General features: G+C 57.5%; 29 protein-coding genes and 22 pseudogenes (1 of these 51 running past the window's edge). 23 read left to right on the top strand and 28 right to left on the bottom strand.

The annotated features are described in order from the left end of the window. From MHI61_RS01360 to MHI61_RS01290, 15 genes and pseudogenes are all read right to left on the bottom strand, one after another. Positions 1-229, bottom strand: the 5' end (the start) of a protein-coding gene (locus MHI61_RS01360) for an SIR2 family protein (RefSeq protein WP_008536543.1). Its footprint begins 710 nt before the window's first position; only the first 229 of its 939 coding nucleotides appear in the window; its start codon is at positions 227-229; its stop codon lies beyond the left edge, outside the window. A gap of 30 nt (positions 230-259) precedes the next feature. Beyond that, the gene (gene nifT / locus MHI61_RS01355; protein ID WP_004678514.1) at positions 260-472 is read right to left on the bottom strand and encodes a putative nitrogen fixation protein NifT; all 213 of its coding nucleotides are present in this window, start codon (positions 470-472) and stop codon (positions 260-262) included. Between the two features lie 4 nt (positions 473-476). Next, positions 477-794, bottom strand: a complete 318-nt coding sequence (locus tag MHI61_RS01350) for a nitrogen fixation protein NifZ (protein WP_008536544.1) — start codon at positions 792-794, stop codon at positions 477-479. A 64-nt stretch (positions 795-858) separates the two neighbouring features. Continuing rightward, entirely contained in the window at positions 859-1,065 is a 207-nt protein-coding gene (locus MHI61_RS01345; RefSeq protein WP_008536545.1) for a 4Fe-4S binding protein, read from the bottom strand. 34 nt (positions 1,066-1,099) lie between these two features. After that, positions 1,100-2,578 (bottom strand): nitrogenase cofactor biosynthesis protein NifB, encoded by a 1,479-nt coding sequence (gene nifB, locus MHI61_RS01340; RefSeq protein ID WP_029875523.1) that lies wholly within the window; start codon positions 2,576-2,578, stop codon positions 1,100-1,102. Between the two features lie 213 nt (positions 2,579-2,791). Further along, positions 2,792-4,481: pseudogene (nifA, locus tag MHI61_RS01335) on the bottom strand (nif-specific transcriptional activator NifA). 219 nt (positions 4,482-4,700) lie between these two features. Continuing rightward, a complete protein-coding gene (locus MHI61_RS01330; protein ID WP_004678523.1) occupies positions 4,701-5,000 on the bottom strand; it encodes a ferredoxin family protein in 300 nt (99 codons plus the stop codon). Positions 5,001-5,012: 12 nt separating this feature from the next. Continuing rightward, positions 5,013-6,320, bottom strand: coding sequence for an FAD-binding protein (locus MHI61_RS01325; RefSeq protein ID WP_239789228.1), 1,308 nt, complete (start codon positions 6,318-6,320; stop codon positions 5,013-5,015). A gap of 9 nt (positions 6,321-6,329) precedes the next feature. After that, on the bottom strand, positions 6,330-7,439 hold the full coding sequence (locus tag MHI61_RS01320; RefSeq protein WP_004678527.1) for an electron transfer flavoprotein subunit alpha/FixB family protein: 1,110 nt from the start codon (positions 7,437-7,439) through the stop codon (positions 6,330-6,332). Positions 7,440-7,454: 15 nt separating this feature from the next. Then, a pseudogene (locus MHI61_RS01315) lies at positions 7,455-8,304 on the bottom strand (electron transfer flavoprotein subunit beta/FixA family protein). A gap of 176 nt (positions 8,305-8,480) precedes the next feature. Beyond that, a complete protein-coding gene (gene nifW / locus MHI61_RS01310) occupies positions 8,481-8,864 on the bottom strand; it encodes a nitrogenase stabilizing/protective protein NifW (protein WP_004678534.1) in 384 nt (127 codons plus the stop codon). 339 nt (positions 8,865-9,203) lie between these two features. Continuing rightward, positions 9,204-10,401 (bottom strand): annotated as a pseudogene (gene nifS, locus MHI61_RS01305) (cysteine desulfurase NifS). A gap of 969 nt (positions 10,402-11,370) precedes the next feature. Next, entirely contained in the window at positions 11,371-11,688 is a 318-nt protein-coding gene (locus tag MHI61_RS01300) for an iron-sulfur cluster assembly accessory protein (RefSeq protein WP_239789227.1), read from the bottom strand. 529 nt (positions 11,689-12,217) lie between these two features. Beyond that, positions 12,218-13,668: pseudogene (gene rpoN / locus MHI61_RS01295) on the bottom strand (RNA polymerase factor sigma-54). A 75-nt stretch (positions 13,669-13,743) separates the two neighbouring features. Further along, the gene (locus MHI61_RS01290; RefSeq protein ID WP_004678566.1) at positions 13,744-14,283 is read right to left on the bottom strand and encodes a peroxiredoxin; all 540 of its coding nucleotides are present in this window, start codon (positions 14,281-14,283) and stop codon (positions 13,744-13,746) included. Between the two features lie 527 nt (positions 14,284-14,810). Here MHI61_RS01290 and MHI61_RS01285 point away from each other — a divergent pair. After that, positions 14,811-15,029 (top strand): annotated as a pseudogene (locus MHI61_RS01285) (cobyrinic acid a,c-diamide synthase); the annotation flags it as partial. Between the two features lie 57 nt (positions 15,030-15,086). Beyond that, a pseudogene (locus MHI61_RS01280) lies at positions 15,087-15,176 on the top strand (L,D-transpeptidase); the annotation flags it as partial. On the opposite strand, the gene MHI61_RS01275 reads toward MHI61_RS01280, so the two are convergent. Both MHI61_RS01275 and MHI61_RS01270 read right to left on the bottom strand, forming a co-directional pair. Beyond that, the gene (locus tag MHI61_RS01275) at positions 15,166-15,882 is read right to left on the bottom strand and encodes a Crp/Fnr family transcriptional regulator (RefSeq protein WP_010009905.1); all 717 of its coding nucleotides are present in this window, start codon (positions 15,880-15,882) and stop codon (positions 15,166-15,168) included. The pseudogene MHI61_RS01280 and the gene MHI61_RS01275 overlap by 11 nt on opposite strands. Positions 15,883-16,478: 596 nt before the next feature. Then, positions 16,479-16,652, bottom strand: a complete 174-nt coding sequence (locus tag MHI61_RS01270; protein WP_010009909.1) for a hypothetical protein — start codon at positions 16,650-16,652, stop codon at positions 16,479-16,481. Between the two features lie 306 nt (positions 16,653-16,958). On the opposite strand from MHI61_RS01270, the pseudogene MHI61_RS01265 reads away from it, so the two are divergent. The 5 genes and pseudogenes from MHI61_RS01265 (at position 16,959) to MHI61_RS32730 (ending at position 20,356) form a co-directional block, all read left to right on the top strand. Further along, positions 16,959-18,138, top strand: a pseudogene (locus MHI61_RS01265) (cytochrome P450). A gap of 20 nt (positions 18,139-18,158) precedes the next feature. Then, positions 18,159-18,413, top strand: coding sequence for a ferredoxin (locus MHI61_RS01260; protein ID WP_004678571.1), 255 nt, complete (start codon positions 18,159-18,161; stop codon positions 18,411-18,413). A 167-nt stretch (positions 18,414-18,580) separates the two neighbouring features. Then, positions 18,581-19,171: a nuclear transport factor 2 family protein gene (locus tag MHI61_RS01255; protein ID WP_011053426.1), complete on the top strand. Its 591-nt coding sequence runs from the start codon at positions 18,581-18,583 to the stop codon at positions 19,169-19,171. A 48-nt stretch (positions 19,172-19,219) separates the two neighbouring features. Next, positions 19,220-19,566: pseudogene (locus MHI61_RS01250) on the top strand (SDR family oxidoreductase); the annotation flags it as partial. Between the two features lie 454 nt (positions 19,567-20,020). Further along, positions 20,021-20,356, top strand: a complete 336-nt coding sequence (locus MHI61_RS32730) for a hypothetical protein (protein ID WP_011053424.1) — start codon at positions 20,021-20,023, stop codon at positions 20,354-20,356. A gap of 140 nt (positions 20,357-20,496) precedes the next feature. Here MHI61_RS32730 and MHI61_RS01245 read toward each other — a convergent pair. Continuing rightward, positions 20,497-20,784: pseudogene (locus MHI61_RS01245) on the bottom strand (reverse transcriptase domain-containing protein); the annotation flags it as partial. A gap of 111 nt (positions 20,785-20,895) precedes the next feature. Further along, positions 20,896-21,162 (bottom strand): hypothetical protein, encoded by a 267-nt coding sequence (locus MHI61_RS01240; RefSeq protein ID WP_164736476.1) that lies wholly within the window; start codon positions 21,160-21,162, stop codon positions 20,896-20,898. Positions 21,163-21,320: 158 nt separating this feature from the next. On the opposite strand from MHI61_RS01240, the pseudogene MHI61_RS01235 reads away from it, so the two are divergent. After that, positions 21,321-22,500: pseudogene (locus MHI61_RS01235) on the top strand (IS256 family transposase). A 31-nt stretch (positions 22,501-22,531) separates the two neighbouring features. On the opposite strand, the gene MHI61_RS01230 reads toward MHI61_RS01235, so the two are convergent. Continuing rightward, complete coding sequence (locus tag MHI61_RS01230) at positions 22,532-22,963, bottom strand: hypothetical protein (RefSeq protein WP_239789226.1); 432 nt, start codon at positions 22,961-22,963, stop codon at positions 22,532-22,534. Between the two features lie 1,462 nt (positions 22,964-24,425). On the opposite strand from MHI61_RS01230, the pseudogene MHI61_RS01225 reads away from it, so the two are divergent. The 11 genes and pseudogenes from MHI61_RS01225 to MHI61_RS01175 all read left to right on the top strand — a co-directional run bounded on the left by MHI61_RS01225 (position 24,426) and on the right by MHI61_RS01175 (position 36,276). Continuing rightward, a pseudogene (locus tag MHI61_RS01225) lies at positions 24,426-25,114 on the top strand (transposase). A gap of 31 nt (positions 25,115-25,145) precedes the next feature. After that, a pseudogene (locus MHI61_RS01220) lies at positions 25,146-25,820 on the top strand (IS3-like element ISRel21 family transposase); the annotation flags it as partial. 419 nt (positions 25,821-26,239) lie between these two features. After that, a pseudogene (nifH, locus tag MHI61_RS01215) lies at positions 26,240-27,134 on the top strand (nitrogenase iron protein). A 107-nt stretch (positions 27,135-27,241) separates the two neighbouring features. Further along, positions 27,242-28,743 (top strand): annotated as a pseudogene (nifD, locus tag MHI61_RS01210) (nitrogenase molybdenum-iron protein alpha chain). A 123-nt stretch (positions 28,744-28,866) separates the two neighbouring features. Beyond that, the gene (gene nifK / locus MHI61_RS01205; RefSeq protein ID WP_004677342.1) at positions 28,867-30,408 is read left to right on the top strand and encodes a nitrogenase molybdenum-iron protein subunit beta; all 1,542 of its coding nucleotides are present in this window, start codon (positions 28,867-28,869) and stop codon (positions 30,406-30,408) included. Positions 30,409-30,466: 58 nt separating this feature from the next. After that, positions 30,467-31,956, top strand: a pseudogene (nifE, locus tag MHI61_RS01200) (nitrogenase iron-molybdenum cofactor biosynthesis protein NifE). 9 nt (positions 31,957-31,965) lie between these two features. Next, positions 31,966-33,321, top strand: a complete 1,356-nt coding sequence (nifN, locus tag MHI61_RS01195; RefSeq protein ID WP_004672660.1) for a nitrogenase iron-molybdenum cofactor biosynthesis protein NifN — start codon at positions 31,966-31,968, stop codon at positions 33,319-33,321. Continuing rightward, entirely contained in the window at positions 33,318-33,812 is a 495-nt protein-coding gene (nifX, locus tag MHI61_RS01190) for a nitrogen fixation protein NifX (RefSeq protein ID WP_008536565.1), read from the top strand. Before nifN ends, nifX begins: the two co-directional genes overlap by 4 nt. A 3-nt stretch (positions 33,813-33,815) precedes the next feature. Next, a complete protein-coding gene (locus MHI61_RS01185) occupies positions 33,816-34,304 on the top strand; it encodes a NifX-associated nitrogen fixation protein (RefSeq protein ID WP_012489542.1) in 489 nt (162 codons plus the stop codon). Positions 34,305-34,969: 665 nt separating this feature from the next. Beyond that, the gene (locus MHI61_RS32725; protein WP_196411598.1) at positions 34,970-35,122 is read left to right on the top strand and encodes an IS66 family transposase zinc-finger binding domain-containing protein; all 153 of its coding nucleotides are present in this window, start codon (positions 34,970-34,972) and stop codon (positions 35,120-35,122) included. A gap of 221 nt (positions 35,123-35,343) precedes the next feature. Then, positions 35,344-36,276, top strand: coding sequence for a cation transporter (locus MHI61_RS01175; protein ID WP_008536567.1), 933 nt, complete (start codon positions 35,344-35,346; stop codon positions 36,274-36,276). 607 nt (positions 36,277-36,883) lie between these two features. Here the strand turns inward: MHI61_RS01175 and MHI61_RS01170 are convergent. Continuing rightward, entirely contained in the window at positions 36,884-37,612 is a 729-nt protein-coding gene (locus tag MHI61_RS01170) for a carbonic anhydrase (protein ID WP_029875819.1), read from the bottom strand. A gap of 626 nt (positions 37,613-38,238) precedes the next feature. Here MHI61_RS01170 and MHI61_RS01165 point away from each other — a divergent pair. Both MHI61_RS01165 and MHI61_RS01160 read left to right on the top strand, forming a co-directional pair. Further along, positions 38,239-38,481, top strand: a pseudogene (locus MHI61_RS01165) (biotin/lipoyl-containing protein); the annotation flags it as partial. Between the two features lie 117 nt (positions 38,482-38,598). Beyond that, positions 38,599-39,972: pseudogene (locus MHI61_RS01160) on the top strand (ISNCY family transposase). Positions 39,973-40,201: 229 nt separating this feature from the next. Here MHI61_RS01160 and MHI61_RS01155 read toward each other — a convergent pair. The 6 genes and pseudogenes from MHI61_RS01155 to MHI61_RS01135 form a co-directional block, all read right to left on the bottom strand. Beyond that, a pseudogene (locus MHI61_RS01155) lies at positions 40,202-43,294 on the bottom strand (Ulp1 family isopeptidase). A gap of 345 nt (positions 43,295-43,639) precedes the next feature. Further along, a pseudogene (locus tag MHI61_RS01150) lies at positions 43,640-46,911 on the bottom strand (Ulp1 family isopeptidase). A gap of 694 nt (positions 46,912-47,605) precedes the next feature. Continuing rightward, positions 47,606-48,803: pseudogene (locus MHI61_RS01145) on the bottom strand (transposase). Positions 48,804-49,068: 265 nt separating this feature from the next. Then, positions 49,069-49,223: pseudogene (locus tag MHI61_RS32720) on the bottom strand (group II intron reverse transcriptase/maturase); the annotation flags it as partial. A 603-nt stretch (positions 49,224-49,826) separates the two neighbouring features. Continuing rightward, entirely contained in the window at positions 49,827-51,434 is a 1,608-nt protein-coding gene (locus tag MHI61_RS01140; RefSeq protein ID WP_239789224.1) for a Ulp1 family isopeptidase, read from the bottom strand. 980 nt (positions 51,435-52,414) lie between these two features. Continuing rightward, a pseudogene (locus MHI61_RS01135) lies at positions 52,415-52,637 on the bottom strand (hypothetical protein); the annotation flags it as partial. An 88-nt stretch (positions 52,638-52,725) separates the two neighbouring features. Here MHI61_RS01135 and istA point away from each other — a divergent pair. After that, entirely contained in the window at positions 52,726-54,012 is a 1,287-nt protein-coding gene (istA, locus tag MHI61_RS01130; protein WP_029875831.1) for an IS21 family transposase, read from the top strand. Next, a complete protein-coding gene (gene istB / locus MHI61_RS01125; protein ID WP_009997167.1) occupies positions 54,012-54,812 on the top strand; it encodes an IS21-like element ISSme2 family helper ATPase IstB in 801 nt (266 codons plus the stop codon). The genes istA and istB overlap by 1 nt, the downstream gene beginning before the upstream one ends. A gap of 503 nt (positions 54,813-55,315) precedes the next feature. Here istB and MHI61_RS01120 read toward each other — a convergent pair. Continuing rightward, positions 55,316-57,484, bottom strand: a complete 2,169-nt coding sequence (locus tag MHI61_RS01120; protein WP_239789261.1) for a Ulp1 family isopeptidase — start codon at positions 57,482-57,484, stop codon at positions 55,316-55,318. Positions 57,485-57,671 lie beyond the last annotated feature (187 nt).

The raw sequence follows: 57,671 nt of genomic DNA, 5'->3' as shown, positions 1-57,671 counted from the left end.
TATTGCTGCGTATCCTGGAAGGGGCAGGTGTGCGTTCGTTGAGTGCCGCGGAGACGGCTTCCGGGGTGTCCGGTACAGGTGGTTCCGTGGATTGCAGCCGAAGGAGATCTGGACCGAGATAGGGAACGATCCGATCCGCAGCGAGCGCTTCCTGGAGCAGCCTAAGTCTTTTTTCGGCGTCACCGTTGCGAATGATCAGGAGACGGTCCGAGGTTAAAATTTTGTTCATGCTGGTTTCTCTTACCTCTCGTTTGCAGCATCAGTCCTCGTCAGGAATCTTCCTTGCGTGGACGGTGATCGGCAGAGGCGTATCCCGCGATAGCTTGGGCAAGACGAGTCTCCAGCCGTTCCTGAGAGTGATCGTGCCGCCCCACATGTCATCAGCCTCGACATCTACGATCGGCTCTTCGAGATCTTTCTTTGGTACGTAAGCCGACAAGCCGGCGCTCGTTCTGCGAATCATTATCTTCATGTCGCTATTCCTTCGTTGGGGGCCCCGCGATTTCAGCAGGGCCGCAAGCAGCGGCGTTGTCTAGACTCGTCAGTTCACGGGCACGCATGCCGACGATAGTGCCACGTTCGACCCATTCGACGGCATAGATGTAAAACTGCTGGAGAAAGGTGCCGATGTCGCGCACATAGCCTTCGTCGCCCTTCCGCACCAAATTTTCGCCAATTTTTTTGCCAGCATAGGTGCCGTCATTCTTTACGTGAAGTCTGGCCCGCACCCGCTCGCCGGGTGTAAATCGTGGAGGCCTGTGAATTTCGACCTCCTGTTCACGTCCAAGGCCCATGGGCATTCCTCCTTGCAGGATGTCATTGAAGGCTTCTCCGCAGGAGCCCCGACCATGCTGAAGGTCAAATCGCAGGTGCGGCGGGGACGCAGGTCTTCGGCACGGGGCAAACCTCCGCGCATTGCTGCGTTTCGAAGGTACCCTTGCATTCGGTGCATTTTTCCGGGTCGATAACGTAGATCTCACCTTTGAACCTGATCGCACCGGAGGGGCATTCGAACTCGCAGGCACCGCACTGGGTGCATTGGGACGCTATGATCCTGAAGGCCATTTTTAAACTCCTGAAGATGTCGGATTAAGAGCGCTCACGCCGTCGCCGCTTGTGGTTCGACGCCAAACTTGGCGGCGTAGAGGGTGCCGATGGCGGTCTCGATGTAGTCATAGCAATAAGCATCCGTTGCCCGAACCCCGGCCTCCATGAGCTTAGTCTTAGGGCACTCCCCGATCTTGGCGCATAGCACGACGTCAATACCGACCAGCGCAGTTATGATGCCGTCGAGGGTGGCTTCCTCGCCCCTGCCTCCGAGGCAATACTGTTCGATCTTGCGATGCCCGACGTAGGTGATGCCTCTCGACGAAGCTTCGTATACTTGGAACTCCTTCGCGTGGCCGAAGTGCTCGTTGATGCGACCGCCACCCTTTGTCGCGACCGCGACGTGGAGGGACCCATCGCCGGCTGCTTTGACTGTCTCGATTGCCTCGCTCTTGGCGGTCGCGTGATCGCCGCGTTCGCGGGCGATCACTTCCCGATAGGCCTCGCGCTTACGGGCGTCATAGGTGATCTCTCCGGGAAGCTGGTCGAGTGCGAACTCCTGGCCCCGATCATCCCCAAGCAGGCCGACGGCATCGGCCCTACACTGCCGGCAATGGCGCATTAGCTTTGCGCCGCCTTCGAGACGATCCTGGAGCGCCTTCAATTCGAGCGCCCGCGGGCCGCGCTGTCCGGTCAAGCCGTAGTAGGTGCCATGGGCCGGATCGGAAATAAGCGGCATGACGTTGTGCAGGAACACCCCCCGCTCCTTGACCCATTTATTTACCTCGACCAGGTGTTCGTCGTTGACACCAGGAATCATCACCGAATTGACTTTGGTGATGATGCCGCACGCGGTCAGCATCTCCAGGCCCACCATTTGCCGCTCGTGCAGAATTCTCGCAGCTTCGATGCCGGTGTAACGACGGTTGCGGTAAAAGATCCAGGGATAGATCTTTGCGCCGATTTCAGGGTCAACCATGTTGATCGTAATTGTCACGTGATCGACATTCATGTCGACAAGTTCGGCGACGTGATCCGGCAGCGCAAGCCCGTTGGTGGAGATGCACAGCTTGATGTCGTGGATCTCCCCCGCAACTCGTTCGAACGTTTCCTTTGTCTTCTTCCAGTCGTAACAGGCATCGCCCGGTCCGGCGACACCCAGCACGGAAAGCTGCGGCACTTCGTTGGCGACGGCAATGACCTTGCGCAGCGCCTGGTCTGGCGTCAACTTTTCCGAGACGACCCCAGGGCGGCTTTCGTTGGCGCAGTCATATTTACGATTGCAATAGTTGCACTGGATATTGCAGGCTGGTGCGACCGCGACATGCATGCGCGCGAAATAATGGTGAGCCTCTTCTGAATAGCAGGGGTGGTTTTTGATCTTCGCCCAGATAGCCTGGTCCACGTCGGCCGGTTTTGTGGACACGCCACATGACGAGGATGTGCAGCCACTCGGTTTCGCGGTCGCCAGCAATTGATCCAAGGATGTCGTGCTGGTCGCACTTTCAAGCGAAATCATCGGTGCGGACATTGAGTGCTCCGTTGCTAGTTGACGTCGCCTTTCAAAACGCAAAAGCCATGCCATCCCAAGGACGGGATTTGCTTTAAGAATTTGCATTTATTGCCCGTTTCCGACCGTGTTCGGACACAGACTTGTCAAGCTTCCGACAGTCGACAAAAGAGTTGTCCGTAAGCCACCAAACCAGGCATTGGAGATCGAGAAGGTCCAACATCACCCAGGCGCTTAAAGCTTTTTCACCTCGATGCGATGCTGGCGTAGAGCATAGCCGACCTGACGAGGCGTAAGGCCGAGAATACGAGCCGCTTTGGCCTGAACCCATCCGGCCTTTTCCATCGCCTCGATCAACCGGTCCCGTTGCGTGAGGCGCGAACTCCATTGCGGGACAACCGGAACCGTGCGGATCACAAGCCTTGACGGAAGATACCTCGTCCGACGCACCGATGCTCCCGCCCGAGCGCGGCGATGAAGTCGGCATCACATTGCTCCGGGCATGCCCATCGACGGTGATGCCGCCGGGCGACCCGTCGGTTTTCCAGAGGAGCGACGAAAGGCACTGGCTGTTCTTGCAGGCAAAATCAGACGAAACGATCGAGCTTGAACGCGCAAGGGTGGCAGTCCTTCGCACGCAGTTTTCGAGTTCCCGGACGTTACCTGGGAAATAGCATTGCGACATCACCTCGATCGCCGACGACGAAAACGTCAGCTCGCGTTGGTTCTCCTTGTTGAATCGGTCAAGAAGAGCGTTCGCAAGGCGTGGAATATCGCCGGGTCGCTCTCGAAGCGGCGGCAGGACAATTGGAACTACGCTGATGCGGTAATACAGGTCGGCCCTGAATTCGGCGTTTGCAACAGCCATCTCGAGGTTCTTATTCGTGGCGCATATGAGCCGGACGTCGACCGCAAGCGTCTTGGTTCCGCCCACCCTCTCCAGTTCGCCTTCCTGCAGGACGCGCAGCAGTTTGGCTTGAAAGGCGGGCGAAATCTCGCCAATCTCGTCAAGCAGAAGCGTTCCGCCATTTGCCAGTTCGAAGCGTCCGGCGCGCTGCGCGATGGCCCCGGTGAAAGCCCCTTTTTCATGCCCAAACAGCTCCGATTCCAGGACGCCTTCGGGCAGCGCGGCGCAGTTCAATTTGACGAACGGCTTGTTTTTACGAGGGGAAAGTTCATGGATCGCCTGTGCAAAAAATTCCTTGCCGGTGCCGCTTTCGCCCCGCAGAAGCACGGTGGAATTCGTCCTCGCCACCACCGAGACGGTTTCAACCACCTGCTGGAGAGCCGGGCTATCCCCGATAATCCCGTCGATTTTGACGGGTGGATGTCGGCCCGGCGCGCCCCTTTGCGCGATGATCGGCTTCTCCGGTCTCTCTTGTTCGCCGATAGGTCGCCGACCCTCCAGGTTCAGGAAACGATGAAGCCTGATCGTCCGACTGACCAGATTGGCGACCATGGTCAGAAAGCGAACGTCCTCGTCGGCGGGGAAGGGGGCGGCGTCGTTCCTGACGCGATCGATCGATATTGTGCCAAGTATTTTATTATCGGCTTTTACCGGAACGCCAATAAAAGAAATCGGGACGGTGCCGCTGCTCCAAGGCGGTTGCGGCTCAGCCTGAAATAATTCGGACTTGCTGACATCCTTTACGATTAAGGGCATACCGGTCGTCGCGATATGGTCGATTACGGCCTTAGGTATAACGCCTCGAGCGGCTGATTGAGAGGATGGGGGGATGTCGCCAGTTGCGGCAATCTCGGGCTGACCTTCAGCGTCTAGAACAACGATTGCTCCGCATCGAATCTGCAGAAAGGAAGAGAGGACGTTCACGACGTTGGCAAGCGTAATCTCTAGCCGGGCGGGGGCAGTCAGTACCTTTGATATCTCGTAGATTCCGCTGCGCTGCGTGCCCGCTTGGCGCATAGGTCCAGCAGGTAGCGCAGATAGGGGTTCCGCTCCATCGACCGGTCGGGCGGGCATGTGGGTCATTATATGGCCTTGGGTTGTCTAACGTTTCTTATCACCCTTGCTTGCATGTATATATAGTAATTTCTAATACCAATCTGCAACGCGCACCTCTGCAAGTTTCCGATGCGCCCGTCTGCAAACCCAAGTTGGTTCTGAATCGTGGAGTTGCAACCTTTATCCGAACTTGAAGAGAACGCCGAAACCGCCTCTCGGATAGTTCCACTCGATATCTCCACTTGCCTCGCAGAGTACGCGGCACGTGCCGCACTCCATGCACCCGTCGGCGATAACCTCCACTTGGCCCTGGTCATTCAATTCGTAGCACTTGGCCGGACAGACACTTGTGAGGGCATACAGATTTACGCTTGGCCAATCGTGTGGACGCACCCTAATATGCGGGCGTCCGGCATCGACCACGTATCGATTTTGGTAAAGCTTGTCCTCTACGCGTATGTTCGTCACTGCAACCGTCATCTCATCTCTCCTTTATCGCCACGCGCGCGCCAAGCGAACCGCGTCACCAAACAGCCCCCAGCGGGAGCGTGCCTTGATGAAGGTGCCCGTGGTCGCCCGTTCCTTGTCGATCTTCGGGGTGCCATCGACTCGCACAAAGTTCTGTGCGGCCTGCGACAGCAACCTTGGATAAGTCGTGAAGAAATTGCGGGAATTGGTGTGCAGCAGGGCAGGCATGTCCTTGTATTTCCGCAAGTCTTTGATAACGAACGACTTTTCAAGCATCGACTTGTAAAGGGAGAGGTTCTCCTTGACCATCGGCTTTTTGCGATTCTTGATCTGGACGATTGCTTCGCCGGCGATGCGCCCCGACGTCATGGCGAGGTTGGACCCCTCGCGGTGCACCGCATTATTAAGTTGTGCCGCGTCGCCGACGACGACCCAGCCGTCACCAAAAAGCTGCGGAATTGCCTTGTAACCACCTTCTGGAATGAGATGCGCCGCATATTCCTTGACTTCCGCTCCTGCGATCAGCGGCTTTACCGACGGATGGCTTTTGAATTTTTCGAGCAGATCATAAGGACTTTCCATTGTTGCCGCGAATTCGGAGACAAGGCAGCCAATGCCGATCGAGATCGATTCTTTGTTGGTGTAGAGGAAGGCAAGCCCGGCCATGTTGCGAGAGATCGTGCCAACTGCCTCGATGACGCAGCCTTCATTGGCCTGGAGGCCGAACCGCTGGTCAATTACCTCTTCGGCCAGGAAATGCATTTCCTTGACGGCGAGCGCGACAGTTTCCGGTTTTGGCGTGTCACGCAATCCAGCACGCGTGCCGAGCAGCCCATTGACGCCCTCTGCGAGAACGACCACGTCAGCAAGAATCACGTCGCCGGCGCGGTCGGTGCGAACGCCAATCACCTTGCCCTTTGGATCACGAACGAGTTCCGTCACGGTCGTCTCGCATAGAAGCGTCGCTCCGGCCTCGCGCACCTTGCGTGAAAACCATTTGTCGAATTGGGCGCGAATGACCGTGTAGCGATTGTGTCTCGACTCGTTGAAGTCGTCCGACCGGTATTGCATACCGATGTGGGACGAGTTGTCCATCATCCAGAAGCGCTGCTCGACTAAGTGCCGCTCCAGAGGCGCATCATCCCGGAAATCCGGCAGGATTTTCTCCAGCATGTCCGCGTACATGATGGCGCCCTGCACATTCTTGGAGCCCGGATACTCGCCACGCTCCAACTGCAGCACCTTCATGCCGCGGTTCGACATCGTGTAAGCAGCTGCGTTTCCGGCCATGCCGGCCCCGATAACTATGGCGTCGAAGTTTTCCTCAGTCATGGGGCGCCCTCAGTTTGCAAGCTTATCGCGACTGTGCGGCGACAGTCGATGGGTGAAGAGTTCCGTTAATGACGGCAGTAAACGGATCGCATCGGTGACGACGCCGAGGTGGGCGAAATCAAAAATCGGCGCGTTAGGATCGGTGTTAATGGCTAAAATAAGATCAGCTCCCTCGACGCCAACGCGATGCTGGATGGCGCCGGAAATGCCGGCTGCTATGTAAAGCTTCGGCCGGATAGTTTTGCCAGTTTGGCCGATCTGCCGATCAGCAGGCATCCAGCCCTTTTGGACGAGGGGGCGCGAACAGCCATAATCGGCCCCGATCGTCCGCGCGAGTTTCTTCATAAGCTTCACGTTCTCCACCGCGCCGAGACCGAGGCCTCCAGCAACCACGACGTCCGCATAGGCGAGATTCGCCGTCGCCGACTGGCCATCGGACAAGAAACCGAGGACCTTAGTGACGATCTCTTCCTCGATCATCGACACTTTGTGTTGAATGACGCGTCCGATCTTATTATTCCCGCGCGGAGGCATGGCCATGACCCTCGGCCGGACCGTTGCCATCTGCGGCCGGCAGTTGAGCGTGTAGATCGTGCAAAGCAAGGAGCCGCCGAAAGTCGGCCGGGTCGCCGCAAGCGAGCCGTCCGCATCCACATCAAGTTCGGTGCAATCCGCCGTGAGCCCTGTCAACAAGGTCGTCGCCACGGAACCGGCAAGGTCGCGCCCGAGCGTCGTTGCCCCTAAAAGAAGGATTTCCGGTTTGTAGTTAGTAACCAGATCCGTCAATGCTTTGGTGAAAGGCTCATTTCGGTAGTCGGCGAGCAGTGGGGCCTCGACGAGGTAGGCCAGGTCGGCGCCATAAGCAAAAGCCTCGGCGATGGCAAACCACGTGGCCTCTCCCGGTGGTCCGAGAACGACGCCGGCAAGCTGGACGCCCAGCTTGTCGGCGAGCTTGCGGCCTTCGCCGAGCAGCTCGAAGGAGACGGGATGCACCTGATCGCGCTCCAGCTCGATGAAGACCCAAACGTGCCGATGGTCCTTAAACTGATCGGGCAGCTCTTTCTTCATGGCGGCACGGCCAGCGGCTGGAGGAGGGCTCTCTCGATTCGTGCTCAACATCGTCGCTCCTTGCCTTCATTCGCCGTCAAAGGCGAGTTCGCTTTCGAGCGCCGGCTGGCGCAAAAAGATCCCAGCGATCAACTCCTCCGCGAGATCGCGCGGTGTTTTTTCCGCGGTGTCGATCTGCTCCGCCTTTTCCGCCCGCTCAGGAGGGGCAAAGACCCTCTTAACGACGGTTGGCGAGCCACGCAGGCCGCACTTGGTGAGGTCCTCTATGCCAGCGTCGGCCGCATTCCACTTCACGATCTGGCTGCGCGCGGCCCGTAGCGCGTCATCGAGCGAGCCGCGGCGGATTTCGTTTGTGCCTTCGAGCATTGTAATTAGGCAAGGGAGCTTGCTCATCAGCGTCTGCGTGCCCCCTTCCGAGCGGCGCTCCACCGTAATCTCGCGCCCATTGATGTCGACAGAGACGATTTTGGCAACGTAGGTGAGCTGCAGGAGGTCGAGGCGCTTGGCGATGCCAGGCCCAACCTGGGCGGTATCGCCGTCGATGGTCTGTTTGCCCGTAAAGACGATATCGGGCGTACCGAAGGCCTCTCCGATCTTCGCGATGGCTCGCGAAAGAGCAAACGAGGTCGCCAGAGTGTCGGAGCCGGCAAAATGACGGTCGGTCAAGAGTACGGCGCGGTCGGCGCCGTAGGTGAGCGCCTTGCGCAACGCGTCCTCTGCCATGGGCGGCCCCATGGTGAGCACGGTCACCTCGCCGCCATGGCGGTCGCGCAACTGGAGCGCCTCTTCAAGGGCGAACAGATCATAGGGGTTGATGATGGTTGGCACCCCCTGACGCATGATTGTGTTCGTCACCGGATGCACTCGTATTTGTGCGGAGTTCCGGTACCTGTTTGATACAGATAACTATGTGCATGGCGGTTTCTTACTCCCTCCCTCTATGGGTGGCGGGCTTGTCAGTACACATGCTTGCGTGCATCATTCGTGCCAACCGTTTGGCGTTCTCTATCACATTGAAATGGCTTCGATTCCGACGTTGCTAGCATATGACTGAATTGTAAGCTTCCCGACATTGTCGTGTCGCAACCGTGCTCACTTCTTTTCGAACGGCTTCAGGAAAGAGTCTAACGGGACAACGGTGCGGCCGGGTGTGACAGGTCTGTTCGGATTGTGGTCCTTGAGCACCTTGAAGACCCGGTGCGAGAGCGGCGCGGAGGTCGCGAAATCACAGTAGGCCCTTTCCAGTATGGCACGGGCACGAGCAGCGATTACCCGGTCTGGGAGATGGGAGAAGTCCTCTGCCGCGAGGTATTGGCCCATACGCTTCATGATATGGAGTCGTGAGACATCGAGAACCTTCGGGTCATAGGGGACCCCTAGGGCTTCGAAGAACTCCTCCGCAGCCGAGAGAGATTTCAGCCGATTGAGGATGTCTTTGACATCGACGGGACTGCTGTCAGCGGAGCAACGGCACATAAGATTCCCCCTGGTCGTGAGCGGTGATCGCGAGATCGTTCTCCCGTAGCTTAAGCTGCAACGTACGGAATGCGTGGTTCGACGCGGCTAGGCGCAAGGCAGTCGCGTTGCAACTGGAGTCGGCATAGGCTGATGGTCGGATGCGATCCACCGATGGTGTCGAGAGATTGATTAAGATGATATGGCGCTGGGCCCCCTCCATGAACACGCATGGGCGGTGAACCGGCGATCTATGTGACTGAGAGCCCCGGCTTTTACCTGATCGTTCATACGATGCCGGTGCCGTCATGCAGGTCGTATCGGTGAAAAGGAATTGCCGTTTCATGAGCGTGCCTGCTCCTACTCCCCTGAACGAACCCGGCTGCTCGTGTCGGCCACGTGGCCGGAACGGGATTGGCTCCGGAGCCTTTCAACGATGCCCGGTAAAACTTCGAGCACCCGGTCGACATCCTCGTCACAGTTATCGCGCGAGAACGAGAAGCGGATTGTTCCGTGCGCCATAGCATGAGGGATATCCATTGCCCTCAAGACATGGCTCGGCTCCAGCGAACCGGAGGAGCAAGCAGAGCCGGAAGAGCAGGCGATGCCATAGCGGTTGAGAAGAAGGAGCATACTGTCTCCTTCGACACGTTGAAAGGCGATGTTCGCCGTGTTCGGCAACCTCTTAAGCCTATCGCCGGTTACGAAGGCGCCTGGAACACGCTGGACAATGCCGTTCTCCAATCGATCTCGGAGCGACTTTAATCGGGTGCTCTCGTCGTCTATTGATTTCAGGGCGAGTTCGGCAGCCTTGCCTAAACCGACAATCCCGGCCGTATTTTCTGTCCCTGCGCGTCGGTCGCGCTCCTGATGACCTCCCTTGATCAGTGAGGAGAAAGATAAGCCCCGCCTGAGATAGAGTGCACCAATGCCTTTTGGTCCATGGAATTTGTGTCCGGACAACGAAAGCATGTCGATTGCAGTAGGTTGGAGGTCCATTGGAACCTTGCCGACCGCCTGGACCGCGTCGGTGTGGAAAAGTGCACCGATTCTCTTGGCCATCTCGGCAAGCTTAGCGACCGGGAAAATGGTTCCCGTCTCGTTGTTCGCCCACATGATCGAAGCAATCGCTACACGATGAGTGAGGGCGGTCTCATAGGCGTCAAGATCGAGACGTCCATGTCGATCCACTGGGATCCTGTGTACCTTAATGCCGCGCGTCTTCTCCAGATGGCCGCAGAGTGTCAGCACCGCTGAATGCTCGACTGCGGAAGTCACGATCTCTGTGCGCTCAGGCATCACCTCCAGCGCCGAAAGGATCGCCGCATTGTCGCTTTCCGTCCCCCCCGAGGTGAACACGATCTCATGATCGAACTCGGCGCCGATCAGCGCTTGCAATTGCCGGCGCGCCTTCCTCACCGCCTCGCGGATAGAGGAGCCAAAAGCGTGCGTCGACGAAGGGTTTCCAAACTGATCCGCAAAGAACGGCAGCATGGCTTCAACCACTTCAGGATCGACTTCTGGTCGTTGCATTATTGTCGAGATAGATCGCTCTCATGGGTGGATCTCGACTGAGGGGAAGCGGTGACAATGCTGCGGCGTCTTGCACATGCTGTTGTTTGCTAACCTCGGGCAAGCAGCGCGGGGTGGAGTCGTGCGATGGCGCGTCATGCGATCTTGTTGGCATCGATAACGTCGCATCGCCGCCATCAGTAGGAAGGGAAGAACGTTGTGCGCTCGCGCCTTTTCCAACGGTTGGATTCGCCGCGGCTGCTTAACTAGATGGGTCGCCAGCTTAGCTTGTCGCTGAGAACTGAACTGTTGCAGGCTGCGGCGATTTTTAGACCCTGTCCTACGCGATTGCCGGCTACAACATCGATTTCGACCCTGCCAATTTCTCCAGGCCTCAGATTTCTGTTGTGACGGTCTGATCGTCCTCCTCTGCCGGAGCGAGGCTTTCGACGACCAGTACTGTATAAACCGCTGACACGTCTTCGACGGCTTGAACGAGTGTCGTCCGTCTACTGCCAGATCTAGCGAAGTGAGCGACTTGGTCATGAAATCAAGCCTCTTGACACGCACGCGTCTTCGCTCACCTTTCCTCGGCGCGGAACTGCTTGCAGAGGGAGCGTCTCCTTTGGAATCCTGGCCCGGATGCCCGCCAAAAAATTTTGCTGCCTCAGGATAATCCGTTGATGAGCAGACCTTTTTCTCCGGCAGCAAACCGCTTAAAAAGCCTGCTGTCTCCTGACGGACGGTTTGAGGCGCTTCGGCGGGCTTTAGGGTTATGAGTTCGGCCAGCGCTGGCGAGAAGGCGGTCGCTGGGTTGGAACGCAAGGACGACGGCGTCACCAGAAACGCTCCCACCGTTGGATCGACTCCAATTATCAATTCAGGCCCTCTACCGTAGGAAACTGCCGCGGTCTCGCTGAGGGGATTTTCCTGCACGCCGTCGTTCTTCGGATTGAAAAAGGAAACCATGACCTTTTCGCAATAATTCCGCATGGCTCTCTCGCTTTCTCGGTGATCAGCCGAAGGATTTGCCGCAAGTGCAGTTCTGGTGCGCATTGGGATTGTCGAAGACAAAACCGGAGGTTTCTGGTCCCGTCACGAAGTCGATCGTCATGCCGTTGATGTGTGCTTGGGAGTTTGCGTCAACGAACACCTTGACCCCATTTGTTTCGATCACCGCGTCGCCCTCGCCCTGGACGCTTTCTAGCCCCACCAGGTATTTGTAGCCGGCGCATCCACCTGCCTCGACCGCGATGCGAAAGCCTTCCGCCTGCTCGGCTCGGGAAAGCGTTACGTTCATGATGGCGGCGGCATTCTCTGTGAGCTTGATCATGGGATGATTCCTTTTTGTTCGATGGCGCATTTTCGGATTACCGTGCATGCGTCGTGCCAAGCGGTAAGGAAGGCCAAGAGTTCGATCAGCCCGCGTGTTGTATTCCTGCGTCGTCGAACATCGGAGATCTCGAAAGCGCGCCAACTCCAGAACGTCTGCCCGCGTATCTCCGTCTATCATTTTCGGTTGAGGCTCTCGTTGCCGCCGCACCGAAATCCCAGCGGTTCGGCGAAAATGAATGGGAGGCGACAACTGCTTCTAGATTTGTCGCTTGCGCGACATAAAAATTCTGCACGAGTTTCGTGATTAACCGCTTAGCCCCTGAAGCGCTTGGGCTATGGAACAGACATCTAATCTTTTCTAGAACGTTAGCTTAAGCGGCCGGAACAACTTTTGAAGCTCCCGTGACGAGGCTGCGGTCGCCAGCCCATATGAAGTCGATCCTCCATGGAGAGGACTAGGCACAATGTCACATGTGCCTCAGTTCCGCGGTTTTTGGGAAAAGGGCATCACCTACGGTACAAAGGACTTATCCCTCCGCGGCCGCCAGTACAAACCGTTTCTCCCGCCGGCGTTGCGCGGACGAGGGGATGTTCATCGCCTCGCGATATTTGGCGACTGTGCGGCGAGCAATGTCGACGCCTGTTTCCTTGAGCTTGGCAACGATGCCATCGTCGGACAGCACATCATGGAGCGTCTCTGCGGCAATAAGTGCCCTTATCTGATGGCGCACAGCTTCGGCCGAGTGCGCGTCACCGCCTTGTGAGGACGGGATCGCGACGGTGAAAAAATACTTGAGCTCGAACACGCCGCGGGGCGTGAGAATGTATTTGTTCGACGTTACCCGACTTACAGTGGACTCGTGCATGTCGATCGCGTCAGCGATGGTCTTAAGATTCAGAGGGCGAAGATGAGCAATGCCATCTTCCAAAAAGACATCCTGGTGGCGCACGATTTCGGTCGCCACCTTAAGGATCGTCGTGGCGCGCTGATCGAGACTCCGAACCAACCAGCTCGCGCTCTGGAAGCATTCGTTGAGGAATGACTGATCTTTCGAGCTTTGGGCGGTTAGGCGAGTAACTTGCGCAAAATAGGTTTGGTTGATCAGTACCTTGGGCAAAATCTCCCGATTAAGCTCGACGTGCCATCCGCCTCCCGGCGAGGGTAGGACGAAGACGTCGGGTATGATGGATTCCGACCTTGCGGACTGGAACTGGTTTCCAGGCTTTGGGTCAAGTGCACGAATTTCGTTCAACATATCGAGAAGGTCGTCTTCATCGACCCGGCAACGTCGCTTCAGTGCTCGAAAATCGCGTCGCGCAAGCAACTCGAGATTTGCGACCAGAGCTGCCATGGCCGGGTCGAACCGGTCTCGTTGGCGCAACTGAATCTCGAGGCATTCGCCCAGACTTCGCGCAAATATGCCCGGCGGGTCAAATAGCTGCAAAGCCTCAAGAACCCGCTTCACTCCAGCCTCAGGGCTATTTAGCCTCTCTGCTAGCTCCAGAAGGTTCACTTGCAGATACCCAGTGTCATCCAGATGGTCGGCAAGCGCGCCAGCAATCAGCCGCTCCTGGGGTGTGAAGGCAGTGAGGGCGATCTGATGGGCGACATGTTCGTGCAATGTCTCAGTTGAGGCGGCGAACTCATCCAGGGAAGGCCTTTCCCCGGCGAAAGGTTGCCTGTGTCACGGATTGATTTCCAGGGACTAGACAGCTCAGGCATGTCCGTCCTGGCCGGTCCATCAACGTGGTCTTCGCGTGCGCTGATATTTGGATCATCCGCCGCAGTTGGCGATACGCCAGAAGCCCCGCCGTCATTCGACGCCAGGTCGAGAAATGGGTTCTTCTCGATTTCCTGTTCCACGAACTGATTCAGTTCGGTGTGCGCCAGCTGCAGCAAGCGAATAGACGCGATGAGCTGGGGCGTAATAACCAGCGATTGCTGCTGACGCTGATGAAGGCTTGTAAAGGACTTCATGGTTCGAGCAAAACTCCTATCGTTCGGCGCAGGTGTGCACGACAAGTCGTAGCTGCTGGTCGTTGGCTTCAATGCTCATACGAAGGCTGGGGCCTTAAGGCATTTCAAAATGTTTTGCGGCGAAGAAACGCCATACGGATCGGTTGCGCAGTTGTCGCCAAAGCCTTCTTCCTCGAACCACCCCTCCACGACGCCATTATTGATCACGGCAGCGTAGCGCCAGGAGCGCAGACCGAAACCGAGATTGTCCTTGGCGACGAGCATACCCATTTTCCGAGTGAATTCTCCCGAACCGTCCGGGATAAGCTTGACATTTTTCAACCCCTGAGACTTGCCCCAAGCATTCATGACGAAGGCATCGTTGACGGAGAGACAGTAGATGTCGTCAATGCCATTCTTCTTAAACTCGACATAAAGACTTTCGAAATCAGGCAGTTGGAAGGTGGAGCAGATTGGCGTGAAGGCGCCCGGCAGCGAAAAAAGGATTACCCGCTTACCGCTGAAATAGTCGTCGGTCGTCTTGTCTTCCCAGCGGTAGGGGTTGGGACCGGATATAGACTCGTCGCGAACCCGCGTGCGAAAGGTGACAATAGGGACCTGCTTTTCCATGGTCATCAATGAAGCTCCTCTAGGAAAATTTATTTGCGGCCTCTCAGTCACGGCTAACACGAATCCGACCTCGGCCCACACGCCAGGGCAAGCAAGCGTCATGCCATTTGGCCTGAAGGAGATGGACTTGCGGTCAGCACAGGGCCTTCGTCGCCGCACTCGTGCGCTGCTCGTGCGGGCGAGCGAATTGTGAAGCCGTTGTGCCGCGCTGACGGCCGGGCGCTGTTTCGGCTACTTCCGACCGCATCTCGATCAAGGTTTCTCTGCCGCCTTTTAGAACCTTAGCATACTGCCCGCCAGTCCGGTCGCGGCGGGAAGGCGCGGGTCACGGGGTTTGAGGTTCTGCTCGTGCGTATGTCTACCCGCGCACGTTTTCTTGTTTGAAACTGCACAAGAAAGTTTGAGGTCCGACAAAAAGGGGGCGCCAGGCTCGGACCGCGCATCGAAAAATGGTGAAACGCAAACGGCTCCGATAATTTCGTCACAGAAGACGACGATGGCGGATATCCGCAGGTTGGGGGCGTGAAGAGCTCGCAGCCGCCAATATCGATCGGCTGATGCCGACCGGCACCCGGGTCGCGCTATGTAGCCTTTGGCCTACGAGCATTTGTTGCTCGGCTGACGTCGCCGCGGAGCTGATATTTTGTTCCTCTCACCGCTCACCGCTCAGCTCGCTGGCGACCTGCTGGGCGCCCGGCGCCGATGGCGACGCCACCCACCTGCCCGGCGGCTATCCCGAGCTGCAAGCCGGCGGCTCCGGGACTAGAAGTTTTCTCGCCCGGAATGCTCGATGTGGTAGCGCCCGGCACGTCCGTCTGCATCCCGACAATGCCGCCTAGTTCTTTACGCTGGCGCGCCAGGCTGGCCTTTCCAATACGCGGGTGGTAATTACCCGCTGATTTTCTTTGCGAGCGCATCCATGTCGGGCACGGTGATATGCCGGATGTTCTCGATGCGGATGACGCCCTCTTTGCGAAGCCGGGTCAACTGGCGGCTGACGGTTTCGATCGTCAGCCCGAGAAAGTCGGCAATCTCGGCACGCGATAGCGGCAGATCGAAGGCAGTGCTCGTCGCCGTCTCGGCGTGGGCGGCAATGAGGTGGAGCAGGCTTGCGACCTTCTCCTCGGCGGTCCGCCGGCCGAGCGTCAGCATCCATTCGCGCGCGGCATCCAGCTCGTTCAGCGCCTGAGCGTGCAGGCTACGCTGCAATTCCCTAGTCTCCAATATCATGCGTTCGAGCAAATTGCGGGGGAACACGCAGATCTCCGCATCGGTCGCGGCCTCGGCCGACAGCGTGCTTTCGCGCACGAAGGGGCGGCCGACGAAATCGGGGGCGAATTGCAGGCCAACGATCTGCTGGCGCCCGTCCGACATCACCTTGCAGAGCTTCACCACGCCGCGCGTGATGTTCGAATAGAAAGAGTTTTCCGATCCTTGTGCAATGATCTCGCAGCCTGCGTCGACCTTGCGGCGCAGCGAGTGGCGGCCAAGTTCGCTAAGCTGGCCAGCCGACAAGGCGCCGCAAACGACGCCGTGCCGCGCCTGGCAGGAACGGCAAGCGACGGAAGTGCCAATCACGAGAACCTCACTGCGTGCGACGTCCATGTCCTGATCCCTTCGAAAACCGCCTATGCCGGACATGCCCGAGACGACCACGCGGCCGTTGCGACTTCGGCTATCCCTATTTCTTCCAGCGCGTCTTTGATGGCTATCAATTTCATCGGGATTGCGATTTGATCCAGATCAAATCTCCGTACCCACGCTCTTGCCGTGCCAGGCAGGGCAGTTTGTGGATTTGTTTCGGACGGCATTTTCGGCCCGCCGCTTGAGCGGGCTTTCTGCGGCCATCGCCTTCCGTCTCGGCGGACGGTAGGCCACCATACCCATTGCTGTCAGGCAACACCCAATCGGCAGATTGCCGCCGACTCTTAGGGTGGTGTCGTCGGGCTGGTAGAACTGACATTCAGGACAAAGGAGTAGCACGCTTCGAGCTGTTCCCGGAATTCCGCCGCTAGCTCGATGCCACAATTCAAAGCTACCCACCCTCAAGCTATCCCACTGCATCGCAGTACATCAGGACATTCGTTACTCGTCGCGCTGTCTCTGGCCCCCGGCTGTGGTGGCTGGAAAAAAGTCGCACCTGAATAGATGGCATCCGGCACCTGATGTCGGGTTTTGTTAGATACGCGACACGGCCTTGATCAGCCAATCTTTAGTTCTGCCTTGAGCCAAAGCGCTGAAAGGCAATTGAAAAATTTCTTTCCGGCCAAATCAATCAAATTGGCATGAACTTTGAAGTTCTTCTTGCGGGGCGGCAAGGACTGTCGGCCGGTTTCTTTGGTGACCGCCATGGAGCGGAGGAAATCAAAATGCATCTGTGCTCAGAACGCATTTACCGGAAGAGAGGTACCCGTGAAAATCCGATGTCGACCGGAAGGGCGGGCGAGGCATCCAAGAAATTTCGACTTCGGCCAACAAAGCAGCGTGGATTTCGAGCCGCACGGCGATCTGATCGCTGCATCGCATGTCATTGGCGCCTCGCGCTGCTGAGATTGGAAATCTGGCGCTCAACGATTTTGCTCGCTCCCTCTCCGAGGAGAATTCGTTCTCGGCGAAGGGGCTTTGATGACAGGAGAAAAGCAGTGGCTACCATTAGGGTTCCAGAACATGTCCCTCCCGAAATGGTGAAGGACTTCAGCCTGTTCACGTCGCCCGGCATGGAGCGCATGCCAAATGGGGATCCGCACGCAGCTGTCGCTTGCCTCCATAATGGACCGAGAATTCTTTTATTCTCCCTGCAATACGCGCGATGGCCGAGGTACCTGGGTCATCGTTCGCGCTCAGGACCAACGCAAATTGCTGCAGGACACCGGAACCTTTTCCAGCCATCGGAGCCTTTTCGCCTCGGCGCTTGGCGAAAACTGGCCGCTGATCCCGCTTGAACTCGACCCCCCGGCTCACAGCGTGTTTCGCTCACTTCTCAATCCGCTGCTTTCGCCCAGGCGGATAATGGAGCTTGAACCGGCGGTCCGTGATCGGGCGATTGCGTTGATTTCCAAGATTTCCGCGTCGAGCACAAGCTGCGACATCTTGACGGACTTCGCCTTTCCTTTTGCGGTTAGTATCTTCCTCCGTTTGCTCGGCTTATCCGATGAGCGCCTCAATACATTCGTGGGCTGGGGGAAGGACCTGCTCCACGGCGACGGCATCAGACGAACCGCAGCCGCCCGAACAATTTTGGCGTTCATCGATGAACTTGCAGCGATGCGCCGCAAAGAACCGGCCGACGATTTCATGACCTTCGTCGTGCAGGCAAAGGTCGACGGCCGCCTGTTGAGAGACCAGGAAATCCATGGAATAGGCGTGCTTCTATTCGTCGCGGGACTGGACACCGTGGCAACGGCGATCGGCTTTGACCTGGCCTATCTCGCGCGCAATCCGACAGAACAGGAATTGCTGCGGAGCAAACCGGATCGAATTGTGCTCGCAGCCGAAGAACTGCTTCGCGCCTATTCGACCGTGCAGATGATCCGTGTGGCGACGAAAGATATCAATTTCGAAGGCGCGCCGATCCGTAAGGGTGACTACATTTCCTGCGCCACGATGATTGCCAATCGTGATCCGGTGGAATTCGAAAATCCGAACACGATCGATTTGGCACGAGAAGACAATCGCCACACCGCTTTTGCGTACGGTCCCCATCGCTGTCTTGGATCACACCTTGCCCGGCGAGAGATCATCATCGGCCTGGAGGAGTGGCTGTCGCGCATCCCTGACTTCCGTATCAAGGATGGTACGGCGCCCATCACCTATGGGGGCCACGTGTTTGGAATGGAGAATCTGATCCTGGACTGGTCCTGATAATTGAGAGGAGGAAAGACATGGAGTACCGTATGCGCGTCATAGTGCACACTTCCAAATGCCAAGGTCATGCAAGATGCTGGGCCCAAGCGCCCGAAATATTCAATCTTGACGACGAGGGATACATACTGCCCGGTGCAATCGATGTCGAGGAGAGGGACGAACTGTTCGCGTCGCGAGGCGCTCGATCCTGCCCTGAACGTGCGCTGGAGATAGATTGCGTTTCGGATGCGTTGCTCGATCGCCTTTTGTTCAACCAACATTGTGGGGGTTGAAACGCAACGCAACTGGTGCATGACGGCGCCGTCGCTGTCCAAACACCTTACCCGCAGCTCTCCCATTGGTGTCTACTTCTAAGGGCAGTTGTTTACATGCATGCCTAAGCAGAGGGAGGGTTTTTCCTTACGTCAGCCGAGCAGTTGAAAGCTGGCTGCGTCACTGGATGGGTAAGCGCCCCGATATCAGATGTGCGACAAGCGATGAAACACAAAAAAAAATTACCGAATTGCTCGACCGCGAGGCGCTCCGCGACTGCCTCTATCGGTATTGCCGCGGGATAGACCGCGCCGATGAAAGGGCGCTGCGCAGTTCCTACTGGCCCGATGCACGTGACAATCACGGGACCTATCCCGGTTCGGCCGAGGGCTTCATCGAGTTCGCCCTTGGTGTCTTCAAGACGGGACCGCGCAACATCCATCAAATCACGAACATTCTGATTGAGTTCAGCAGCCCGGAAAAAGCCGCCGTCGAAAGTTACTTCGCCGCACTGCAACGCGCACCGGACAAGGCCGGAACGCTAAGTCAGGCCCTGATCTGCGGCCGCTATTGCGATCTGTTCCTGAAAAAGGGAGGGGATTGGAGAATTGCCGAACGGACGGTGGTCTATGATCTAGTCGAGGAGCAGATCTTGGCCGCGGCATCCGAGACTGAGCAGTTCGGCCACCGGCAGCCGATCGGAGCATCATGTCCCGATGACCCCGTCTACGCATTTAGGAAGACTGCATTCCTTCAAGAGGATGAAAGTGAGACTTGATCGATCAGGATTCAGCCTCGAGATCGTCAACGTTGGTCAGGGAACTTTTACGTGCGCATGCCGATGGTTTCGGAACTTGAACGCGCGGGCAAGATAGACCTCACCGCGGTGCGCAGCCGGGTGCCAATGGGTCGCGTGGCGCGTCCAGACGAAATTGCCCGAGCGGTGCGCTTTCTCGCCAGCGCGCAAGCGTCACCGGGTCTGTGGTGACCGTCGACGGTGGCTGGAGATCGTTTAATAACCGGGGTAGGCGCACCCGCCATGCCCGGGACGCCACGAGCCGAACTCTTCCCTCCTGCCGAGCACTCCACCGCGCGAATTGCGCTTGTCATGGCGGGGCGGACTGCATAGGCGCTGCCGTTGTGCGCCGCTTTGCGGAAAACGGCGACGCGCTTACCAGAACACTGCCGGAGCTGCTCGGAGTTTTCTCCCTCGTCTGCGGTTGATTGGCGCGCATGCGGCGCTGCCGATTTGTTGAAACGCGACGCGATATTGTTCGGGCGCTGTTGATGCAGTTGCATTTAGGCTCCGAGCAAATAGGAAAACTTTTCCTAGGCTCTTTTTGCAGCTGGCACGATTTTTGGATCTACCACATGCCGAGAGATTGGAGTTTTGTTTATCAGCAATGGGCGCCGAGTCGACCGTAATGGTGAAGTGGGGCTTCATACGACCGTATGGGCCTCCCGAAGCCGCCTTATACTTCTTGACAAGCTGGAAAATCGCCAGCGAGGGTTGGGCCAAATGAAAGGCTCGAAGAGGAGGAAAAGAGCATGAACGGCGTTATGTTTCGGACCGTCCACCGCGGTTCTGCCATTGGCGAAGAAGACGTCAAACTGCAACAAGGGCGACGTGTGTCTGTCCCGGCTGCAAATTCAGGTGCGATGTCGCCCCTCGTACCGAGTGAGGTCGCTCGTGCACTACTTTAAGCCGTTATTAAAGCGTTCTCATCAGGTGTTTGTAGCCGACGACGGGAGTATCTGGATCGGGAAGGAATCCCAGAAATCAAGAAAGATCATCCAATCTCCTCCGCCTTGGGTCGCCGGTTTGGTTTCGAAACTGGACGGCGAGTATACACTACCAAGGATACTGAGCGAGCTTAAATCAGAACGGTATGACGTCACCAAATGCGACGTTCACGATTTCGTCTCTGCCCTTGCTAGCTGTGGCCTCATTGAAGAGAGCTGAGCCACTTAAGTTGGAGACTGGGGTCAATCGGGCAATGGTTGCCCCATGTCCGGCCGCGGCGTTGGAACTGGCTAAAAGGGTTTCTCATCAAGGGCGATCACGCAACGAGCGTTCGACGACAAAATGGGGTTTCGATGAAAGAGATCATGCGGAAGATTGTCGAACAGCCCTTTGATGTCGAATTCCAGAACCCAATCGTACTTCCAGCACCGCTGACGCGTTACCCCAACGGCATCCAAAGCCGACTTCATCGGCCTGTAGCCATAGGAGTCTCGCAAGAAGAGCGGCCCTAAATCCGGCTCAATCATCTGCTTGACCACCATCTGCGCGATCCGATCACTGACCGTCGGCACACCCAAAACCCTTTCGCCTCCGGTCTTCTTTGGAATGGAGACGACGCGCACCGGCGGCGGAAAGTAAGCCCCAGCCACCACGGCTCTTTATCGCAGCAGTTCGGACTGGTTTGAGACCCGCTCCTGAAAGCCGATCCCGGAGGGCCATCCTCCATCATTCACGCAGCTTCACGTTACGGGGTTAGCTCATACTGAACTCCTTCCGTGCCTCTGCAGCACACTTTCGTCGATGAAGATCAGCTGTTCTGGATCGAGATCAGTTGGCCGTCGAACCAGACACGCCGGCGCTTTAGGACATCCGGCTGGTTCCGCAAAGCCAATTTTTTCGCCGATACCAAGCTCGACGAATACCTCAAAGCCCTTTTCTGTGTAGTACGGCACTTCATTCGGCACGATCATAGTGCGGAATTCAGAAGGGTATTTTTCGCGCACGAAAACGATTTGTCTAGACATGTTCCGCCTCGATTTCGGATAATACTTTCGGTTAAAGCGCTTCCACAATATTTGGATGCGTTATTCTTGTTCCAAGAAGTGGTGTAGCTGGATTTCCTAGCCATCGGTGATTTCCGGTAGGGTCGGGTTGCTTAGAGCCAACCTGAGGGACACCACCGATGACCGACGACATGATGAACCTGCGCTCACTCGTTGAGAAGAGCGCCGATGCCGATTTGCTGCGCGAGATGATCGGCTTTACTGCCGAGAAGCTGATGGCGCTGGAGGTCGGCACGAAGACCGGCGCGGGCTATGGCGAGAAGAATGGCTTCCGACTGGCCCAGCGTAACGGCTATCGCGACCGGGATTGGGAGACACGGGCGGGCACCGTCGAGCTGCGCATTCCCAAGCTTCGCACAGGCAGCTATTTCCCGAGCTTTCTCGAACCACGCCGGATGGCCGAGAAGGCCCTGACGGCGGTCATCGAAGAAGCCTATATCCATGGCGTTTCGACCCGATCCGTCGATGACCTCGTCAAGGCCATGGGCATGAGCGGCATCTCCAAAAGCCAGGTATCCCGGCTGTGCGAAGAAATCGATGAGAAGGTGAAGGTCTTCCTCGACAGGCCCATCGAAGGAGAATGGCCCTACCTGTGGATCGATGCGACCTCCCTCAAGGTTCGGCGCGGTGGTCGTATTGTCTCCGTCGCCGTAATCATCGCCGTCGGCGTCAACACCGACGGTCGACGCGAGGTGCTCGGCACGTCCGAGGCCGAGGCGACCTGGACGGAGTTTCTTCGAAAGCTGACCAGGCGGGGTCTGCGTGGCGTGAAGCTCGTTGTCTCCGATGCGCATGAGGGCATCAAGGCCGCAGTATCGAAGGTGCTCTCCGCCACCTGGCAGCGCTGCAGGGTCCACTTCATGCGCAATGCCTTGGCCCATGCTGGAAAGAGCGGACGCCGAGTTTTCTCCGCCTTCATTGCCACGGCCTTCGCTCAGGACACGCCGGAGGCGGCAAGCACTCAGTGGCGCAACGTCGCCGACCAGATCAGGCCAAAGGTACCGAAGCTCACCAGTCTTATGGACAGCGCCGAGCAAGACGTGCTCGCCTACATGTCCCAAGCAGCATTGGGCCAAACTTCACTCGACCAACCCGATTGAGCGATTGAACGGCGAGATCAAGCGGCGGACAGAGGTCGTCGGCATCTTCCCCAACGACGACGCCATCGTGCGCCTGGTCGGTGCGCTGCTGCTCGAACAGAACGATGAATGGGCCGTCCAGCGATCCCGCTACATGACACTTGAGACAATCGCCACAATGAGCGATGATCCCCTCATCAGCCTGCCAGCAGCAAGCTGACACTCATCCGGCTGGGATGAGCCGTGGTCGTCTAAGCTACACCACGTCCTGGGACATGATCCGCTTCTTGCTTTTGCATTGGGTGTGCAGGCGGCATAGCCATGATCTCCTTGGTGGCTTGGAGAATATCCTTTACGGAGGCTTCGTCTGGGCTTGTACCGCCGGCAATTGGATAGATCTCAGAGGATTCGCCAAAATTCCTTAACAACGACAGCATGGGACCGGGCGACACCGCCCAATCCAAATAGGTATATTCATTCCCCTGAACCGTGTTTCTCAAAGGGTGTTGGACGGCCCAGTTCATGCTGATTGTGATCAGAGAGCCCGTTTTCCGCCAGCATTCTAAGGCCGAAAACAATTGCTGCCTTTCAGCAGCTCCCTCGCCCATACCAAATAGGAGGGATACCCCAACCTTGATTCCGGCTTCGGACAAGATCTCAACTGCTTTGTCCGCGCGTTCCATCCACGAACCCTTCTTGGTGGCGATGTTCTTGTGAAGACCTCCAACAAGTTCTGGGCGCGGTGTCTCGACCCCGATGAAAAGATATCCAGGCCCATGCGGCCTAGTCTTCGTGCAAGGGCTGGGTTATTGACAATTTGGTCAATGGTCGCTTGTCCGCCAAGCCGCACAGGATTTTCGAGTGGGTCGAATACCTTTTCAAACTGGGCTACGAGGGCCGAATTCCATCCAAGAAGAGTTGAGTCTTCAATGAACGCCGAGACAGGAAAGTTTTCGCCGTAATCTGCCTTGACTACGCGGCGGGCTGCTGCGAGTTGGCCGCATAACCGGTGGGGGCTTATCTTGAACTGTCGAGGAGGCCCGCCAACGCTGATCCTCTCACTGCAGAAGATACAATCATAGATACATCCACGCCCGATGTCGCTGAAGACGTGCGCGGTAGGCGCGCCACCAAACACGTCAAAGCTAGTTGTAACTCCGAACATTTCGGCTGGGGATGGCATCCCATTATAATCGAGCGGCATGCCCGAAGAGCACACAGTGTGGACCTGATCGTCCATGATTGTGCCGGCGATCCAGTGCCCCGGGGTGGTCGTCAGGTGGCCCAATGAGAATTTCGCCTCCCTTGGCGAAAAACCTCTTGCTTCCAAGGAAGCTACGACGCACCCAATTTCCGCGATAAAGTGTTCACCATCTCCGGAGAGCGCGATGTCGAAACAGCTGGAAACTTTTCCGTCAGCAATTAGCCGCAGAGGGGACGCTAGATGATGTCTTACACGATTTTCGTCATCCCGATATATTGTTTCGGTGGCGTGGCGACCGCCAAGAACGATACAAACGTCATCGCCTAGAAACTCTCTGATGTATTTCGCTGTCTCAATCGCACCACGGAAGCATATCGACATCGCTCCTATGAGAACTAAATTGGGCCGGACCCGGACTAATAGCGGCGTTAGCCTTCGCTGCACATCGTCCCTGTCAGATAGCAGAAGCGTTGATTGTCGCCTGTCACTCCTGGTGCCGCGCCAATTGCTTTCGCCCCATGCACCTTCCGCCTTGGATGCCAGTGACGCAGCATATCTGCAGGCATTGTAGAGGCTTGCCGGATCGGCGCTTGATAATGCCATTTCGCCCGCCTCGCCGTGAGAAAACTGGGGAGCAGAACACGCGATTACACGTAAGCCCACGGGCTTCCTCCACTATCTGTAATATTTTTTGAAATGATTCGGGCGGTTAAGCGATCTTTTCTCCGGTATTAGACTCGGTCGTATCCGATGGCATAAGTATTGATACAACAAATAGGGCTCGTATAACCGCGAAGCACGCAGAATACACCAAGTGGTAATGCCCGGTATATTTGATAATCCGTCCTCCGCCGAAATTGCCTAAGAGCCCGATTTAAAAGAAGTTGAGCGATAACAGTCAGTTGTGATTCCCTATTGGTGCTAAATCAAATGGGGTTTCGATGAGCTGGACTGCTATCGCTCGCCGTGAGCATAACCGAGACGTGCTTCGTTTTCCAAGTGATTTGAAGGACCGGGAATGGGCGTTGATCAAACCGCTGATCCCGCCAGCGCGTCGTGGCGGGCGGCGTCGGACGACGAATATGCGCTCGGTCGTGGAGGCGATCCTCTATATCGCCTCGAGCGGCTGCCAATGGCGCATGCTGCCGGGCGATTTTCCGCCGGTTTCGACAGTGCGCGGTTATTTTTATGCTTGGCGCGCGATCGGACTGTGGCAGAGCATCAACCAGCTTCTGGTGATGGCGGCGCGGGAAATCGAGGGACGGGAGGCGCAACCGACGGCAGGGATTATCGACAGCCAAAGCGTAGCGACGGCGCACCCCATGTCCTCAAGGCGATCCGCCGCCGTTTTCCGTGGCTGCGCCACATCTTCGCCGATGGTGGCTACGCCGGAGCCAAGTTGAGGCGAGCAATGTGCGGCCATGGTGACTGGACGATCGAAATGGTCAAGCGTTCGGATCACGCCAAGGGCTTCGTCGTCCTGCCCAAGAGATGGGTGGTGGAAAGAACTTTCGCCTGGCTTGGACGCTGCCGCCGTCTCGCCAAGGATTGGGAGAAATCGATCGAAAGCGCAACCGCATGGGCGCAAATCGCTTCAATCAGAATGCTCACAAGGCGCATCGCAAGATAGGATATACGAATGAACTTTTGAATCGGGCTCTGAGACGCGGGTGCGCTACGGCTATCGCCGCGTGCATGTGCTGTTGGAACGCGAGGGTTGGGGCACCAACATCAAGCGAACCTACCGCATTTACAGGGACTTGGGGCTACAGTTGCGGAACAAGACACCGAAGCGGGGGGTAAAAGCCAAGCTTCGCGAGGATCGGCACATGGCCGTCGGACCCAACGACGTCTGGGCGATGGACTTCGTTCACGACCAACTCGCAACGGGTAAGAAACTGCGCGTGCTGACGGTGGTCGACACCTTCTCGCGCTACGTGCCGGTGCTTGATCCACGTCATAGCTATAGAGGCGAAGACGTTGTGCAAACCCTTGAACGGGTGTGCCAAAAAGCCGGCTATCCGAAAACGATCCGTGTCGACCAAGGGACCGAGTTCGTGTCGCGCGACTTGGACCTGTGGGCCTATTCCAAGGGTGTGACGTTGGACTTCTCACGCCCCGGCAAGCCGACTGATAATGCTTTCATCGAAGCGTTCAATGGCCGCTTCCGTGCAGAATGCCTGAACCAGCATTGGTTCCTGACCCTTGCGGATGCCCGCGAAAAGATGGAGGATTGGCGTAGATACTACAATGAGGAAAGACCTCATGGTGCGATCGGCAACAAGGTGCCGATCTCGTTGGTGAATTCGGGAGGCGCAACCAGCCCGCCTCCCTGAATGAAGCCGGAAAACTCTAGCATCCGGTGGTCCAACGTTTGGGAGCGTTTCAAGACCGCCGAGGCTCTAATCGCCGTCAGTGGCAGGTCAGGATCGAAAGCTTCAACATTTTTCGATTGGGAGCTGGGTGCGATTGTCTCCAGTTTTCGGATCCGTTGTCCTGCTGATAGTCGCGGTCGACCTAGCGGTGCAAGTGATGCCATCACGACACCGTCTGTCGGCTTTGTCTGATCGGCGACATTAGGTTTGTTTGGCAGTTTCCTGTGGTGGTTCGGAGTAACTTTCTGAAACCCAACAAAAGGATCTTTCCTTTGGCTCGATCGGCCCACATGGCACGGGTTTTGAAGATTGCCATGCGAGGCGGCGCGAGCTGCCTGCCTTTTACTCAGCGATGGATGGAACGAAAGAAGGAAGGCGATATGTCAGATTTGCGTCAAATCGCATTTTACGGCAAAGGGGGGATCGGCAAGTCCACCACCTCCCAAAATACGCTCGCAGCGCTTGTCGACCTCGGGCAGAAGATCCTGATCGTCGGATGCGACCCGAAAGCCGACTCCACCCGGCTGATCCTGAACGCCAAAGCACAGGACACGGTTCTGCATCTGGCAGCGCAGGAAGGTTCGGTGGAAGACCTTGAGCTCGAGGACGTGCTCAAGGCCGGCTACAAAGGCATCAAGTGCGTGGAGTCCGGCGGTCCGGAACCGGGCGTCGGCTGCGCCGGGCGCGGCGTCATCACCTCGATCAATTTCCTTGAAGAGAACGGTGCATATGACGATGTCGACTACGTCTCCTATGACGTGCTCGGCGATGTGGTGTGCGGTGGCTTTGCGATGCCGATCCGTGAGAACAAGGCCCAGGAGATCTACATCGTGATGTCCGGCGAGATGATGGCGCTCTATGCCGCCAACAACATCGCCAAGGGCATCCTGAAATATGCCCATTCCGGCGGCGTGCGGCTCGGCGGCCTGATCTGTAACGAGCGCCAGACGGACCGCGAGCTCGACCTCTCCGAGGCGCTGGCTGCCAGGCTCAATTCCAAGCTCATCCACTTTGTGCCGCGTGACAACATCGTCCAGCACGCCGAGCTCAGGAAGATGACGGTGATCCAGTACGCGCCGGAACTCCAAGCAGGCCGGGGAATATCGGGCGCTAGCCGAGAAGATCCATGCCAATTCGGGCCAAGGGACCATTCCGACCCCGATTACCATGGAAGAGCTCGAAGACATGCTGCTCGACTTCGGCATCATGAAGAGCGACGAGCAGATGCTGGCCGAACTACAGGCCAAGGAGTCAGCGGTGGTTGCGGCTCAATAACTGCCGCTGTCGACAGGACGCGCTGGCCCTTGCGCCAGCGCGTCCTTCCAAGAAAGCCGCTTCGGCGACGACGACCTAACCCGAACCTTGAAAGGGGGCAGGGGCCCATGAGCCTTGATTACGAGAATGACAGCGTTTTGCATGAACAGCTCATTGCGGAAGTATTAGCGCAATATCCAGACAAGGCGGCGAAGCGCCGCAAGAAGCACCTCAGCGTCGCAACGAGCGGCGACGAGCCTGGCGATGAGCCGAAGGCCCTTTCCGAATGCGACGTCAAATCGAACATCAAGTCCATTCCGGGCGTGATGACGATCCGCGGCTGCGCCTATGCCGGTTCCAAAGGCGTGGTATGGGGGCCGGTCAAGGACATGGTCCACATCTCGCACGGGCCGGTCGGTTGCGGTCATTATTCCTGGTCGCAACGCCGCAACTACTACGTCGGCCTGACGGGCATCGACACGTTCGTGACGCTGCAGTTCACCTCAGACTTCCAGGAAAAGGACATCGTGTTCGGCGGCGACAAGAAGCTTGAACAGGTCATCGACGAGATCGAGGAGCTTTTCCCCTCAACAACGGCATCAGCGTGCAGTCGGAATGCCCGATCGGGCTGATTGGCGACGACATTGAGGCGGTGTCGCGCAAGAAGGCCAAGGAGCACGAAAAGACGATCGTGCCGGTACGCTGCGAGGGCTTCCGCGGCGTCTCGCAATCGCTCGGCCACCACATCGCCAACGACGCCATCCGTGACTGGGTTTTCGACAAGAACGAAGTCGAGTTTGAGACCGGCCCTTACGATGTCAACGTCGTCGGCGACTACAATATCGGTGGCGACGCGTGGGCTACGCGCATTCTATTGGAGGAGGTGGGGCTGCGCGTGGTCGGCAACTGGTCGGGTGATGCCACGCTCGCTGAGGTCGAGCGCGCGCCAAAGGCCAAGCTGAACCTCATCCACTGCTACCGCTCGATGAACTACATCTGTCGGCACATGGAGGAAAAATACGGCATCCCGTGGATGGAATACAATTTCTTTGGTCCGTCCCAGATCGAAACCTCCCTGCGCGAAATAGCCAAGCACTTCGGTCCGGAAATCGTCGACAAGACCGAGGCTGTCATCACCAAGTACCGGCCCCTGGTCGATGCTGTCGTCGACAAGTACCGGCCGCGCCTCGAAGGCAAGACGGTGATGCTCTATGTCGGCGGCCTGCGTCCTCGCCACGTCATCACGGCCTATGAGGACCTCGGCATGCGGATCGTCGGCACCGGCTACGAGTTCGCCCACAACGACGACTATCAGCGCACCGGCCATTATGTGAACAAGGGTACGCTGATCTATGACGACGTGACCGGTTACGAGCTGGAAAAGTTCATCGAAGGCATCCGCCCCGACCTTGTTGGGTCCGGCATTAAAGAGAAGTATCCGGTGCAGAAGATGGGCATCCCCTTCCGCCAGATGCACTCCTGGGATTATTCCGGCCCGTATCACGGCTATGACGGCTTCGCCATATTCGCCCGCGACATGGATCTGGCCATCAATAATCCGGTGTGGGATCTCTACGACGTCCCCTGGAAAAAAGAGGCCGCGCCAGCTGAGGCGGTTGCGGCCGAATGAGAGCCTGGCCTGTCTTGGGAAGGGGCAGGCCAGGCTCTTCCCATCGGACTTGATCCGCACTCGTGACAGATGACATCCCATTGCCGCCACCGGTGCGGCGCGATGAAAAGAAAGGTGCTTACTATGCCGCAGTCGGCGGAAAAAGTTCTCGACCATGCTCCCCTGTTCCGCGAGCCGGAATACAGGCAGATGCTCGCCGAGAAGAAAGCCAATTTCGAATGCCCCCACCCGGATCAGGTCGTTGCCGATCAAAACGACTTCACGAAGACCTGGGAGTATCGCGAAAAGAACCTGGGCCGCGAAGCCCTGGTCGTGAACCCGGCCAAAGCCTGCCAGCCGCTCGGTGCCGTCTTCGCAGCCGCAGGCTTTGAGCAAACGATGTCCTTCGTCCATGGCAGCCAGGGCTGCGTCGCTTATTACCGTTCGCATCTGTCGCGTCACTTCAAGGAGCCTTCATCGGCGGTCTCGTCCTCGATGACGGAGGACGCGGCAGTGTTCGGCGGGTTGAAGAACATGGTCGACGGGCTCGCCAATACATACAAGCTCTACGATCCGAAGATGATCGCCGTCTCGACCACCTGCATGGCCGAAGTCATTGGAGACGACCTCCACGGCTTCATCGAAAACGCAAAGAACGAAGGGTCGGTCCCGCACGACTTCGATGTTCCTTTCGCCCACACGCCTGCCTTCGTCGGCAGCCACGTCGATGGCTATGACGGCATGATCAAGGGCATTCTGGAGAACTTCTGGAAAGGCAACGAGCGGAAGGAGGTTGCTCAAGCCATCAACATCATTCCCGGCTTCGACGGCTTCTGCGTCGGCAACAACCGCGAACTGAAGCGCCTGCTCGACATGATGGGCGTATCCTACATCTTCATCCAGGATGCCTCCGACCAGTTCGACACGCCGTCTGACGGTACGTACCGCATGTATGACGGCGGCACGAAGATCGAGGACTTGAAAACGGCGTTGAATGCCGAAGCGACCCTGTCGCTGCAGCACTATAACACGCGCAAAACGCTGGAATATTGCAAGGAGGTCGGTCAGGTTACGGCTTCGTTCCATTATCCGCTGGGTGTTCAGGCGACCGACGAATTCCTGATGAAGGTCTCGGAGATTACCGGCAAGGAAATTCCTCCGGCAATCGGCCTGGAACGCGGCCGTCTCGTCGACGCTATGGCAGATAGCCAAGCCTGGCTGCACGGGAAGAAATACGCGATCTACGGCGATCCTGACTTCGTCTACGCCGTTGCCCGGTTCGTCTTGGAAACCGGCGGTGAGCCGACCCACTGCCTTGCTACCAACGGCACGTCGGCCTGGGAAGCCGAGATGAAGGCGTTGCTCGCATCCTCGCCCTTCGGCAAGGATGCCCAGGTCTGGGCGGGCAAGGACCTGTGGGCGTTGCGCTCGCTGCTCTTTACCGAGCCGGTTGATCTTATGATCGGCAATTCCTATGGCAAGTATCTCGAGCGCGACACCGGCACCCCATTGATCCGGCTGACCTTTCCGATATTCGACCGGCACCATCACCACCGTTTCCCGCTCATGGGCTACCAGGGCGGCCTGCGCGTCCTGACGACGATCCTCGACAAGATCTTCGACAAGCTCGATCGCGAGACGAGCGAGCCGGGTGTGACGGACTATTCTTACGACCTGACCCGCTAGGAGCGGCGGCGGTCGGCCTTGTGAGGCCGGCCGCCTTCATCTGAACTTGGAGACCGCAATGCCCTTGCTCAATGCTAAAGTCCAGGATGTCTTTGACGAGCCTGCCTGCGAGAAGAACCGCAGCAAGGATTCCAAGGCGCGCAAAAACGGCTGTTCGAAGCCGCTGATCCCGGGGCGGCAGCCGGCGGATGCGCTTTCGATGGCGCCAAGATCGTGCTGCAGCCGATCACCGACGTCGCGCACCTGATCCATGGGCCTCTCGGCTGTGAGGGCAATTCCTGGGACAACCGCGGATCGGCTTCCTCAGGTCCAACGCTCTGGCGCACCAGTTTCACGACCGACCTCACTGAAACCGAAGTGGTGATGGGGCACGGCGAGCGGAAACTTTTTAAAGCAATCCGCGAGATCAAGGAGGCCCATGCTCCACCGGCGATTTTCGTCTATTCGACCTGTGTGACAGCATTGATCGGCGACGACATCGAGGTCGTCTGCAAGCGGGCCGCGGAAAAATTCGGCCTTCCGGTGGTGCCGGTCAACGCACCGGGCTTTGCCGGCTCCAAGAACCTTGGCAATAAGCTCGCCGGTGAAGCGTTGCTCGATCATGTGATCGGCAGCGTAGAGCCGAACGACGTGACCGCCTACGACATCAATATCATTGGTGAGTTCAACCTATCCGGCGAGTTTTGGCTGGTAAAGCCGCTTCTTGACCGGCTGGGGATCAGAGTAAGGGCCTGCATTCCAGGAGACGCCCGATATCTTGACATTGCTTCTGCGCATCGCGCCAAGGCGTCCATGTTGGTGTGCTCGACAGCACTCATCAACCTCGCCCGCAAAATGGAGGAGCTGTGGGATATCCCGTTCTTCGAAGGCTCCTTTTACGGAATTACCGACACCTCGGAAGCACTCAGACAGATCGCCAAGCTGCTCGTGATGCAGGGGGCGGATCCCGAAATCCTCGAGCGCACCGAGGCATTGATCGCGGAGGAGGAGGCGATTGCCTGGATGAAACTCGCAGCATATCGACCAAGGCTTGAAGGCAAGCGCGTGTTGCTCAACACCGGCGGCGTCAAGTCCTGGTCGGTTGTCCATGCGCTGATGGAGGTGGGCATCGAGATCGTGGGCACCTCGGTCAAGAAATCCACGCCTGAAGACAAGGAACGTATCAAGCAACTCCTGAAAGACGAAAACCACCTGTTCGAGTCAATGGCGCCGCGCGAGCTTTATAACATGCTCGCCGACGGTAAAGCCGACATCATGTTGTCTGGCGGGCGCACGCAATTCATCGCGCTGAAGGCCAAGACACCTTGGCTCGATATCAACCAGGAACGCCACCACCCCTATGCCGGCTATGACGGCATGGTGGAGCTCGTTCGCCAGATCGATCTTGCTATTCACAATCCGATCTGGATGGAGGTGCGGGAGCCGGCACCGTGGGAATGCCAGCATGCGGTGGAAGAAGAACTGACGAATACCAAGAGCGAGAACGAGACTGGGTACGTCTTGCAAAACTTTGTCGGCGCGGTCGCCGGCAGCTTCTGCAAGCGTTGAGGAAAGCCGATGGTTCAAGTCTTTCCCCAGACCAAATCAGCTGCGGTCAATCCGCTGAAATCGTCGCAGCCGCTCGGCGCCGCGCTCGCCTTTCTTGGCGTCGAGCGTGCCGTGCCGCTGTTCCACGGCAGCCAGGGCTGCACCAGCTTGGCGCTGGTACTTTTAGTCCGGCACTTTAAGGAAGCCATTCCCTTGCAGACAACGGCATTGGACGCAGTGGCGACCATTCTTGGCGGCGCAGGCAATCTGGAAGAGGCGATCCTAAATCTCAAGAGGCGCGCAAAACCCAAGCTGATCGGAATTTGCACGACAGCCCTGGTGGAAACCCGCGGCGAAGATTTCGCAGGCGATCTCGCCAACATCAAGCGGGATCGTGCCGATGAGCTCGCGGGTACGGAGGTTGTGCTGGCGAATACCCCGGATTTCGAGGGAGCGATCGAAGAGGGATGGGCGAAGGCCGTCATCTCTATGGTCGAGCGCATCACCACTCCAGGCGAGCAGAGCCGCCACCAAAAGAAGATTGCGATCCTACCAGGATGGCATCTGACAGTCGCTGACATCGAGCTTCTGCGCGAAACGGTCGAAAGCTTCGGTCTGAAGCCGGTGATCCTGCCGGACATTTCCGGCTCTCTCGACGGCACGGTGCCCGGCGATCGTTGGGTTCCGACCACCTATGGCGGTACTCCCGTCGACGAGATACAAGAGCTTGGCACGGCGGCGCAATGTATCGCGATCGGCGAGCATATGCGCCGCCCCGCAGAGCTACTGCGGACCCGGACGGGAGTCCCTTACGCATTGTTCCAGTCGCTGACAGGATTGAAACGAGCCGACCGGTTCGTCTCGTTTCTTTCTGAGATTTCTGGTGCGCCGGTGCCAGCAAACATCCGCCGTCGCCGAGCACAGCTGCAGGACGCCCTGCTCGACGGACATTTCCATTTCGGAGGCAAGAAGATCGCAATTGCTGTGGAGCCGGACCAGCTCTACCAATTCGCTACCTTCTTCACCGGCATGGGCGCCGAAATCGCGGCAGCGGTCACCACGACCGGCACCTCAAAAATACTCGCGGAAATGCCGGCCGAATCGCTCCAGGTCGGTGATCTTGGCGATCTCGAAGAACTTGCCGTCGGCGCTGATCTTCTCGTCACGCATTCGCATGGACGACAAGCGGCGGAGCGCCTTGGGATTCCGCTCATGCGGGTGGGCTTCCCGATATTCGACCGACTCGGCAGCCAGCATAAGCTCACAAGTCTCTATCAGGGAACGCGCGACCTGATCTTCGATGTTTCCAACATCTTCCAGGCCAATCAGCGCGCGCCGTGTCCTGGATCGCTTGATCCCTCCCGCAAAGGAGAACTGCCTAGATGATCGCCGCTCGTCGCCTTTCCCTCGTCCCTGACGGGGTTCACTCGTCAGCTCCAAAACGGAAGGCTGGCGCGTTGCGCGTCGCAATCGCCACTCAAGATATGAAATCTCTCGACGCCCATTTCGGATCGGCAAAACGTTTCGTCGTCTATGATGTGAGTCCCGACGACTGGAAACTGGTGGAAGTCCTGGACTTCGAAGACGTTTCCGACCAGAGCGGAAAGCATCGGAACGAGGACGTCGATCGTATTAACCCGAAGGTGAAGGCGTTGGAAGGTTGTCACTTATTGTTCTGTCTGGCGATCGGTGGGCCATCGGCAGCCCGAGTTGTTTCGGCCAAAATCCACCCAATTAAAGTATCCGATCCTCAACTGATCGAAGATGTTTTGTCGCGAACTCGGGCGATGCTCAGGACTACTCCGCCACCCTGGTTACGCAAGGTGCTAACCGAAGCAGGCGCCATTGAAAAGAAGCCTTTCGATGAGGAGGACTAAGAAATGGGTACATTGACAGGAAGTACGGATGGCCCTGCTGTCAACGAGGATGGGGATCTCGCCACCCCTTTTCTCAGATGCCTGATAAGGCTCATTCGCGCTCAGGATGCCCATGGGGCGTGGGAAGGCAAATCGGACACTGACCTGCTGGCCGACTTCATCCTCACCAAGGAGCAGCGCCGTAAGATCCCGATCATAGGCGATCCGGATCCGTATGTGCTGTGGAGGCTACAGAACTTTTACAGTTGCGTGGGGCTTGTGATCGAAGAGTGCACAGGCCTGTTGGCATCGCCGATCATGACGATCGGCCATGAGGGCTTCGGCCGCTTGCTTTTCACGACTGGACGGTTGGTCGTTCTGTCGAAGACCCTGCGCGATGTCCACCGGTTCGGCTTTGAGACGCTAGGCAAGCTCGCCGAGACCGGCACGAAAATGGTCGATGACGCTATTGAAGTTATCGAAACCTATCCCGACGTGGCGCGGGCATCATGAAATCAATTTTCGAGGAAAGAGATCATGTCAGACATTGTGGAGCAGCTGAAGAAGGTCCGCAAGCTGCAGTCCCGCGCCGCCGCTGCCAAAATCTCAGCATTTGCAATGGCCAGAACGAGAGTTCGATGGTGAGCTCACTGGCATGATCATGGCTCTCAACCACGCGGCGGTTGCCGCCTGAAGAACTGCCAGACTCTCGTTGCCGCAGACGACATTGCTGCGCAATCTCGCGAACAAATTAGGAGAACGGTGTTGCGTTTCACAATCTTTTGCGGCCTCCTGCTGCTCGTCGTCTGGGCGAAGGCACTAACGAGTTACTTCGTCTGGCATTCCATCCACGAAGTCATCGTTGCAATGGTGGCTAGTTTGTTGCTTCTTCAGTGGGCGTATATCGCAAGCCTGCTCTTTTCCATCTGGCAATCCAGCCGTAATTGCAGGAGTCGCCAAAGGGCTAGACGATCCGATCATCGCTAGACTAGAACGTGGTGTCAGCCACAGCCTATCATGAGGGCGAAAACCTCGGCGTTCTTTGGAACGCCTCTCATCAAATCAGATCCAACCATGAGTCAACGGAATTCGAACCTGCCGGATTACGTGGATGCGTCGAGAGCCCTATCGCCGCGCAAGCTCTGCAACCTCGGCCGTGCCATGATGACGTGTAACAGGTGGCCTGCTCATGCCCTATCTGTGGTGGCTCCGACTTCATTCGCGGCGGCGAGACCGTCAGCGAAGTGCTGGACTATGTTCATGCGTCCTTCCGTGTCGTGCATCATGTCCAGCCCCGCTTTACCTGCAAAGCAAAATTGGCCCTTGTTTAGATAGTCGAGGCCGCACTGCCAGAACACAGCGAGGCGATTTTGTCTTGTGGCCAGGTATGTGAAAGACGCTCATGCGAGCCCACTGGACAGGAGAGGTCAGCATTTGAATTTAAAAAGGTACCTTGATCCAAAAGTGGATGTGCTCGCTTCAGTAGCTGAATTGGATGGTCTGTACCGCGTCCAGAGGACCATAAAGAAACGTAAGTTATAAGGCTGAGCCTATGAATTTCATGAGAACGGAGCAGGGGCTTCTCTGCGTTTCAATTGCCGTTACCATCCTCCTTGCCTGCATCGGCATTTTGTTCGGGATCATTTCAGGTTCGTTCGCAATCATATTCGATGGTGTCTACGCATTGACGGACGCTGCTATGACTGTCGTAGCTCTGCTTGTTACAAAGCTCATCGCGTCATCCGAAGCGCCCTCCAGCAAAGGAAAACTTATCGAGCATTTCACGATGGGGTTCTGGCATCTTGAGCCCATAGTCTTGGCTCTCAACGGCATTCTCATAACCGGGTCGGCTGTTTACGCACTTGTCAACGCAATCGGCAGCATTTTGCATGGGGGACGTCCGCTCAACTTTAGTCAAGCGATCGTCTACGCCGTCGTAACACTCGGTGTGACAGCCACCATGGGGGTTATTGGTGATCGAGCTAATCGTAAGATCAAATCTGATTTCGTTGCCCTGGATACGAAAGCTTGGCTGATGTCCGCCGGGCTAACGATCGGGTTACTCGTCGCGTTTGCCATCGGATATTTAATTCAGGGGTCTTCTTACGAATGGATCTCGCCGTTTATTGACCCGGTCGCGCTGGCATTAATCTGCATTGTGATCATTCCCATTCCGGCGGGCACGGTTCGGCGAGCGCTCGCCGACATACTGCTTGTTACGCCATTAGATCTCAAACAACAAGTTGACGCGGTCGCCAAAACAATCATCGAACGACATGGATTCATATCCCACCGGGCTTATGTGGCCCGGGTCGGCCGAGGCCGGCAAATCGAGCTACATTTCGTTGTCTCAGAGGACCTCCCGGCGAGGAAATTGCAGGAATGGGATAAGATCCGTGACGAAATCGGGCTCGCGATTGGTAACGAGGGTCCGAGTCGTCGGCTCACCATCGCCTTTACAACCGATCCTGAGTGGGCGGATTAGGATTTTGAACCGAATTTGGAGCCCTGTATCGCAGGCATTCCATAACGGGCGTGATCCTCGAACCGGATGCATAGCTCGGCGTTTTTTCCAGCCACCATGCGTCAATTTCACGGTTCGTACCAATCTTCGATCAATGCGGCCAGTTTCGATGCCGTAGTTTTCCGTTATGCCTCCAGGCGCGATACTCGATTCAGCGAATAGGGTTGGCTGAACCCAGATCGCGCCTTTGCGTTCAAGCTCCACAGGCGGTTTCGCCGTCTTGATCTTGTTGAGATCCTGCCGGAGGCCGATTGTCTCGCGTTCTTTGAAACGAGCGACGCCTATGTCCTTGTACTGGCTCAGGAGGGCGCGGCCCAGCTGCCCAGGTTCCGATAGATGTCATCGCGCAGCTGTCGGACCTGTCGATTGAGCTCACCAAGTTGCGCAGGCGTATGGTCGGAAATTTCCAGAAGAGCATCGCCCAGGCAGCCAGCTCGCGACCTCAGCTCCGGCCCGCGTAACCCGCCGGGTGATGCTGCGGGCTGCAAGGGTCATCAGCGACTATGGTTCCGCGAACGCGACGAGGCGCCCGCGGATAGCCGTCGGCAACATGAAGTCGCCTCGTAGGTCAGACCTTGTGCAGAAAATCGACCACGCCGGTATCGAGATCATAATAGGCGGGCACGATCTTCACCTTGCCTTCCTCGACCAGGCGAGAAACAATCGCACTTTCGGTGAGGATGCGCTCGGCGCCGTTGAAGGCATTGGCATGGACGGTCTTGTCGACAAAATTGTCGCCGCGATCGGTCTCCGCCAAAGCCACGGGCAGGATCGGCTGGGTCATCTTGCCGATTGAGCCATCGAGCTTGGTGCCCTTGGACACGACCTCGCAGGCGGCGGAGACCGCCCCGCAACGCTTGTGGCCCATGACGACGATCAGCGGCGCATGCAGATGTTCGGTGCCATATTCGATCGTGCCGAGCACATCGGTGTCGACCACGTTTCCGGCATTGCGGGCGACGAAGAGTTCGCCGAGCGTCACGCCGCCGAATACAAGTTCCGGCACGACACGGCTGTCGGAACAGGTCAGCACGATCGCCCAAGGTGCCTGGCTCTTGGCGACGCCCTGCCGGCGCTTGGAAATATTGGCGGCGCAGGCTTCCGTGTCGGCGACGAATTTCTTGTTGCCTTCCTGGAGTTTTGCCAGTGCTTCATCCGGCAGGAGGGCGGGAGCGTTCGAGGCGAATGCCGGCATGGTCATGTCAAAGCCTGCAGTCATGACGGCCACGCCTCCGATGCCGGCAAATTTCAGCAGGGAGCGACGGCTGAGTGGGGAGGAATTGCATTCAAAGCACATGGTATCGGTCCTTTTGCAATATCCGGGATGGCTGCGGAGAAATGGCACCTGCTCCAAGTCATGTCCGGCAATTCTCCGGGAATCGGAGAATGGCCGATTGGTTATGCCTTGATATGGCACTCATCAAGCGGAATTTTGACGCATCGGAGGAGCTAAGCCAATCCTGGAGTATTGCCCCGGCCGGACGGTAGATCAACCCGGCCCTGACGGGTTCTGGCGAGGGATGCTCATGCGCGGCATATTGGGTTGCAAGGGACCCTTTGGGCGCTGCCTTCTGCTTCTTTAGTGGCTCCGCTGCCGCCGGCGGGATCGCATTCATTAACTCACTCGGGAACCTAGGAGCATTTGTGGGGCCGTTCGTTATAGGGTATCTCCGTAGTCAGCCCGGAGGTTTTTCCACAGGCCTATACGCTTTGGCAATCATGGGCCTAGCCGCGACAGTCATGTTGATTTTCCTCCTGCGCCTCCTGCGCCAAACTCGATAGAAACAACCAGATGTTCTTGTGTTTGTTGTCACGTGAGCCGAGCTGGTTAGGTGCACAACGAGATGCGGCTCGGGTCCGCGAGGAACCAACAGCAAGAGCTCGCAAAATTCCTCAGCGTCACCGGCCGCCGTCTTCGCACCCAAGGCCGAACCCGGCAATGCCGCTCATGTCGGCGCACCGATGCCGGGCGCCATCTCGCGCGTCTTTGTGTCGCCCGGACAGGCGATCAATGCCGACGATGTGCTGGTGTCGACCGAAGCGATGAAGGTGGAAACGGCAATTCACGCCGAGGAGAACGGCACGATCGCCGAAGTTCTCGTCAAAGCCGGCGACCAGATCGATGCCAAGGACCTGCTTGTAACTATCGCGGCCGGTTCAGCGTAAAGTTCCATAACCTGCATTATGCCAGATTCGCCTGTAGCCGCAAAGTTAGAATGTCCTGATTCTGCAAAGTAAGAATGTCACTCTCTCCCCGTTTTCGATGACGGCGGAGATTTGCGGATGGGATTGATAGCGATGAGCGAGCGCGACCTGCAGCGGATCGAGGTTCTGTCGAAGGTGATCGCCGGCCGGATGACGCTGGTGTCTGCGGCGCATGTGCTTGATTTGAGCGAGCGCCAGGTGCGGCGGCTGTTGGATCGCATCAGCACCGACGGCGCGGCCTCGATCCGCCATAAGGCGATTGGCCGGCCCTCGAACAACCGGATCAGCGACGGTGTTCGGGATTACGCGGTGACGCTGGTTCGTGAACGATATGCGGATTTCGGTCCGACGTTGGCCGCCGAGAAGCTTGCCGAGCGCGATGGATTGCGTGTGTCGCGCGAGACGTTGCGCAGTTGGATGTCGGAGGCCGGCCTGTGGCTGTCACGCAAGCAGCGGCGGACGTTTCATCAGCCGCGGTTGCGGCGAGAAGCCTATGGCGAGCTGGTACAGATCGACGGGTCCGAGCATCGCTGGTTTGAAGATCGTGGAGATCCGTGCTCGCTCTTGGTGTTCGTCGACGATGCGACGGGCCGGTTGATGCAGTTGCGGTTCGTGCGCTCGGAAAGCGCCTTCAGCTATTTCGACGCACTTGAGCTTTATCTGAAGCAGCACGGGGCGCCGATCGCCTTTTATTCCGACAAGCACTTGGTCTTCCGGGTGACGAAGAAGGAGGCCAAGGGTGGTCAGGGCATGACCCAATTCGGACGGGCACTCTCGGAGCTAAATATCGAGATTCTCTGTGCAAACTCCAGCCAGGCCAAAGGCCGTGTCGAGCGGATGAACCGGACGCTGCAGGATCGTCTGGTCAAGGAATTGAGGTTGGCGGGAATCTGCGACATGGAGGCAGGCAATGCGTTTCTGCCGGGCTTCATGGTGGACTACAATGGGCGGTTTGCGATTGTCCCTGCCCGATCCGATGACCTGCACCGGCCGGTAAATCTTGCACCGGATCGATTGAAAGAGATCCTGTGCAAACGCGAGCAGCGCTATGTCGGATCGCAGCTGACGTTTTCGTTCGAGCGTAAGCGGATCATGCTGGAGGAGAGCGACGTGACGCGCGGATTGGCCGGCCGCTATGTCGAGACCTATGCCTATGCCGACGGCCGCCTCGATGTACGATGGAAGGGACATTCCCTGCCCTACAAAACCTTCGACAAGGACCAGCGGGTGACGCATGCGGCGATCACCGAGAACAAACGGCTCGGCGACGTTCTGACTTAAATCAAGGAGCGTCAGGAGCAGCCGTCGAAGCCGGTGGTGATGACCAACAGCGACAAGAACGGCTATGTGCGACGTGCTCACGGTCCGGGACGGCGGAAGGATTTTACGAACGATCCGGCCGTCATCGAACGCCATAAAGCTGCGCTGGCAAAGCGCGATGCTGCCGAGTGAGGCGTCGATCGCATCGTCTTAAAGCTAAAGCCGATGGGTGCCCCTCACCCGCCCCCGCTCCGCCCTTTCAACCCGGCCCAGCCGGTCGGATCGGGGCTGATCATCAGAGCCAGCGTCGCGTTTCTAACTGGCTGACAATGTCGCCCCTCTAATCAGCTTTGACAGCAATTGTAACCGCAAAGTTAGAATGTAAGAACGACTGGCATCTATTGCTCGATCCATCTCCACCCTATTGCAGGAAAAGGTAAATGTCGCTCTGCATGCCTGATGGCCCCAGAGTGGCCGTGTAGGGCACACCATGGATACTGAAGTTGGTGGGTTTGTCCGCGCTCGGCAGCAAGTCAAACAAGTACATTGCAGGCAGAAGGTCATCTGGTACCGGTTGATTGCCGTGTTGCCAGCTCGGAGGGACAAATCCTCCCAAGTCGTCCACAGGCAGCGTGTACTGTGGGGTGCCGAAGATCGATGCCCCCAAGCTTTGCTCCCATGGTGCGTCTGGCGGATTGACGCTTTGCACCGGTGAATAGGCAGCTGACGGCAAATCCTGCCGGAAGGTCGCTGTATTCCAGCTATCGGGAAGCTGGCCGGGTTGAGCCACTCCATGCCAAAACTCTGCGGGATCGGCGATCTGTGTGGAGGACTCCGGTCCAGCCGCCGCAGCCCCCGCTCGAGCACTGTTGGGCGCGGGGCTCAGACGTCGTTGGAGTTGCTCCCGATCGGCGACGAGGTTGTCGAGGTGCAGCACGGCTGGCCGGCCTCTTCGTGCCAGTCGTCTAACGAGCGCCCGCGTGCCGTCAACCACGAAGACTCCGCAATCATAGTCGTTGCGCTGTTGGGTCATGCGGACGGGCTCCAGACGGGTACCCAACCTTTGTGCGAGCATTGCTGCAAACTCGTTGTTCTGGCCCCGGAAGGAGTCATAGTGATAGGCAGCCGGCCCCTCGCGGTTGCGACGGTCAACGAGTAGCAGCGACCAATGGGTGCCGCGGTGATCAGGATCCGAAGCACTGGCATCGCTCACTGGAAGGAACAGGAAGTCGGCTGTATCTCTTCCATTCTGATCATTAACGATGCGCTGGAAAGCGCTCAGCGCGGTGCTCTCATCGCCCAGGCGCAGATGATAATGGGCTATCAGGGGATCGATAAGCCGCGTCCTGGCGGCGAGATCCGGATCGTTTCGCTGCAAGTCCTGCATTAGCAGCTCATAATCCGTCTGGATATGCTGGTCGCCCAGCCATTCGGTATGGTCGAGCGACAATCCGCTGCGGCCTTCGATCGATGGATCAACCTGCTGCAGCGGCGAAATTGATCTGAACTCGGCACGTGGATCCGAACGGCCGTCCAGACCGGCCGGTTCCCGGCCACTTGCCTGCTCAGGGGACAACCCCGACGCTGCGTTCGCCTCAACGACTTGCTGGTACTGCCGAAGCCGCTTGAAAGAGATAGTGTGTTTTCCCATGTCTTCGGTGAAGTCTTGGTAATCTTTTTTCAACGACCATTGCTGCTGATCACTGCCGTTGAGCCGGCTCGCTATGCTCTCCCTACCCCTGGTTTGCAGCCAATCACTAAACTTTCGTTGATTGCTGGCCAGTCTCCAGACAACTCTCCTCTTGGAAGTCGAGGCCGATCCGAGCTTGCTCAGCTCTTCGTTGGCCAAGGCATCAATCATGAGGGCGTCGTCGGGATAAGGATGATGCTGTTTCAACTGCGAACTCAGCGCCTAGATACTGCCGCAGCCGATCGAGACTCACGTTTATTTTTACTTCAACGTTAGTAGTAAATTCCCTAAAATCGTCCTTCAACGACCGTTGCTGCTCATCACTGCCAGTCAGGCGACTGCTTATGCTCCCCCGACCATTCTTTCGGAGCCAATTACTAAACCTCCGTTGATTGCTGGCCAGATTCAAGACGCCTTTCCTCTTGGAAGTCGAGTCCGGTCCGAGCTTGCTCAGCTCTTCATTGGCGAAGCCATCAATCATGCGGGTGTCGTCGGGATAAGGATCATGCTGTTTCAACTGCGAACTCGGCGCCTAGATACTGTCGCAGCCGATCGAAACCCACGCTTATTTTTACTTCAACGTTAGTAGTAAATTCCCTAAAATCGTCCTTCAACGACCGTTGCTGCTCATCACTGCCAGTCAGGCGACTGCTTATGCTCCCCCGACCATTCTTTTGGAGCCAATCACTAAACCTCCGTTGATTTATCGCCATATTCTGGACAACTTTCCTCTTGGAAGTCGAGTCCGGTCCGAGCTTGCTCAGCTCTTCGTTGGCCAAGCCATCAATCATGAGGGCGTCGTCGGGATAAGGATTATGCTGTTTCAACTGGGACTCGGCGCCTAGATACTGCCGCAGCCGATCTAAACTCACGACCACTTTTCCCTCGGCCTCGGTAAATTTCCTAAAATCCTCCTGCAACGACCGTTGCTGCTGATCAGTACCCGTGAGTCGGCTGACTATGCTCCCCCTACCCTCCCTTTTGAGCCAATCGCTAAACTTTCGTTGGTTACTGGCATTTTTCTGAGAAATCGAGACCGGTCCGAACTTACTCAGCTCTTCCTTGGCCAAGCTATCAATGACGCGGGCGTCATCGGGATAGGGATCATGAATTCGGCGGCCCATCAGGCGCGGCCCAGCTCCAACGGCTTGGAGTTCTTGCCCCTCAGGTCCGAGCCTCCTGAAATGAGACAGCGCTGAGTTAAGACGGTTCTGATCGTCCTCACCGCTTGCCCAATAATCCGCGATATCAACGGCTAGTGAATCTGGATCGTTTAAAAACCGAGAAGCCATCGAATCTCTGTTTGCTGCTCGGAGCCAACGAGCGAACCTCCTAAGAAATCCCTAAATTGTTCTCGACGGTAGCCTCGGGAACCCTTCCGTCCCCTCGGCCGACGCTACCGTCGGGTAGAATTTCGTAGTTTCGGACTGCTTCCGCGAACTGGTTGATGCGGGTCTCGTCATCGGGATGCATGTCCCGGTCGGCGGGGCGACCACGCTTGGCGCCGACGCGAACCTTGGTTGAGGCCACGTGAGTCTCCGTTGCGGCATCGACGTCTTGCTGCCCCGAACCCCTCTCCGGCGCCAGCGACTGCGGCGTCACTCGCATCGAACCGCCCACGGATCTGCGACGCGGCACACGGTCGCCGGCGTCACTATCGTGCGAACCGAGGCGTAAGTCGCTCGGATCCTGTTCCATGTCTCGGCTCTCTGAATAGTAGTCCTCGATCCAGGCGTCCGTATCGAAAGCTCCGGTCACGCCTTCGATCCACCCACTTACTTCGCGAGAATCGTCATCGCGCGGCTGGTTCCGTCTTGGGTACATCGATGCCGGTCCTCCGGAAATTCAAATTTGGAACCTCGATCCTAATGCCCGCCGACCGCCGCCCAGCATGCTAAAGCCAGATCCAATCATGCCCTCAAGGCATGGCCGAACACCATATGGCGACGGCTTGCCGACAATCGTCTGCACTCGACCATCAAGCCGACACAGAGGCTCGCCAGCTTGCCGCTTGCCATGCGGAGCCCGCCATTCGATGTTGCCCCGGCACTGGGGATCGTCTCATCTGGGTTGGCGCGCTGCACGTGGCCGCGTAAAAACGGATTCTCTCTCAACGGTTTGGTGCTTTTTCAAGAACCACTGGCATCTATTGCTCGATCCATCTCCACCCTATTGCAGGAAAAGGTAAATGTCGTTCTCCATGCCTGATGGCCCCAGAGTGGCCGTGTAGGGCACACCATGGATAGTGATGCTGGTCTGGGGGTTGTCCGCGCTCGGCAGCAACTCAAGCCAGGACATCGCAAGCCGAAGGCCAGCCGGTGCCGGTTGATTGCGGTGTTGCCAGCTCGGAGGGACAGCTCCTCCCAAGTCGTCCACAGGCAGCGTGTACTGTGGGGTGCCGAAGATCGATGCCCCCAAGCTTTGCTCCCATGGTGCGTCTGGCGGATTGACGCTTTGCACCGGTGAATAGGCAGCTGACGGCAAATCCTGCCGGAAGGTCGCTGTATTCCAGCTATCGGGAAGCTGGCCGGGTTGAGCCACTCCATGCCAAAACTCTGCGGGATCGGCGATCTGTGTGGAGGACTCCGGTCCAGCCGCCGCAGCCCCCGCTCGAGCACTGTTGGGCGCGGGGCTCAGACGTCGTTGGAGTTGCTCCCGATCGGCGACGAGGTTGTCGAGGTGCAGCACGGCTGGCCGGCCTCTTCGTGCCAGTCGTCTAACGAGCGCCCGCGTGCCGTCAACCACGAAGACTCCGCAATCATAGTCGTTGCGCTGTTGGGTCATGCGGACGGGCTCCAGACGGGTACCCAACCTTTGTGCGAGCATTGCTGCAAACTCGTTGTTCTGGCCCCGGAAGGAGTCATAGTGATAGGCAGCCGGCCCCTCGCGGTTGCGACGGTCAACGAGTAGCAGCGACCAATGGGTGCCGCGGTGATCAGGATCCGAAGCACTGGCATCGCTCACTGGAAGGAACAGGAAGTCGGCTGTATCTCTTCCATTCTGATCATTAACGATGCGCTGGAAAGCGCTCAGCGCGGTGCTCTCATCGCCCAGGCGCAGATGATAATGGGCTATCAGGGGATCGATAAGCCGCGTCCTGGCGGCGAGATCCGGATCGTTTCGCTGCAAGTCCTGCATTAGCAGCTCATAATCCGTCTGGATATGCTGGTCGCCCAGCCATTCGATATGGTCGAGCGACAATCCGCTGCGGCCTTCGATCGATGGATCAACCTGCTGCAGCGGCGAAGTTGATCTGAACTCGGCACGTGGATCCGAACGGCCGTCCAGACCGGCCGGTTCCCGGCCACTTGCCTGCTCAGGGGACAACCCCGACGCTGCGTTCGCCTCAACGACTTGCTGGTACTGCCGAAGCCGCTTGAAAGAGATAGTGTGTTTTCCCATGTCTTCGGTGAAGTCTTGGTAATCTTTTTTCAACGACCATTGCTGCTGATCACTGCCGTTGAGCCGGCTCGCTATGCTCTCCCTACCCCTGGTTTGCAGCCAATCACTAAACTTTCGTTGATTGCTGGCCAGTCTCCAGACGACTCTCCTCTGCGAAGTCGAGTCCGGTCCGAGCTTACTCAGCTCTTCGTTGGCGAAGCTATCAATCATGAGGGCGTCGTCGGGATAAGGATCATGCTGTTTCAACTGCGAACTCAGCGCCTAGATACTGCCGCAGCCGATCGAAACTCACGCTTATTCTTTTTCCTTCAGCGTTGGTAAAGTTACTGTAATCGTCCTTTAACGACTGTTGCTGCTGATCACTGCCAGTCAAGCGACTGCCTATGCTCCCCCGACCCTTCTTTCGGAGCCAATCACTAAACCTCCGTTGATTGCTGGCCAGATTCAAGACTACTTTCCTCTGCGAAGTCGAGTTCGATCCGAGCTTGCTCAGCGCTTCCTTGGCTAGGTCATCAATGATGCGGGCGTCATCGGGATAAGGATCATGCTGTTTCAACTGCGAACTCGGCGCCTAGATACTGCCGCAGCCGATTGAAACTCACGACCACTTTTTTTCCTTCCTCCTTGGTAAAGGCCCTAAAATCCTCCTGCAACGACCGTTGCTGCTCATCAGTACCGGTGAGTCGGCTGACCATGCTCTCCCTGCCCTCCCTTTTGAGCCAATCGCTAAATTTTCGTTGGTTACTGGCATTTTTCCGGGAAGTCGAGACCGGTCCGAGCTTACTCTGCTCTTCGTTGGCCAAGGCCTCAATAATGAGGGCGTCGTCGGGATAAGGATCATGCTGCTTCAACTGGGACTCGGCGCCTAGATACTGCCGCAGCCGATCAAAACCCACGTTTATTCTTCCTTCAGCCTTGGTAAAGCCCCTAAAATCGTCCTTCAACGACCCTTGCTGCTGATCACTGCCAGTCAGGCGACTGGCTATGCTCCCCCTACCATTCTTTTGGAGCCAATTACTAAACCTCCGTTGATTTATGGCCGTAATCCGGACAACATTCCTCTTGGAAGTCGAGTCCGATCCGAGCTTGCTCAGCTCTTCGTTGGCGCAGCCATCAATCATGAGGGCGTCGTCGGGATAAGGATTATGCTGTTTCAACTGGGACTCGGCGCCTAGATACTGCCGCAGCCGATCTAAACTCACGACCACTTTTCCCTCGGCCTCGGTAAATTTCCTAAAATCCTCCTGCAACGACCGTTGCTGCTCATCAGTACCCGTGAGTCGGCTGACTATGCTCTCCCTGCCCTCCCTTTTGAGCCAAGCGCTAAATTTTCGTTGGTTACTGGCATTTTTCCGGGAAGTCGAGACCGGTCGGAGCTTACTCCGCTCTTCGTTGGCCAAGGCATCAATAATGAGGGCGTCGTCGGGATAGGGAACATGAATTCGGCGCCCCATCAGGCGCGGCCCAGGTCCAACGGCTTGGAGTTCTTGCCCCTCAGGCGAGAGCCTCCTGAAATGAGACAGTGCTGAGTTAAGACGCTTACGATCGTCCCCACCGTTTGCCCAGTAATCCGCGATATCACCGGCTAGCGAATCTGGATCGTTTAAAAACCGAGAAGCCATCGAATCTCTGTTTTCTGCTCGGAGCCAACGAGCGAACCTCCTAAGAATCCCTAAATTGTTCTCGACGGTAGCCTCGGGAACCCTTCCGTCCCCTCGGCCGACGCTACCGTCGGGTAGAATTTCGTAGTTTCGGACTGCTTCCGCGAACTGGTTGATGCGGGTCTCGTCATCAGGATGCATGTCTCGGTCGGCGGGGCGACCACGCTTGCGAACCTTGGTTGAGACCACGTGAGTCTCCGTTGCGGCATCGACGTCTTGCTGCCCGCGCAAGTCGCTCGGATCCTGTTCCAGGTCTCGGCTCTCTGAATAGTAGTCCTCGATCCAGGCGTCCGTATCGAAAGCTCCGGTCACGCCTTCGATCCACCCACTTACTTCGCGAGAATCGTCATCGCGCGGCTGGTTCCGTCTTGGGTACATCGATGCCGGTCCTCCGGAAATCAAATTTGGAACCTCGATCCTAATGCCTGCCGACCGCCGCCCAGCATGCTAAAGCCAGATCCAATCATGCCCTCAAGGCATGGCCGAACACCATATGGCGACGGCTTGCCGACAATCGTCTGCACTCGACCATCAGGCCGGCACATGGCTTGAGAGGCTCGCCAGCTTGCCGCTTGCCATGCGGAGCCCGCTAAAATTGGCCTTCATTTAAGCAGTTCGAGTGATGTGTTGGACATGCAGCGTGAAGGGTGCCGTCAGAATTTCCGATTCCAACCAATCTTTCCGCCGGCCTTTCTGATTTCGCCGCCTCAGGCAACGGAACCATTGCGGCGTAGCTGCTTGCAGAACCCGTTGCACGCCTGATAGTTATGCGACCTATGGGGCGGCGATCAGGATGAGACGCCGTATTGCCTCACCCAAGAGTGTTCCCGGAGAATAATGTCGTTGCCTCACTCGATGTTTTCGAATGCCTCACGGGTTGTTCCGATCGTATCCCCGCACCTGGTGCAGGTGACGGAGGTAGCGAAGCCGCTCGCGAGCGCGCCTCTCAATAGCGCTGTAGCGAGCGGGCGGCTTCGCGGGCGGTCATCATGTTTTCCGGTGGGGTCGGTTGTCGAAGGCCAACCTGGCGGTAAGAGCGCGGATGACGATCCTGTATTGTTCGGTAATGATCTCACTGCCCGACCTCTATACTTTCCGTCTGCCGCGCGGCATCGGCGAATGGCCCGAACACCAGCGCATTGGCCTGTGTACTGCGCCAGATTTTCATTCGGCGCTGCACGGTCCGAATGAGGCCGTCGGGATACACGCCGGGGCATTTGACCTGCAAGCGTTCAAGCAACTCTCGCGAAGTTCGCCAAGGCTCCGCCTCGAACCATTCCTCGAGTTCGGCAGTGACGGCGAGTAGAGGATCGGGCCTCCGCCGCTCTCGCTTGGCCGCTGGCTTGGAGCGGGCAGTCGGTTTCACTTCACCACCACGCCAAGCAATCCGTAAGCCAGAAAGAAAGTCTTCGAGCGTCAGGTACATCGCCTTGAGCCAAAGGCATGTATCCTCCGGCGTGCGTGGGTCGTCAAGCAGCCGCTGGAAGAGTGTGGCAGGACGATGATAGCGCTTGATCACCTTGGCTCCGTCACGGTGCTTTTCTTTCAGCTTGAATGATGGCTGAAAGAAATTCACGAACAACCGCATTGACGAATAAAGCTTGGCCAGCTCCCGAGTGGCTCGCAGCCCCTCGAAGCGTCGGTATCCAACGATCTTGCGCACGATTGCGCCATTCTTCTGCTCGACAAATGCCTGATCATTCTTTCGGTAAGGGCGGCAACGGGTAAGTTCGATATTATCGCGCAAGCAATACTCATGAACACTCTCGTTCATGAACACACTGTCGTTATCGGTGTCGAAGCCCAGCAGCGGGAACGGCAGCAACTTGCGCAGTTCGGCCAACGCAGTGATCAGTACCGTTTGCTCGCGAACCATCCTTGAGGACCCGATCAATCGTCGCTGGGCTCATCGTCAAGAGTCGCCGGCGCGTCTCGCTATTCATATCGCCGTGTCCATGACGTTCCATCGCTTCGATTAGTGTTGGCAACAGGGGGTGTAGTCGCTTGCCGCAAATTCGATCCGACGCCTCCCAAACAACGACGAGCGCTGCCCGCACGTCGTCGCCGTAAACCCGGCGCCCTGGCCGAGGACCACCCTTCGCCGGTTTGCGTTCTCCTCGCAGCAGTCGCATCGCATGCTTGCGATGAAAGCCCGTGAGCGCCACGAACTCGTCTAACATCCTCGCCTTCTCGGCCCGCCCGCCTAACACATAGCGACAACTGATCGCTGCCACCAATTCCGCACGTGTCGCCATGCTGACCTTCCTCATCACAGCTCCCGAGGTTGATTCGGCGGGAGCAATTTAGATGAGGCAATAACCCATTCTCAGGGAGCAGTTCAGGCGAGGCAATGCGCGCGACAAACTGGCGGTGCCTTTGATTGTCGCGAATGAGGCTGGCCTGCCGCGCCGGCGTTTGACCCCCATGGGTGGAACGTCGTCGATAGCTTTCAACGTTCATTTCGAATGATCGTTGCGTGATGAACAAGTCGGTCCACCGCGGCACCCGCCCGCAGGCATTAGTTGCAGGATACGGGTCGGCATCGAGCACCCAACTCACACGTTGGCTCATGATCGCTGTATGAAATGCATCCGGCGCCATGGGCGGGTTTCGTCCTGGCCTGAAGCCATAGTAGAACCCGCAAAGGGTAGGCCGTCATAGACGGCACTAAGCACTTCAGCGACCGCGCCAGCATCCTTCGCACCCGAGGCTCTTCCCGCATCCGTATCTGTCTACACCTCAGATGCGACAGCCGTCGCCTCTTGGGATGCTGGCCAAACGTCACGTTTTGAAGGAAGACTGGCGACGTGCACATTCGATGTCGCCCCCGGCACTGGGGATCGTCTCATCTGGGTTGGCGCGCTGCACGTGGCCGCGTAAAAACGGATTCTCTCTCAACGGTTTGGTGCTTTTTCAAGAACCACTGGCATCTATTGCTCGATCCATCTCCACCCTATTGCAGGAAAAGGTAAATGTCGCTCTGCATGCCTGATGGCCCCAGAGTGGCCGTGTAGGGCACACCATGGATACTGAAGTTGGTGGGTTTGTCCGCGCTCGGCAGCAAGTCAAATAAGTACATTGCAGGCAGAAGGTCATCTGGTACCGGTTGATTGCCGTGTTGCCAGCTCGGAGGGACAAATCCTCCCAAGTCGTCCACAGGCAGCGTGTACTGTGGGGTGCCGAAGATCGATGCCCCCAAGCTTTGCTCCCATGGTGCGTCTGGCGGATTGACGCTTTGCACCGGTGAATAGGCAGCTGACGGCAAATCCTGCCGGAAGGTCGCTGTATTCCAGCTATCGGGAAGCTGGCCGGGTTGAGCCACTCCATGCCAAAACTCTGCGGGATCGGCGATCTGTGTGGAGGAACTCCGGTCCAGCCGCCGCAGCCCCCGCTCGAGCACTGTTGGGCGCGGTGCTCAGACGTCGTTGGAGTTGCTCCCGATCGGCGACGAGGTTGTCGAGGTGCAGCACGGCTGGCCGGCCTCTTCGTGCCAGTCGTCTAACGAGCGCCCGCGTGCCGTCAACCACGAAGACTCCGCAATCATAGTCGTTGCGCTGTTGGGTCATGCGGACGGGCTCCAGACGGGTACCCAACCTTTGTGCGAGCATTGCTGCAAACTCGTTGTTCTGGCCCCGGAAGGAGTCATAGTGATAGGCAGCCGGCCCCTCGCGGTTGCGACGGTCAACGAGTAGCAGCGACCAATGGGTGCCGCGGTGATCAGGATCCGAAGCACTGGCATCGCTCACTGGAAGGAACAGGAAGTCGGCTGTATCTCTTCCATTCTGATCATTAACGATGCGCTGGAAAGCGCTCAGCGCGGTGCTCTCATCGCCCAGGCGCAGATGATAATGGGCTATCAGGGGATCGATAAGCCGCGTCCTGGCGGCGAGATCCGGATCGTTTCGCTGCAAGTCCTGCATTAGCAGCTCATAATCCGTCTGGATATGCTGGTCGCCCAGCCATTCGATATGGTCGAGCGACAATCCGCTGCGGCCTTCGATCGATGGATCAACCTGCTGCAGCGGCGAAATTGATCTGAACTCGGCACGTGGATCCGAACGGCCGTCCAGACCGGCCGGTTCCCGGCCACTTGCCTGCTCAGGGGACAACCCCGACGCTGCGTTCGCCTCAACGACTTGCTGGTACTGCCGAAGCCGCTTGAAAGAGATAGTGTGTTTTCCCATGTCTTCGGTGAAGTCTTGGTAATCTTTTTGCAACGACTGTTGCTGCTGATCAGTACCGGTGAGTCGGCTGACTATGCTCTCCCTGCCCTCCCTTTGGAGCCAAGCGCTAAACTTTCGTTGATTGCTGGCCATATTCCAGACAACATTCCTCTTGGAAGTCGAGTTCGATCCGAGCTTGCTCAGCGCTTCCTTGGCTAGGTCATCAATGATGCGGGCGTCGTCGGGATAAGGATTATGCTGTTTCAACTGGAACTCGGCGCCTAGATACTGCCGCAGCCGATCGAAACTCACGACCACTTTTTTTCCTTCCTCCTTGGTAAAGGCCCTAAAATCCTCCTTCAACGACTGTTGCTGCTCATCACTGCCGGTGAGCCGGCTGACTATGCTCTCCCTGCCCTCCCTTTTGAGCCAAGCGCTAAACTTTCGTTGGTGACTGGTATTATTCCGGGAAGTCGAGACCGGTCCGAACTTACTCAGCTCTTCCTTGGCCAAGCTATCAATGACGCGGGCGTCGTCGGGATAAGGATCATGTATCTGGCGCCCCATCAGGCGCGGCCCAGGTCCAACGGCTTGGAGTTCTTGCCCCTCAGGCGCGAGCCTCCTGAAATGAGACAGTGCTGACTTAAGACGGTTCCGACCATCCCCACCGCTTGCAAAATAATAATCCGCGATATCAACGGCTAGTGAATCTGGATCGTTTAAAAGCCGAGAAGCCATCGAATCTCTGTTCTCTGCTCGGAGCCAACGAGCGAACCCCCTAAGAACCCATAAATTGTTCTCGACGGTAGCCTCGGGAACCCTTCCGTCCCCTCGGCCGACGCTACCGTCGGGTAGAATTTCGTAGTTTCGGACTGCTTCCGCGAACTGGTTGATGCGGGAACTCGTCATCGGGATGCATGTCCCAGTCGGCGGCGCGACCACGCTTGGCGCCGACGCGAACCTTGGTTGAGACCACGTGAGTCTCCGTTGCGGCATCGACGTCTTGCTGCCCCGAACCCCTCTCCGGCGCCAGCGACTGCGGCGTCACTCGCATCGAACCGCCCACGGATCTGCGACGCGGCACACGGTCGCCGGCGTCACTATCGTGCGAACCGAGGCGTAAGTCGCTCGGATCCTGTTCCATGTCTCGGCTCTCTGAATAGTAGTCCTCGATCCAGGCGTCCGTATCGAAAGCTCCGGTCACGCCTTCGATCCACCCACTTACTTCGCGAGAATCGTCATCGCGCGGCTGGTTCCGTCTTGGGTACATCGATGCCGGTCCTCCGGAAATCAAATTTGGAACCTCGATCCTAATGCCTGCCGACCGCCGCCCAGCATGCTAAAGCCAGATCCAATCATGCCCTCAAGGCATGGCCGAACACCATATGGCGACGGCTTGCCGACAATCGTCTGCACTCGACCATCAGGCCGGCACATGGCTTGAGAGGCTCGCCAGCTTGCCGCTTGCCATGCGGAGCCCGCTAAAATTGGCCTTCATTTAAGCAGTTTCGGGTGATGTGTGGAACATGCAGCGCGAAGGGTGCCGTCAGAATTTCCGATTCCAACCAATCTTTCCGCCGGCCTTTCTGATTTCGCCGCCTCAGGCAACGGAACCATTGCGGTGTAGCTGCTGACAGAACCCGTTGCGCGCCTGATAGTTATGCGACCTATGGGGCGGCGATCAGGATGAGACGCGCGCGACAATCTGGATGAGATTCTTATGTCGCGGTCGGGATGAAGTTATCATGTTGATTGTCGCTGGCAAGAGCTTCATCGTGGTCTGATTGCCGCTCCGCGACTAACCGTGCGGTGCCTTTGATTGTCGCGAATGAGGCTGGCCTGCCGCGCCGGCGTTTGACCCCCATGGGTGGAACGTCGTCGACAGCTTTCGACGTTCATTTCGAAGATCGTTGCGTGATGAACAAGTCGGTCCACCGCGGCACCCGCCCGCAGGTGTCAGGCGAAATGAGAAACTGACCCCCTAACGAAATGAAGAACTGCCCCCTCGTGTGACAACGAGGAGAGATGGATGACAAGTGCGATTTCAGCGCATCCTGCATCGTGGGGAACGATGCAGGGCGAAGATATGCTTGAGGCAGATGAGGTGGTGGCAATGTTGCGGCTGCACGAGCTTGGTTGGGGTGCCAAGCGTCTATCGAAGGAATTTGGATGTGCTCGCAACACTGTCCGTCGATATCTTCGTGAGGGTGGAGCGGTACCCTTCAAGAAGCCGGTTCGGAGGAGTGCTTTTGATGGCCTTGATGATTGGCTTCGTGAACGCTTCTTTCGCCATGATGGCAATGCCGATGTGATCCGGCAGGAGCTGGCGAGCGAGCATGGAATTATCATCGGTTTGCGTTCGGTAGAGCTTCGAGTCCGGGAATGGCGGCGGGAACTCAAGGCGCAAAAGCGTGCGACAGTGCGGTTTGAAACGCCGCCTGGTCGTCAGTTGCAGATCGACTTCGGGCAGACGCGTGTCTGGATCGGTGACGAGCGGCTTCGGGTAAACGTCTTTGTCGCCACGCTAAGCTATTCCAGACGCATTCATATCCGTGCCTCATTGAGAGAAGGGCAGACAGATTGGTTCGAGGGGATGGAAGGCGCGTTTCTTCGGTTTGGCGGCGTTCCCGTTGAGGTTTTGCTGGATAATGCGAAGGCACTTGTCGAACATCACGACGCGGTTAGCCGGGAGGTTCGCTTCAATGCGCGACTCTGGGCGTTTGCCCGTTACTGGGGCTTCGCGCCACGCGCTTGCGCTCCCTACCGGGCGCGAACAAAGGGGAAGGACGAGCGCGGGGTCGGGTACGTCAAGAAGAATGCTATCGCTGGTCGCCGGTTTGAGAACTGGGCTTCGTTCGAGGCGCACCTTGACCGATGGATACGAGAGATCGCAGACCGACGAGAACACGGCACGACTGGTGAAGCACCAATTGAACGCTTTGCTGCGGAGGCCGAAGCCCTTCGGCCGCTATCCGGCCGCGCACCGTTTGGACAACTACGCGACCTCGTGCGCAAAGTGCAGGCGGACTGCGCCATCGATCTCGACACAAACAGCTATTCCGTACCCTGGCGTCTCATCGGCGAGAGCGTCCAAGTCGTTGTATTGGCTGGCCGTGTAATTATCCGTCACGCTGGCCAGGTTGTGGCCGATCATCCTCTCTGCCAGGGACGGCGACAACGGATCGTCGACCGGGATCACTTTGTTGGCTTCGCGGGTAGCGAAGGACTGGTTCGCACCGCTCCAGTCGAGCTGGCACCAGCCGCCTTGCTGCGACCTCTTGCGGAATACGAGGCCGTTGTTGGAGGTGGCTGGTGATGACGACCGTCGATCACGATTTACTCATCGCGACACTCGATCGGCTAAAGCTGACGGCGATCCGCGATCAACTCGACACGTTGCTGGACGAGGCGGCCCGCTCGAAGATGACGTTGCGCGAAGCTCTGGCGTTCCTGGTCTCACGAGAGATTGCCCGGCGCGATGAACGGCGCATCTCGATGTCGAGCAAGTTGGCGCAGTTCCCCTTCGTACGCGAACTCGATGGCTTCGACTTCGAGGCACAGCCCTCGCTGGATCGAGGACAGATCAGGGAGCTGTCAACCTGCCGCTGGATTGCTCACGGCGACACCGTCCTATTCCTCGGACCTCCGGGCACCGGTAAGACGCACCTTGCTGTCAGTCTTGGCCGAGAAGCAATCCGCCAGAACTACAACGTTCAATTCGCCACGGCGGCCACTCTGGTTGCGATGCTCGCCAAGGCCCATAACGATGGCTCATTGGACAAGCAGTTGACAATCCTATCGCGGCCGAAACTGCTGATCATCGACGAGCTGGGATATCTGCCCTTCGAAGCTAACGCCGCCCACCTGTTCTTCCAACTGGTCTCTCGCCGCTATGAAAGGGGATCGATCCTGATTACCTCCAATCGATCGGTCGGAGAGTGGGGGAGCGTCTTTGGAGACCCTGTCGTCGCCACCGCGATATTGGACCGCCTGCTGCACCATTCGACGGTGATCACCATCCGAGGTGATAGCTACAGGCTTCGCGAAAAGCGCCGTTCCGGCCTTCTGCAGAAGGCCGGAACAGCGCTTGAGACAAACGAAACAGCAAATCAATGAAGGGGTCAGTTCTTCGTTTCGCCTACGGGGTCAAATCTTCACTTCGCTTGACAGCAGGCATAGTTTGATAGTTGCAGGATACGTGGTCGGCATCGAGTACCAAACTCACACGTTGGCTCATGATCGCTGTATGAAATGCATCCGGCGCCATGGGCGGGTTTCGTCCTGGCCTGAAGCCATAGTAGAACCCGCAAAGGATAGGCCGTCATAGACGGCACTAAGCACTTCAGCGACCGCGCCAGCATCCTTCGCACCCGAGGCTCTTCCCGCATCCGTATCTGTCTACACCTCAGATGCGACAGCCGTCGCCTCTTGGGATGCTGGCCAAACGTCACGTTTTGAAGGAAGACTGGCGACGTGCACATTCGATGTCGCCCCCGGCACTGGGGATCGTCTCATCTGGGTTGGCGCGCTGCACGTGGCCGCGTAAAAACGGATTCTCTCTCAACGGTTTGGTGCTTTTTCAAGAACCACTGGCATCTATTGCTCGATCCATCTCCACCCTATTGCAGGAAAAGGTAAATGTCGTTCTCCATGCCTGATGGCCCCAGAGTGGCCGTGTAGGGCACACCATGGATAGTGATGCTGGTCTGGGGGTTGTCCGCGCTCGGCAGCAACTCAAGCCAGGACATTGCAAGCCGAAGGCCAGCCGGTGCCGGTTGATTGCGGTGTTGCCAGCTCGGAGGGACAGCTCCTCCCAAGTCGTCCACAGGCAGCGTGTACTGTGGGGTGCCGAAGATCGATGCCCCCAAGCTTTGCTCCCATGGTGCGTCTGGCGGATTGACGCTTTGCACCGGTGAATAGGCAGCTGACGGCAAATCCTGCCGGAAGGTCGCTGTATTCCAGCTATCGGCGGGAAGCTGGCCGGGTTGACCCACTCCATGCCAAAACTCTGCGGGATCGGCGATCTGTGTGGAGGACTCCGGTTCAGCCGCCGCAGCCCCCGCTCGAGCACTGTTGGGCGCGGTGCTCAGACGTCGTTGGAGTTGCTCCCGATCGGCGACGAGGTTGTCGAGGTGCAGCACGGCTGGCCGGCCTCTTCGTGCCAGTCGTCTAACGAGCGCCCGCGTGCCGTCAACCACGAAGACTCCGCAATCATAGTCGTTGCGCTGTTGGGTCATGCGGACGGGCTCCAGACGGGTACCCAACCTTTGTGCGAGCATTGCTGCAAACTCGTTGTTCTGGCCCCGGAAGGAGTCATAGTGATAGGCAGCCGGCCCCTCGCGGTTGCGACGGTCAACGAGTAGCAGCGACCAATGGGTGCCGCGGTGATCAGGATCCGAAGCACTGGCATCGCTCACTGGAAGGAACAGGAAGTCGGCTGTATCTCTTCCATTCTGATCATTAACGATGCGCTGGAAAGCGCTCAGCGCGGTGCTCTCATCGCCCAGGCGCAGATGATAATGGGCTATCAGGGGATCGATAAGCCGCGTCCTGGCGGCGAGATCCGGATCGTTTCGCTGCAAGTCCTGCATTAGCAGCTCATAATCCGTCTGGATATGCTGGTCGCCCAGCCATTCGATATGGTCGAGCGACAATCCGCTGCGGCCTTCGATCGATGGATCAACCTGCTGCAGCGGCGAAGTTGATCTGAACTCGGCACGTGGATCCGAACGGCCGTCCAGACCGGCCGGTTCCCGGCCACTTGCCTGCTCAGGGGACAACCCCGACGCTGCGTTCGCCTCAACGACTTGCTGGTACTGCCGAAGCCGCTTGAAAGAGATAGTGTGTTTTCCCATGTCTTCGGTGAAGTCTTGGTAATCTTTTTTCAACGACCATTGCTGCTGATCACTGCCGTTGAGCCGGCTCGCTATGCTCTCCCTGCCCTCCCTTTGGAGCCAAGCGCTAAACTTTCGTTGGTGACTGGTATTATTCCGAGAAGTCGGGACCGGTCCGAACTTACTCAGCTCTTCCTTGGCCAAGCTATCAATGACGCGGGCGTCGTCGGGATAAGGATCATGTATCTGGCGCCCCATCAGGCGCGGCCCAGGTCCAACGGCTTGGAGTTCTTGCCCCTCAGGCGCGAGCCTCCTGAAATGAGACAGTGCTGACTTAAGACGGTCCTGACCATCCCCACCGCTTGCCCAATAATCCGCGATATCAACGGCTAGTGAATCTGGATCGTTTAAAAGCCGAGAAGCCATCGAATCTCTGTTTTCTGCTCGGAGCCAACGAGCGAACCTCCTAAGAATCCCTAAATTGTTCTCGACGGTAGCCTCGGGAACCCTTCCGTCCCCTCGGCCGACGCTACCGTCGGGTAGAATTTCGTAGTTTCGGACTGCTTCCGCGAACTGGTTGATGCGGGTCTCGTCATCGGGATGCATGTCCCGGTCGGCGGGGCGACCACGCTTGGCGCCGACGCGAACCTTGGTTGAGACCACGTGAGTCTCCGTTGCGGCATCGACGTCTTGCTGCCCCGAACTCCGCGACGACGTCTTGCCGCTGCTCAATCCGAACGCCTTCTTGAACCCTGACGCCATGCGCGACGTAAATCCGCGGCGTTTGCCCTGCGGCGCCGCGGCGACTTCGCCCGCCTCCGCCATATTGCTCGATGTCTTGCTCCCCGAGCCGCCGAATCGCAAGCTGCTGGAGCCCGCCCGAGAGACGTCTATGCTGTGGCGGGCGCCGCTCAACGAGTTCTCCGGCGCCAACGACTGCGGCGTCACTCGCATCGAACCGCCCACGGATCTGCGACGCGGCACACGGTCGCCGGCGTCACTGTCGTGCGAACCGAGGCGCAAGTCGCTCAGATCCTGTTCCACATCTCGTCTCTGTGAATTGTACTCCCGGATCCAGGCGTCCGTATCGAAAGCTCCGGTCACGCCTTCGATCCACTCACTTACTTCGCGAGAATCGTCA

The organism is Rhizobium sp. K102 (assembly GCF_022385315.1).
GTDB lineage: Bacteria > Pseudomonadota > Alphaproteobacteria > Rhizobiales > Rhizobiaceae > Rhizobium > Rhizobium croatiense.
This window is presented reverse-complemented; position numbering and strand designations above follow the sequence as displayed.

What these genes read in the sequence shown, in the direction of transcription:
- nifT (WP_004678514.1), bottom strand. Translation starts at nt 472, where the DNA reads ATGAAGATAATGATTCGCAGAACGAGCGCCGGCTTGTCGGCTTACGTA.
- MHI61_RS01350 (WP_008536544.1), bottom strand. Translation starts at nt 794, where the DNA reads ATGGGCCTTGGACGTGAACAGGAGGTCGAAATTCACAGGCCTCCACGA.
- MHI61_RS01345 (WP_008536545.1), bottom strand. Translation starts at nt 1,065, where the DNA reads ATGGCCTTCAGGATCATAGCGTCCCAATGCACCCAGTGCGGTGCCTGC.
- nifB (WP_029875523.1), bottom strand. Translation starts at nt 2,578, where the DNA reads ATGTCCGCACCGATGATTTCGCTTGAAAGTGCGACCAGCACGACATCC.
- MHI61_RS01330 (WP_004678523.1), bottom strand. Translation starts at nt 5,000, where the DNA reads ATGACGGTTGCAGTGACGAACATACGCGTAGAGGACAAGCTTTACCAA.
- MHI61_RS01325 (WP_239789228.1), bottom strand. Translation starts at nt 6,320, where the DNA reads ATGACTGAGGAAAACTTCGACGCCATAGTTATCGGGGCCGGCATGGCC.
- MHI61_RS01320 (WP_004678527.1), bottom strand. Translation starts at nt 7,439, where the DNA reads ATGTTGAGCACGAATCGAGAGAGCCCTCCTCCAGCCGCTGGCCGTGCC.
- nifW (WP_004678534.1), bottom strand. Translation starts at nt 8,864, where the DNA reads ATGTGCCGTTGCTCCGCTGACAGCAGTCCCGTCGATGTCAAAGACATC.
- MHI61_RS01300 (WP_239789227.1), bottom strand. Translation starts at nt 11,688, where the DNA reads ATGATCAAGCTCACAGAGAATGCCGCCGCCATCATGAACGTAACGCTT.
- MHI61_RS01290 (WP_004678566.1), bottom strand. Translation starts at nt 14,283, where the DNA reads ATGACCATGGAAAAGCAGGTCCCTATTGTCACCTTTCGCACGCGGGTT.
- MHI61_RS01275 (WP_010009905.1), bottom strand. Translation starts at nt 15,882, where the DNA reads ATGGACGTCGCACGCAGTGAGGTTCTCGTGATTGGCACTTCCGTCGCT.
- MHI61_RS01270 (WP_010009909.1), bottom strand. Translation starts at nt 16,652, where the DNA reads ATGCATTTTGATTTCCTCCGCTCCATGGCGGTCACCAAAGAAACCGGC.
- MHI61_RS01260 (WP_004678571.1), top strand. Translation starts at nt 18,159, where the DNA reads ATGGAGTACCGTATGCGCGTCATAGTGCACACTTCCAAATGCCAAGGT.
- MHI61_RS01255 (WP_011053426.1), top strand. Translation starts at nt 18,581, where the DNA reads ATGGGTAAGCGCCCCGATATCAGATGTGCGACAAGCGATGAAACACAA.
- MHI61_RS01240 (WP_164736476.1), bottom strand. Translation starts at nt 21,162, where the DNA reads ATGTCTAGACAAATCGTTTTCGTGCGCGAAAAATACCCTTCTGAATTC.
- MHI61_RS01230 (WP_239789226.1), bottom strand. Translation starts at nt 22,963, where the DNA reads ATGGAACGCGCGGACAAAGCAGTTGAGATCTTGTCCGAAGCCGGAATC.
- nifK (WP_004677342.1), top strand. Translation starts at nt 28,867, where the DNA reads ATGCCGCAGTCGGCGGAAAAAGTTCTCGACCATGCTCCCCTGTTCCGC.
- nifN (WP_004672660.1), top strand. Translation starts at nt 31,966, where the DNA reads ATGGTTCAAGTCTTTCCCCAGACCAAATCAGCTGCGGTCAATCCGCTG.
- nifX (WP_008536565.1), top strand. Translation starts at nt 33,318, where the DNA reads ATGATCGCCGCTCGTCGCCTTTCCCTCGTCCCTGACGGGGTTCACTCG.
- MHI61_RS01185 (WP_012489542.1), top strand. Translation starts at nt 33,816, where the DNA reads ATGGGTACATTGACAGGAAGTACGGATGGCCCTGCTGTCAACGAGGAT.
- MHI61_RS01175 (WP_008536567.1), top strand. Translation starts at nt 35,344, where the DNA reads ATGAATTTCATGAGAACGGAGCAGGGGCTTCTCTGCGTTTCAATTGCC.
- MHI61_RS01170 (WP_029875819.1), bottom strand. Translation starts at nt 37,612, where the DNA reads ATGTGCTTTGAATGCAATTCCTCCCCACTCAGCCGTCGCTCCCTGCTG.
- MHI61_RS01140 (WP_239789224.1), bottom strand. Translation starts at nt 51,434, where the DNA reads ATGGCTTCTCGGCTTTTAAACGATCCAGATTCACTAGCCGTTGATATC.
- istA (WP_029875831.1), top strand. Translation starts at nt 52,726, where the DNA reads ATGACAAGTGCGATTTCAGCGCATCCTGCATCGTGGGGAACGATGCAG.
- istB (WP_009997167.1), top strand. Translation starts at nt 54,012, where the DNA reads ATGACGACCGTCGATCACGATTTACTCATCGCGACACTCGATCGGCTA.
- MHI61_RS01120 (WP_239789261.1), bottom strand. Translation starts at nt 57,484, where the DNA reads ATGCGAGTGACGCCGCAGTCGTTGGCGCCGGAGAACTCGTTGAGCGGC.